The following is a 57,251-nucleotide window of genomic DNA, read 5'->3' on the forward strand; positions in this document are numbered from 1 at the left end:
CAAAGCCATGCGCGGTTCGGCAGTGCGCCGCCCGCGCTCGAACACGGCAGTGAACTCGGCCTTGGCCCGCACCCGCGCCGCCCGCGGAAAGCGGGGCGCGGACACGACAACGCCGGCATCCTGTGTGGACACCGGCGTGGGGGGCATCGCGGGAACTGTCATGGCGATCCGGCCGCTGGCCGGATACGCGACCCAGCGGGTCAGACAGTCAGGCGACGACGGCCCTTGGCGCGGCGACGCGCCAGGATCTTGCGGCCGTCGGCAGTCGCCATGCGGGCGCGGAAGCCGTGGTCGCGCTTGCGCTTGAGGTTGCTGGGTTGGTAGGTGCGCTTGGTCGCCATGGCGGGCCTGCTTGCTGTTATTCGGCGGAAAAGATTCGGGACTCTAGCTGGAATACCGAGGCAAGTCAACGAGTTCCTGCATCAAGCGCGACGGCCCGTGCCGGTTTGGTGCCCCGCGACACGGATGCTACGCTGCCGGCCTCCCGATTTATCCACAGGCGCCGAGACCGCGGCGTCGTCGTCGTCGTCGCCGTTCCCCGAGATCGTTCCTGCCATGGATGTCTGGCCTGCCTGCCTGCGTTACCTCGAAGCCGAATTGCCGCCCGAGGATGTCCTGACCTGGCTGAAGCCGCTGCAGGCCGACCGCCGCGACGACGCGCTGGTGCTGTACGCCCCCAATGCGTTCGTCCGCGACGAAGTGCACCGCCGCTACCTGCCGCGGATCCGCGAACTCGCCGCGCATTTCGGCGGTGCCGACGTCGCCCTGGACATCGGTGCGATGCGGCGCCCGGAGGCTGCCATCGGTGCCCCCGCAACGACGCGGTCGAGCATCGTCGCCGCCACGCCCGCCGAACCCTTCCGCGGCAACCTCGACAGTCACTACACCTTCGACAACTTCGTCGAGGGCCGCAGTAACCAGCTGGCCCGCGCCGCCGCCTGGCATGCCGCGCAGAAGCCGGGCGAACGCGCGCACAACCCACTGCTGCTGTACGGCGGCACTGGCCTCGGCAAGACCCATCTGATGTTCGCCGCCGGCAACGAGATGCGCCGGATCAATCCGGCCGCGCGGATCCTCTACCTGCGCTCCAACGAGTTCTACAACGCCTTCTTCCGCGCCCTGCAGGAGAAGACCGCCGACCAGTTCAAGCGCCAGTTCCAGCAGATCGATGCGCTGCTGATCGACGACATCCAGTTCTTCGCCGGCAAGGACCGCACCCAGGAGGAGTTCTTCCACACCTTCAACGCGCTGTTCGACGGCCGCCAGCAGATCATCCTGACCTGCGACCGCTACCCGCGCGAGGTCGACGGGCTGGAACCGCGGCTGAAGTCACGGCTGGGCTGGGGCCTGTCGGTCGCGATCGACCCGCCGGACTTCGAGACCCGCGCGCAGATCGTGCTGAGCAAGGCCCGCGAGCGCGGCGCGCTGGTGCCGGACGACGTCGCCCAGCTGATCGCCAAGAAGATGCGCAGCAATGTGCGCGAGCTGGAAGGCGCGATCAACAAGCTGACCGCCCAGGCCGGCCTGCTCGGCCGCCCGGTGACCATGGAATTCGCCCAGGAAACCCTGCGCGACCTGTGGCGCGCGCAGCAGCAGGCAATCAGCATCGCCAACATCCAGAAGGCCGTGGCAGACTACTACGGCTTGCAATTGAGGGAGATGCTCGGGAAAAAGCGGACCCGTTCGCTGGCACGTCCCAGGCAGGTCGCGATGGCGCTGGCCAAGGAACTGACCGAACACAGCCTGCCGGAAATCGGCGTGGCCTTCGACGGTCGCGACCACACCACCGTGCTGCACGCTTGCCGGCAAATCCGCCACCTGATGGAAAGCGACGGCAAGCTGCACGAGGACTGGGACAAATTGATCCGCAAATTGAGTGAGTAAGCCGTTGTCGGCAAACCCGGTGGGTGATCACGGGACAAGGTGTGGATAACCTCATCGCGTCCTCGATCCGGCAAGCTTATCCACAGCTTTTCCCGGACTTCCGGATTGTTTTTCCCGCCAGTTAATTTTGAATAATTCCGATATTATTCAATAGCTTGAAACTGTTACCCACCGATTTTCGCTCTACCAGCACCACCTGCTTTTAAGTTTTATCCATAGATCTTCAAGAGCGGTTCCGACCCATCGGGCCGTCCCCGAACGAACAAAGGGCAAGGGGTTCACATGCGGTTTTCCCTGCAACGCGAAGTCCTGCTCAAGCCGTTGGCGCAGGTGGTGAATGTGGTCGAACGCCGGCAAACGCTGCCGGTGCTCGCGAATCTGCTGGTCAAGGTGCGCGAAGGCCAGCTGGCGCTGACCGGTACCGACCTCGAGGTCGAAATGGTTTCGCGCACGGCCGTCGACGACGCCCAGGATGGCGAGATCACCATTCCTGCACGCAAGCTGTTCGAGATCGTGCGTGCGCTTCCGGATGGCAGCAAGGTGACTGTCAGCCAGAACGGCGACAAGGTGACCGTGCAAGCCGGCCGCAGCCGCTTTAGCCTGGCCAGCCTGCCGGCCAACGATTTCCCCTCGATCGACGAGTTCGAAGCCACCGAGCGGGTCAGCGTGCCCGAGGCCGGCCTGAAGGAACTGATCGAACGCACCGCCTTTGCGATGGCCCAGCAAGACGTCCGCTACTACCTCAACGGCCTGCTGTTCGACCTCCGCGATGCCACCCTCCGCTGCGTCGCCACCGATGGCCACCGCCTGGCCCTGTGCGAAACCGCATTGGATGGCGGCAGTGGCAGCAAGCGCCAGATCATCGTTCCCCGCAAAGGCGTGCAGGAACTGCAGCGCTTGCTGGAAGGCGGCGATCGCATGCTCGATCTGGAACTCGGCAAGGGTCACATCCGGGTCAAGCGCGACGATGTGACCTTCACCAGCAAGCTGATCGACGGCAAATTCCCGGATTACGAAGCGGTGATTCCGATCGGTGCCGACCGTGAGGTCAAGGTCGATCGCGAAGCCCTGCGTGCCGCCCTGCAACGTGCCTCGATCCTGTCCAACGAGAAATACCGTGGCGTGCGGGTCGAAGTCTCGCCAGGTCTGCTCAAGATCAGCGCGCATAATCCCGAGCAGGAAGAAGCGCAGGAAGAACTCGAAGCGGATACCCGCGTCGATGGCCTGGCGATCGGCTTCAACGTCAACTACCTGCTGGACGCGTTGGGTGCCTTGCGCGACGAACACATCTTGCTGCTGCTGCGCGATGCCAACTCTTCAGCGCTTGTCCGTGGCGCGGAACACCAGCACGCTCGCCACGTGGTGATGCCGCTACGGCTCTGACCGGATGCCGGATAGCCCGACGCAACCGCTCGTGTTCCACGTGGAACACCGCAGACGACGCCCGGCTCAGTCCGGGCGTCGTCGTTTGTGCGCGTGCCGGGTCTTTACGTGCTGATCCGGCAGCTGCAGGTGCAAGGCTTGCGGCGTCTGGTCGATGTCGATCTGTGCCCGGGGCCCGGGTTCAATCTGATCACGGGCGACAACGGCAGCGGCAAGACCAGCCTGCTCGAGGCCATGCACCTGATGGCACATGGGCGCAGTTTTCGTGCACGGATCCGCGACGGGCTGGTCCGCACCGGCGAATCCGCGCTGCAGGTATTTCTGGAATGGGAACAGCCCGGGCAACCCGGTCGGCGTGCAGGTTTGCGGCATTCCGGCAGTGCCTGGGAAGCGCGGCTGGATGGAAGTCCGGTCGGCCAACTCGGTGAGCTGTTCGAGGCGCTGGCGGTGATTACCTTCGAGCCCGGCAGCCATGCCTTGATAGATGGCAGCAGCGAGATACGTCGGCGCTACCTCGATTGGGGATTGTTCCACGTGGAACGCAGCGATGCCGGCGGTGATTTTCTGTCGTTGTGGCGTCGCCATGCCCGTGCCCACAAACAGCGCAACGCCCTGCTTCGGAAAGGACGCGCGGAAGGCCAGCTGGACGCCTGGGAGCACGAATTGGCCTTGGCGGGCGAGGCGATCACCTTGCAGCGCGAGGCTTACGTGACCCGGTTGCAGCCGCATGTCGACGCCTTGCTTGCAGACATCCTGCCGGCTGCCGGTGCCGCCAACCTGTCCCTGCAGCCAGGGTGGCGCCGGCAGGACTTTGGCCTCGCCGATGCCTTGTTGCTGGCCCGCGAGCGCGACCTCGCGCAGGGACACACCACCGTCGGGCCGCATCGTGCCGACCTCAAGCTGGAATTCCGGGACTTGCCGGGTCGCGATGGGCTTTCGCGAGGGCAAACCAAGCTGGCGGCACTGGTTCTGTTGCTCGCACAGGCATCGCATCTGGCGACGCATGCGGGGCATTGGCCGGTACTGCAGCTGGATGACCTGGCCTCGGAGTTGGATCGACACCATCAGCGGCGCGTGTTGCAGGTGTTGGCGGCCAGTAATGCCCAGGTATTCGTGACGGGGACGGATCCCATTCCCGCGATGGATTCGCTGGCTGGGTTGCACGCGATGTTTCACGTGGAACATGGTGTGATCCGACCCTTGGCGGGATAGTCCCGGCAAGGCGGCCAAAGGTCGCGATTGCTATACTCCACGCTCCTATAGCTAATGTGTCTCGGCGTGCCGCCAGGCATGCCGCTGGAGCAGAACGCGTCGATGTCGCAGAACGAAGAAACCCCGGGCCAGACGCCCGAAACCGTCGCCCCGAAGGCACCCGTCAATCCGGGGAGCTACGACGCCAACAGCATCACCGCGCTGGAAGGGCTCGAAGCCGTCCGCAAACGTCCGGGGATGTACATCGGCAACGTCAACGACGGCTCCGGCCTGCACCACATGGTGTTCGAAGTCGTCGACAACGGGGTGGACGAGGCGCTGGCCGGCCATGCCGATGCGGTGCTGGTGACCATCCATGACGACGGCTCGGTCTCGGTCTGGGACAACGGCCGCGGCATCCCGGTCGGCAGGCACGCCAAGGAAAGCGAAAAGCAGGGTCGCGACGTCTCCGCCGCCGAAGTGGTGATGACCGTCCTGCACGCCGGCGGCAAGTTCGACGACAACAGCTACAAGGTCTCAGGCGGCCTGCACGGCGTGGGCGTAAGCGTGGTCAATGCGTTGTCGGAGAAGCTTCTGCTCGACATCTGGCGCGATGGGCACCATTTCCAGCAGGAATACCGCCACGGTGCCGCGATGTATCCGCTGAAGCAGCTGGAACCGTCCGACAAACGCGGCACCGAAGTACGCTTCTGGCCCTCGGTGACGGCGTTCAACGATAACGTCGAATTCCATTACGACATCCTGGCGCGTCGCCTGCGCGAGCTGAGCTTCCTCAATTCCGGCGTCAAGATCGAACTGGTCGACGAGCGCCTGGACGGCAAGCACGATGTCTTCCAGTACGAAGGCGGGATCCGCAGCTTCGTCGAGCACCTGGCCCAGCTGAAAAACCCGTTGCACCCAAAAGTGATCTCGATCAGCGGCGAACAGGACGACATCGTCGTCGATTGTGCTGTCCAATGGAGCGATTCGTACCAGGAAACGATGTACTGCTTCACCAACAACATTCCGCAGAAGGATGGCGGCACCCATCTCACCGGCTTCCGCTCGGCGTTGACCCGCACCCTGACCCGCTACATCGAGCAGAGCGGCATCGCCAAGCAGGCCAAGGTGGCCCTGTCCGGCGACGACATGCGCGAGGGCATGATCGCGGTGCTGTCGGTGAAGGTGCCGGATCCCGGGTTTTCCTCGCAGACCAAGGAAAAGCTGGTGACCGAGCCGGTGCGCGCGGTGGTCGATGCCGTGTTCGCCGCGAAGCTCGAGGAATTCCTGCAGGAAAACCCGAACGAGGCGAAGGCCATCGCCGGCAAGATCGTGGATGCTGCGCGTGCCCGCGAGGCCGCCCGCAAGGCCCGCGACCTGACCCGCCGTAAAGGTGCGCTGGATATCGCCGGCCTGCCCGGCAAGCTGGCCGACTGCCAGGAGAAGGATCCGGCGCTGTCCGAGCTGTTCATCGTCGAGGGCGACTCCGCAGGCGGCTCGGCCAAGCAGGGCCGCAACCGCAAGACCCAGGCGATCCTGCCGCTGAAGGGCAAGATCCTCAATGTCGAACGCGCGCGCTTCGACCGCATGCTGGCGTCCGCGGAAGTCGGCACCCTGATCACCGCGCTCGGCACCGGCATCGGCAAGGACGAGTACAACCCGGACAAGCTGCGCTACCACCGCATCATCCTGATGACCGACGCCGACGTCGACGGCAGCCACATCCGCACGTTGCTGCTGACGTTTTTCTACCGGCAGATGCCGGAGTTGATCGAGCGCGGCCACATCTACATCGGCCTGCCGCCGCTGTACAAGATCAAGCAGGGCAAGAACGAGCTGTACCTGAAGGACGACTCGGCACTGGACGCCTACCTGGCCGGCAATGCGGTGGAGGGCGCGCACCTGGTGCCTGCTGCCGGCGAACCGGCGATTGAAGGTGCCGCGCTGGAATCGTTGTTGCTGGTGTTCGCCAACGCGCGCGCGGCGATCGCCCGCAACGCGCACCGTTTCGATCCGATCGTGCTGGAGTCGCTGATCGACTTCACTCCGTTGGATGCGGCCTCGCTGGCCGCGCATACCGACGACGCGCGCGAGCTCGAAGCGCTGGCGGCGAAGTTGAACCGCACCGGCCTGGGCAAGCCGCGTTACACGCTGAAGCTGCAGCCCGCCAATGAAGCGCGCGCCGCGGCGTTGCTGATTACCCGCTTGCACATGGGCGAAGAACTGACCCAGGTGCTGCCGCTGTCGATCTTCGAGCACGGCGAATTGAAACCGCTGCGCGAGGCTGCGGCGTTGCTGCACGGCCTGGTCCGCGACGGCGCACAGATCGTCCGCGGCAGCCGCGCGCAGGCCATCGTCAGTTTTGCCGAGGCGCAGGCCTGGCTGCTCGACGAAGCCAAGAAAGGCCGTCAGATCCAGCGCTTCAAGGGTCTCGGCGAAATGAACCCCGAGCAGCTCTGGGACACCACGGTGAACCCGGACACCCGCCGCCTGCTGCAGGTCAGGATCGAGGACGCGGTCGCTGCGGACGCGATCTTCAGTACCCTCATGGGCGACGTGGTCGAACCCCGGCGCGAGTTCATCGAGGACAACGCGCTCAAGGTCTCCAACCTCGACGTCTGACCCGGATCGAGCGGTGTCTTGACGCGATTTTCAGGTGCGCCTGCCTACAACAGGCATATCTCACGGGGATCGATGGCAATGAAAACGAAGACCTTCCTGGCCGGATTGCTGGCGACTGCCTTGGTGGCCGCGTGCGCGACCGCCACCTCGCCGACCGGCCGCACCCAGTATGTCGGCGGTGTGTCTCAGCAGCAGTTGAACCAGCTGGGCGAGCAGGCCTTCGCCGAAGCGAAGCAGAAAACACCGCAATCGCGGGATGCCCGCCAAGTCGCTTACGTCGGCTGCGTGGTCAATGCCGTCACCCGCCAACTTCCTGCTCCTTGGAACCAGCAGCGCTGGGAACACGCCCTGTTCGAGAACGCGGATGCCAACGCCTGGGCATTGCCGGGTGGCAAGGTTGGCTTGTACACCGGCATCTTCAAGGTGGCGGAGAATCAGGATCAGTTGGCGGCGGTGGTCGCCCACGAGATCGGCCACGTGATTGCGCGCCACCACGACGAGCGGATCACCCGTCAGCTGGGCGCGGCCGGGGCGGTGCAGTTGCTTGGTGCGTTGGCGGGCGACTATGGTCAGTTGGCCGCGCAAAGCGGCAGCGTGCTTGCCCAGGCAGGCTTCCTGCTCCCCAATTCGCGCGCACAGGAAACCGAGGCCGACGTGGTCGGCCAGGACATCATGGCCCGGGCCGGTTTCGACCCGCGCGGCGCAGTGGAACTGTGGCGCAACATGGCCGCGGTGGGTGGCGCTCGCTCGCCGGAATGGCTATCCACCCACCCGGATCCGGCCTCGCGCCTGCGCGAGCTGGAATCGCGCGCCGACGCGCTGTTGCCGACCATGCAGGCGGCACGCCGGGCCGGCCAGACCCCGCGTTGCCAATGATTCAACGCATGGCGGGGCGCATCGTTCCGGCACGGTTCAAGCGCCGGGCTTTCTGCTACGGTGCGATCCCTGCCGCCATCCCGCACCCTTTTTCCAGTTCGAGGTTTGCCATGAAGCCGACGTTCCGCCGCCCCCTTGTCACCTCCATTGCCGCCGTTCTTGGACTCGCTCTGCTGGCACCCGTTGCTGCGCAGGATCCCGCTAGCGGCAGCCGGACCAAGAGCATGCGCGAACAGCGGGCCGAACGCATGGCCGAACTCGGAAAAGGGAAGGAAGATGCGAAGCAGGCTGAGCAGAAGCCGGCGCTCTACCCGAACGCGACCAGAACCGCACCCGATGCAAAGTCGAGCGGCAAGATGATCAAGAATCTGCAAGCGCTGCAAAAGCAGTTCGAGGAACAGGACATGCCCGGAGTCATCGCCAAGGCCGAAGAAATCGCGGCGATGCCAGCAGCAAATGCTTACGACAAGTCGTTCGCATATTCGATGGCGGCCAATGCTGCGGCCGATCAGGACGACCAGGCGAAGGCAGCCGAATACTTCCGCAAGGCGGTGGAAGCGAATGGCCTGGACAACGACAACCACTACACCACCATGTACAACCAGGCAGTGATCCAGTTCGGCCTGGAGAAATATCCCGAAGCGTTGGCGACCATGGACCGCTTCCTGGCCGAAACCAAATCGGAGAAGCCCGAGCATCAAGCATTTCGTGCCGGCATCCTCGCCAACATGGGGCGCCACGATGAGGCGGCAGGCATCTACAAGGATCTCATCGGGAAGAATCCTACCGACAAGCGGATCCTGATGAATGCCGTCGCTGCCCTGCAAAATGCCGACAAACTGGATGAGGCGAATGTACTGCTTGAAGATGCGTACAAGCGCGGCATGCTGACGGAGAGCCGCGAATTGCGCGCCTTGTACATCGGTTACATGAATGCCTCGCGCTGGGAGGACACCCAGAAGGTGATCGATGCCGGCGTGAGCAGCGGTGTGCTGCAACCGGGGCCGGATCTCGCTCGCGACTATCAGATTCTTGCCCAGAACGCCTATGCCGACGACAAGATTCCGCTTGCGATCGGTCTGTACGAGAAAGCTGCACCCATGGCGGCGGATGGCGAGGCGTATCTCAACCTGGCCAAGGTGCTCGAGTACAGTGGAAAGAAGGCCGAAGCCAAGGCAGCGGCGCAGAAAGCACTGGACAAGGGTGTCAAGAAGCCCGAGGAAGCAAAGGGCATCCTCTCGCGCTGAGACGCGCTGCGCAAAAATCAGGCCTGCACATCGCCGGGGCTTGGAACAAGTGCAGCCGATTGGTATAGACTAGATGGTTCATGCGGCCCGGGTGCCGCACGTTGTCGCCCCGGCCCACCAGGCCGGGGTTTCCCACATCCAGAGCCGTGCGCATGACGCAAGATCTCGCCAACACCGAGAAGAAAGAAGACCGCCAAGGCGGTTTGAGCTGGCCGCGCATCGCCGGTATCAGCTTCGCGATCGCCCTGCACGCGGCAGCCTTGTTGCTGTTGCTGGCACCGATTTCTCCGCCGGCGCAGGATGTCGAGGAGGAAGACGTGGTGGCCGTGACATTCATCGAACCGCCGCCGCCGCCGGAGGATCCGCCGGTCGTGTTCAACGATCCGAGTCCGATGGACGTGCAGGCACCGCCGCCTTCACCGCCGGCACCGCCCAGTTCGGTTCCTGACATCGGCTCAAGCGTGGATGCTTCCTCGCGCGCAATGAATCCGCCAGTTTATCCTCGCGAAGAGCAGCGCCGCGGTATTCAGGGTACGACGGTCCTGATCGTCAGCATCGATGCCAACGGTGGCGTGCTCGACGTGGAAGTGGAGCGTTCGAGCGGCAATCGCAACCTCGACCGCGAAGCGGTGAAAGCCGCGCGTCGATGGCGCTTCAATCCGGAAGTGCGCGATGGCAGGAAGATCTCCAGCCGCGTGCGTGTACCGGTTGAATTCAAGTTCAACTGATTTCCAGGCTTCACCCGTTCCAGCGTTGACGTTGTTCCTTTCGCAAAACCCCATCCACGACATCCAAAGGTAAGCGTATGTTGCAAGAATCGACTGCTGCCGCACCTGCCGCCGCCGGAGGCAACAACGCCGCCGCGCTGCAGCAGATGGGCTTCGACCATCTCATCCAGCAACTCGACTTCGTCGGTTGGGCCGTCCTCATCACCTTGACGGTGATGTCGTTGATGTCCTGGTACTGGATCATCATCAACTTCCTCAAGAACATGCGCCTGCGCGGCCGTGGCGATAACGTGGTCGGCACGTTCTGGGAAACCCCGAACGCGCAGGACGCGATCCGCTTCATGGAAGAGCAGCCGAAGTCCGAGCCGTTCTCCAAGATCGCTCTCGATGCCGCCCAGGCCGCCGCGCACCATCAGCGCCACGATGGTTCGCGTCTCGCCGAGTCGCTCAATCGCTCCGAGTTCGTGGATCGCGCCCTGCGCCAGGCCGTGACCCGCGAGTCTTCGGGTCTCGAGAATGGCTTGACCGTGCTCGCCACCGTCGGTTCGACCTCGCCCTTCGTCGGCCTGCTCGGTACCGTGTGGGGCATCTACCGCGCGCTCATCAAGATCGGTGCCTCGGGCGACGCCTCGATCTCCGCAGTGGCTGGTCCGGTGGGTGAAGCCCTGATCATGACTGCGCTTGGTCTTGGTGTGGCCATCCCGGCGGTGCTTGCGTACAACTTCTTCGTGCGCCTGAACCGTGTGACCAACAGCCAGTTCGATACCTTCGCGCACGACCTGCACGACTTCTTCGCCACCGGCTCGCGCGTCGGCGAAATTGCCGGCAAGCGTTGATCGCCTGCGCGTCCTGACGGAGCACCACGATGGCCTTCAGTTCCGGTAACGACAGCGGCGGCCCGATGGCCGAAATCAACGTCACGCCCCTCGTGGACGTGATGTTGGTGCTGCTGATCATCTTCATGGTCACCACTCCGCTGATGAACCACAAGGTCAAGGTGAAGCTGCCGGAGGCCACGCTCGATAAGAAGGTCGAGCCCGGCAAGGACAAGGTGCCGCCGGTCACGATCGCGGTCACCGAGCGTGGTGAGCTGTTCTGGAATGACGAACCGTCCACCCGCCAGTTGATCGAGAGCAAGCTCTCGGTCGAGGCGCAGAAGGATCCGCAGCCAGTGATCAACATCCGCGCCGACAAGACCACCAAGTACCGGCTGGTCAACGATGTGGTGAAGGTCGCCCAGGCCCAGGGCATGCGCAAGGTCGGTTTCGTCACCACCCCGCCGAAGAAAAGCCAGTAAGGAGAACCCGCCATGGCATTTGCGAATAGTTCCGGCGGCGGCGGCGCGATGGCCGACATCAACGTCACGCCCCTGGTGGACGTGTTGTTGGTGCTGCTGATCATCTTCATGGTGACCATGCCGATCCAGTCGGTACCGGTCGATGTGGATCTTCCACAGAAAACGCTCAACCCGCCGCCGCAGCCGAAGGAGCCACCGGATCCGATCCGGCTGCGCATCGATGCCGCGGGCCAGGTGTTCTGGAACGACACTCCGACGCCGGTCAATGCCCTGCAGACGATGATGAGGACCGAGGTTGAGCGCGACCCCGCGAACCAGCCTACCCTTGAGATCGACACCAGCGACGACGCCGACTATGGCGTGCTGGCCAAGGTTCTGGCGTCGGCCAAGAACGCGGAAATGATCAAGATCGGCTTCGTCCAGAACTGAGTTCCGAACAATTCCCTGCTCCGGTTTCCGGAGCACGTCGTGGATGACGACGCCGCCTCGCAAGGGCGGCGTTTTTTTATGCCTGTGATCTGGCCGACCCAGATCCGGCGTTCGACGCAGCCAATGATTGCCACGAGGGACTTGACGGCACCCGAATCTGGGCGCAGCGTGGAGTCGGGCATCAGGCCCGCTGGAGGTGTCGCATGACCGCTTCCGTGTTTGTTCGACCGCAGCCGCAAGCCGCTGCGATGGCCGGTATCAACATCACTCCGCTGGTCGATGTGCTGCTGGTCTTGCTGGTGATCTTCATGGTGACCATGCCGATCCGAAGCGAATCGATCGACTTGACCTTGCCCGGATTCACCCCACCGAAGCCGATGCCACCACCCGAACCGGTGCAACTTCAGGTACAGGCCGATGGCAGCGCGTTGCTCGATGGTGTGCGTGTCGAACTGTCGGCATTGACCGCGGAACTGCGCGCCCAGCATGCGCAGGCGCCGAAAGCCGCGTTGTCGCTGGATGGCAGCGGCGAAGCGGAGTACCGGGCGTTCGCGTTTGCTCTGGCCGCGGCCCGCAATGCGGGTTACCGCGACATCGCAATCAGGCGTTGATCCGGCCGGCTGCCGCCGCATCGAGGATGCGGCGGTAGGCGCGGACGGTTGCCTCCAGTCCGGCATACAAGGCTTCGCCGATCAGGGCGTGGCCGATCGAGACTTCCAGCACGTGAGGGACTTGGCCCAGGAACTCGGCCAAGTTGACTTGGTTGAGGTCGTGTCCGGCATTCACGCCCAATCCGGCGGCTTGCGCGCGTCGCGCCGCCGCCGCCGCCATGCGCAAGGCGGCACCGGCATCGCCATTGGCGAAGGCCTCGGCGAACGGTCCGGTATAGAGCTCGATGCGGTCGGCCCCGGCCGCCGCCGCACGGGCGACCAGCGGATCGCCGACATCGACGAACACGCTGACCCTGCATCCCAGCGCTTTGTACGCAGGGATCAACTGGCGCAGCCGGCCGCCATCGCGGCTGAAATCGAAGCCATGGTCGGAGGTCAGCTGGCCGTCGCCATCCGGCACCAGAGTGACCTGGGCCGGGCGGACCGCGTCGCACAGCGCCAGCAGACCGGGATAGCCGGGTCGCGGCGGGGCGAACGGATTGCCCTCCACATTGAACTCGACGCCGCGCGAATGGCAGAGCGCGCCCAGTGCATGCACGTCGTCCTCGCGGATATGGCGGGCGTCGGGGCGTGGATGCACGGTCAGGCCGTGTGCGCCGGCATCCAGGCAGGCAATCCCCGCGCGCAGCACGTCGGGTTCAACGCCGCCGCGCGAATTGCGCAGCACCGCAATCTTGTTGAGGTTGACGCTGAGCGCGGTCATGCGGACGGGATGGCGGCGACGCGCACGCCTGCGATCAATCCGGCGTGTCCTGGCTGGCGGCCGCGGCCTTGCGGGCTTCGGCCTGTTCGCGGAATCGGCGCAGTTCGGCGGGGTCGATCATCATCGAGACATCGCGTTCCTGGCTGCTCACCCGTGCGGAATACATCGCGGCCAGCCACAGTCCGAACAGCACCAGCGCCACCAGCCAGCACAGCACCATCACCACGGTGTTGGCGGTCAGGAACGACATCACCAGGATGGCGAAACCGATCAGCAGGAACAGCCAGTGCATGGGTGCGCTCCGGGCGGGAAGGGCGCAGTGTAACGCCAGCCACTGCCGCGACGAACAGCAGTGTCGCTAGAGCAGAGGCGCCATCAGCCGCGCCAGCGCTTCGGGCAGGCGTGCGCCCAGCAGGGGCCGAGCGCGGTCGTTGCGCACACGCGGCGCGGAGGCGAAGTCGCGTTCGATGACCTGGGCCAGTTCGGCGGCCACGTCGGCATCGTCGAACAGCAGCGAGGCCTCGAAGTTCAGGCGGAAGCTGCGGTGGTCGAAGTTGGCGCTGCCGATGATCGCCAAGTGGTCGTCGACCAGCATCGCCTTGGTATGCAGCATCCGCGGACCGTATTCGTAGACCTTCACGCCTGCGGCGAGCAGGTCGTCGAAGAACGAGCGCACGCAGTAGGTCACCAGCTTGCTGTCGCTCATCTTCGGCACCAGCAGGCGTACATCCAGGCCGCCCAGTGCTGCCGAGGTCAGCGCCATCATCGCCGCCTCGCCGGGCACGAAATACGGTGTGGCCAGCCATACCCGCTTGCTCGCCGAGTGGATCGCGCCGACATGCAGGCGGTGGATCGCCTCCCATGGCGAATCCGGTCCGGAGCTCAGCAGCTGCGTGCGGATCGGCCCGGGCTCGAGCGGCGGCATCGCGCGCACCACGTCGCCGACGAAGTCGCGGGACTCGGTGGCATACGCCCAGTCCTCGACGAAGACTTCCTGCAAGGCACGCACCACGTCGCCCTCGACGCGCAGGTGGAGGTCGCGATATGCGTCATCGCGCAGGCGTTCGTCTTCCTCGTCGGTGATGTTGATGCCGCCCAGGAACCCGACGGCACCATCGATCACCACGATCTTGCGATGCGTGCGCAGGTTGACCCATGGCCGTTTCCACAAGGTCCAAGGCTGCGCGGGATGGAACCAGGCGAGCTCGCCGCCGGCTTCGATGAGTGGCGCGAAGAAGCGCGACTTGGCCTGCTTGGAGCCCATCGCGTCCAGCAGCAGGCGCACCTTGACCCCGGCGCGGGCGCGCTCGACCAGCGCATCGCGCAACGCAGTGCCAGTGCGGTCCGGGCAATAGATGTAGTACTCGAGGTGGACGTGGTCGCGGGCCTTGGTGATCGCTTCCAGCAAGGCGGGAAACTTGCTGCCGCCGTCGACCAGCAGGCGCACGTCGAGCGCGCTGGTCGGCGCCAGTCCGGTGGTGGCGTGCGCCAGCGTGCGCAGTTCCACCGAATCGTCGCCGGAGCCCTCGGATTCATGCGACAGCGAGGCGCGATGTCGGCGCCGCCGCGCGCGATGGCGGGTGATCTTCTGCGGGCCGAGCAGGTAGTAAATCCCGAAGCCGATGTACGGCAGCGCCGCCAGGCTGATCAGCCAGCTCAGGGTTGCCGCGGGTTCGCGCTTCTGCAGCACGATCCACAGGCCGAGCCACGCGAGGTAGAGCAGCCAGCCGGCGGTCAGCCAGGCGCGGATGTGCGGGATCGCCCAGAACGTGTCCCAGACATGCAGCAGGTCGGCCATCGATGCTCCATCGTCGCGGGCGTTGCGACAACGACAGGGTAGGGTGGATCGATGGCGATTTCACCCGACGAAGGCGTTCCCGAAGACGATGCCCGCCGCGTGCGGTCGCCGACCAAGGGTCGCGGTGCGGCATCCTGCGTGGCGGGTCGCTTCGAGAAGCGTGAACTGCGCGGCGAGGACGACGGCTGGGGCTCGGTGTACGACGGCATGGACGATGCGCCATCGCCGCGGACCCAGGTCACCGAGGAACGCGCACGCAGCATCATCAGCCGCAACCAGTCGCCGGACATCGCATTCTCGCAGTCGGTCAATCCCTATCGCGGCTGCGAACACGGCTGCGTGTACTGCTTCGCGCGGCCCTCGCATGCGTACCTCGACTTGTCGCCCGGGCTCGATTTCGAGACGAAGTTGTTCGCCAAGACCAATGCGGCGGAACTGCTGCGTGCGGAATTGGCCAAGCCCGGCTACGTGCCCGCGCCGATCGCGCTGGGCATCAACACCGACGGCTGGCAACCGATCGAGCGCCACCACCGCATCACTCGCGGTTGCCTGGAGGTACTGCTGGAGACGCGGCATCCGCTGAGCATTGTGACGAAGGGCAGTGCGTTGTTGCGCGACCTCGATCTGCTCGCCGAACTGGCGAAGCACCGACTGGTCAGTGTGTTCGTTTCGATCACGTCACTGGACAACACGCTGTCGTCGAAACTGGAGCCGCGCGCGGCCGCGCCGCATACGCGCTTGAAGATGATCGCGGCCCTGCACGATGCGGGCGTGCCGGCCGGCGTGCTGGTCGCGCCGGTCATCCCGATGATCACCGACATGCACCTGGAGCACATCCTCGAAGCCGCACGCGACGCCGGTGCGCAGTCCGCCGGCTACGTGCTGCTGCGCTTGCCGCATGAGTTGAAGGAAGTCTGGCGCGAATGGCTGCGCCTGCATTACCCGCAGCGCGCCGAACACGTGATGAGCCTCATCCAGCAGATGCGCGGCGGCAAGGACTACGACAGCACCTTCGGCAGCCGCATGCGCGGGCAAGGACCCTTTGCCGACCTGGTGGCGATGCGCTTCGCCAAGACCCGCAAGCGGTTGGGGTTCGAAGGCGTGCCACCGTTGCGCACGGATCTGTTCGTGGCACCAAGGAAGCCGACGCCGCAAGGCTCCTTGTTCTGACTGGATACCGCCGAAATGTCGGCAGGCCCGATGCCGGGATTGCGGAAAGCGTGCCATGGGTGAGCGCGCTTTGCCTGCATCGCATGCGATGCAGGTGCGCGAACGCTCGGCACGCTGTGCCGAGCTGGGCCGCGAAGCGGGCGCGCTGCGGCGCCTCGAACAGGACGTTCGCAGAAGCCGAGGAGCAATCCCCGGCATCGGGCCATCCAGGCACCTTCAACCGCGCCGCATTGCTCTAACGCTCCGGCAGCGGAATCCGCTCCACATCGTCGCCCGGAATCAACCCGAAGCGGCCTTCGTCCCAATCGTGCTTCGCCTGCTCGATGCGCTCCTTCGACGAGGACACGAAGTTCCACCACATGTGGCGCGGGCCATCCAGCGGCTCGCCGCCAAGCAGCATCGCCTTCAGCGGCGTCTTCGCGCGCAACACGTGGCGCACGCCGCGATCCAGCACCAGCAAGTGCTTGTCGGGGATATCGCTGCCGTCGAGTTGCGCCTCGCCTTCGAGCACGTAGAGCGCGCGTTCCACCGCATCCGCGGGGATGACGAGTTCGGCATCGAACGCGAGATCCACGGCGACGTTCCACGTGTCGGCGAACACCTTCACCGGCGACTCCATGCCGAAGGCGCGGCCGGCGATCACCCGCAAACTGGCGCCCGCGTGATCGCGCTGCGGCAGCGAGGCCGCGGCATGGTGGTGGAACGAAGGTTCGACTTCCTGGTCGGCTTGCGGCAGCGCGACCCACGTCTGCATGCCGTGCAGCGGGCTGCCGGCGTCGCGCAGGTTCGGTGGTGTGCGTTCGGAATGGGCGATACCGCGACCCGCGGTCATCCAGTTGACGTCGCCGGGCAGGATGTCCTGCTCGCTGCCCAACGTATCGCGATGGCGCATCCCGCCCGACCACAGGAACGTGACCGTGGCCAGGCCGATATGCGGATGCGGGCGCACGTCCACGCCGTGGCCGGATTCGAAATGCGCCGGCCCCATGTGGTCGACGAACACGAACGGGCCGACGCTGCGCGCCTGCAGGCTCGGCACCGCGCGACGGACCTGGAAGCCGCCGAGATCATGTACGCGAGGTGGGATCAGGATCGTCATCGCGATGCTCCATTGGTCACTGCAAGGTGGGCCACAGTGGCCCGCCCAGCCACAGCCAGCGCGCCATCCACGCGCTGACCAGGGCGATCGCCACGGTCAGCGGCAGGCCGATGCGCAAGAAATCGCCGAACCGGTACTGCCCGGGACCAAGGATCAGCAGGTTGCCGTGATGGCCGATCGGGGTCAGGAACGCGACCACCGCGCCCAGCGCCGTGCACACCACGAACGGTGTGGGTGGCAGATCCAGCGTGCGCGCCAGCGAAATCGCGACTGGCCCGAGCAAGGCCGTGGTGGCGGCATCGCTCATCACCTGGGTCAGCAACGCGGCCATGCTGAACATCACCAGCAGGATCACCAGCGGTGGCCAATGTGCGACCAGATGCGACAGGCCTTTCGCCAGCAAGTCGGCGGTGCCGGTCTGCTCCATCGCAATGCCGAGCGGGATCACGCCGGCGATCATCACGAAGATGCGCACGTCGATGCCGCGATAGGCCTGCTCGATGTTCAGGCAGCCGGTCACCACCATCGCCACCGCACCGAGCAGGAAGGCGAGCGGTGCCGGCAGCCATTCGGTGGCGGCGGCCAGGATCGTGAGCCCGAGGATCATCAGTGCCAGCGGCGCACGCAGCCGGCGCTTGGCTTCGCCGGCGAACGGCACCAGCATCAGGAAGCCGTGGTGCGCGGCCAGGTCGGCGAAACGCGAAGGCTTGCCCCACAGCACCAGCAGGTCGCCCTCGCGCAAGCGGGCGTCGGAGAGGCGGTCGGCCATGTCCGCGCCGCGCCGCCACAGCCCGGCGATGACCGCGTGGAATTGCCGGGAGAAATCCAGTTCGCGGATGCTGCGGCCGATGAACTCGGAGCCCGGCGCGACCACCGCTTGCACCAGTTGCGGCTCGCCTTCGCCCTCCAGTTGATCGCCGAAGCGGGCGATCGCGTTGAGGTCCAGGCCGGCATCCTCGTGCAGGGACAGCAGCTCGTCGGCGGCGGCCTCGACTAGCAGGATGTCGTCGGCCAGCAAGGGACTCGAGGCGGTGAGGTCGTCGCGGCGCTGGCCATCGCGCAGCCAGCCCAGCATGCGGAAACGGCCGCCCAGCGCCTTCTGCAGTTCCGACATCGGCCGCGTGCACCAGCGCCCGTCCTTCACGATCAGCAACTCGGTGCGATAGCGGTCCAGCCGCAGGTAGTCCTCGTCGTTGCGCTCGCCGCTGCGGCGCGGCAGCAGCCAGCGCGCGACCAGCATGTACATGGTGCCGACCACGACCAGGGCGATGCCGATCGGGGTAATCGAGAAGATGCCCAGGCTCTCCGTGCCCGCGCGCTGCAGCAGGTCGTTGGCGAGCAGGAACGCCGGCGCACTGACCAAGGTGAGGGTGGTGCCCAGCGAGGCCGCCAGCGACATCGGCATCAGCAGGCGCGAGGCCGGCAGCTGGCGGTCGCGCGCATGCCGCAACAGCAGCGGCAGCATCATCGCGGTGACCATCACGTGGTGGGTGAAGGCCGCCAGCAGCGCCACCAGCGGCATGACCACCCCGATCGTGCGGGCCTCGCCGCGCCCGCCCGCGCGCCCGACCCACGCGCCCAGGCGCTCGCTGATGCCGGTCGCGGCCAGCGCGCCGGAGATCACGAACACCGCGGCGACGATGATCGCCGGCTCGCTGGCGAAGCCGGACAACGCCTGCTTGCTGTCCAGCACCCCGGTCAGCACCAGCGCCAGCAGGATCAGCATGGCAGTGACATCGACCCGCAGTTTCTCGGTGATGAACAGGTACAACCCACCGGCCAGGATCAACCCGAACGACAGTTGCTGAAACAGATGCGGTGGCAATTCCATGCCCGCATTCTGCCTGTTCGGACGGTGATGACGGCCAGAATGACTTGCACATCGCGTTTACAGGGGCAGACGCTACCCTGCGAACACAAGAACCACGCACATGCCTTCCCTGCCCACCAACCCCAGCACTCGCGCCCGGTGCCGACCGGCAATGCCGTCCGGCAGGTGTCCGCGCGGGCGTGGCGAATGCCCGGGACGCCACGCCGCATGAACACCGACCGGGAAGTACAGCTGCAGGCTCGCCTGGACGCCGCCGACAAGCGCATGCAGGCCCTGCTCCACGGAATCTCGCATGACCTGCGCGCGCCGTTGCGGGCGATCGACGGATTCGCGACGCGGCTGTCGCGGCAACTGCAACCGGGTGCCGATGTCGCCGCGATCGAGACCCTGGCGCGGATCACGGCGACCAACACGCGCATGTGCGTGCTGGTGGACGGGCTGCTGGAACTGGCTCGCGTCGGCAGCGTCGAATTGCGCCCGATGCAGGCCGACGTGAGCATGCTCGCCGACTGGTGCGCTGCAGAGTTGCAGGATGCAGACCCCGGGCGCGAGGCAAGCATCGAGGTGCAGCAAGGGCTCGAAGTCATCGGCGACGAACGCTTGCTGAAGACGCTGCTGACCCAGTTGCTGCGCAATGCCTGGCGGTTCTCGGCGAGCCGGCCACGGGTGGAGATCGATGTCACTGGCGCGCGCACCGAGGACGGCCTGGACCTGGTCGTGCGTGATCGTGGCATCGGCTTCGACATGGCGTATGCCGCGCGGATGCTGGAGCCGTTCCAGCGCCTGCATGGCAGCGACGACGGTGCCGGCGACGGCATCGGCCTGGCGATCGCCGATGCGATCGTCGCGCGGCATGGCGGCACGATCCGCGCGGAATCCACCCCGGGCGAGGGCGCGAGCTTCCATATCCGCCTGCAGGATCTGCCGAACTCCGGAGCCATGCGATGAGTGGGCACCAGATCCTGCTGGTCGAGGACAATCCGGACGATGTCGAACTGACCCGCCTCGCCTTCGCCGAAGCCGGCAGCGCGCATCGCCTGCAAGCCGTCAGCGACGGTGCCGAGGCGCTGGACTACCTGCTGGCGCGCGGCCGCCATGGCGGCCGCGATGCCGCGGACCTGCCGGCGCTGGTCTTGCTGGATCTCAACCTGCCGCGTCTGGATGGCCGCGACGTGCTCAAGGCGATCCGGGCCACACCTGCGACGCAGTGCCTGCCGGTGGTGGTGCTGACTACCAGCGCGGAACCACGCGACGTCGACCAAGCCTACGCGCTGGGCGCGAACAGCTACATCCAGAAGCCGGTCGAGTTCGAGCGCTTCGTTGAAGTCGTCCGCCAAGTCGGCCGCTACTGGCTGGCGATCAACCTGCCGCCTGGTCGCTGCTGAACCGGCTCAGCCCGCCTTGGCGTGGTAGCCGACCGCGGCTTCGACCTCGGTCTTCGATCCCAGGAATACCGGCACGCGCATGTGCAGGCCGGTCGGCTGCACCTCGAGCAGGCGCTGATGGCCGGTGCTGGCCGCGCCGCCGGCCTGTTCGACCAGCAGCGACATCGGGTTGGCCTCGTACATCAGGCGCAGGCGGCCGCCCTTGTCTGCGCTCTTGCGGTCCAGCGGATAGCTGAAGATGCCGCCACGGGTGAGGATACGGTGCACGTCGGCGACCATGCTCGCCACCCAGCGCATGTTGAAATCCTTGCCGCGCGGGCCTTCCGAGCCCAGCAGCAGATCGCCCACGTAGGCCTGCATCGGCGGCTCCCAGTGGCGCTGGTTGGACATGTTGACCGCGAACTCCCGCGTCTCTTCCGGGATGCGCATGCCGCGTGCGGTGAGCACGAAGCTGCCGACTTCGCGATCCAGGGTGAAGCAATGGGTGCCGTGACCGACGGTGAGCACCAGCGTGGTGCTGGGGCCGTAGATGCAGTAACCGGCGGCGACCTGGGCGGTGCCCGGCTGCAGGAAGTCCGCATCGACCGGATTGGTGACGCCGTCGGGGCAACGCAGCACCGAGAAGATCGTGCCCACCGATACGTTGACGTCGATGTTGGAGCTGCCATCCAGCGGATCGAACAGCAGCAGGTAGTTGCCGCGCGGGTATTTGTCCGGGATCGGGTGCGAGGTGTCCATCTCCTCGGAGGCCAGCCCGGCCAGGTGACCGCCCCAGGCATTGGCTTCCATCAGGATCTCGTTGCTCAGGACGTCGAGTTTCTTCTGCGCCTCGCCCTGCACGTTGATGCTGGCGTCGCTACCGCTGCCGACATCGCCCAGCACGCCGCCCAGCGCGCCCTTGCCAACCGCGATCGAGATGGTCTTGCACGCCCGCGCCACCACTTCGACCAGCAGGCGCAGGTCGGGATTGATCCGGTCGGCGCGCTGTTCCTCGATCAGGAAGCGGGTCAGCGAAATGCTCGTGTTCGACATGTGCAGGCCGGCGGCAACGGGAGGCGCTATTGTCGCCCAAGTCCCGCCATGGAGCGCCCGATGTCACGTCCGTTGCTGCTGCCCGCGGTGATCGCACTTTCGCTGGCCGCGTGTTCGTCGCCGGCCGCGCTACCGGCGGCGGCCGCTCCCGCCGCGCCACCTGTAGCGCCCGCGGCCATCGCCCCGGCCGAGGTGGTGCCGTCCGCCACCCCAGCACCGCCCGCGGCATCCTCCGAGTCCGCATCGGCGACGGCAGCGGGATCCGCGATCGAAGGAAACATCCGCGAGGGCAACCGCCCGCCACCCGCGCTGCGGGTCTGCGCGCATCCGCTGGATGGCGGCACGCCGACCTGCATCGACACCGCCGTCGGAGCGACGTCCTATCGCATCGAGGTCGCCGCGGGCCGCTATGTCGTCGCCGGGCAGGCGCTCGACGACCCGGGCATGAAATTCGCGCACGCCGAGCGCATCCGCTGCATCCGCGCGCCGTGTCCGCCGGATACCGCGATCGTGGTCGAGGTCGCCGCGGGAGAGGGCAAGGCCGGCATCGACCTGTCCGCAGGCGAGGCTTTGCCGCCCGGTTGAGCGCCGGTCAGTCCGATGCCAACGCCAGTTGCAGGCGCGCCTCGCCGTCGCGGACACGGGTGAGCGTGGCGACCGGTACCTGGCGTGCCGCCAACGCCGCGCGCAATGCCTGCTCCCATGCCTCGGCCTGCGCATCGTCGGCGGTCGCCAACACCGCATCGACCCGGCCGCTGCGCCAGCGTTGCAGTGCCCAGGCCTGCGCATCGAGGATGACCCGCTGCGCGGGATCCGGACCTGCGTCGTCTTTGCGTGGCGTGCCGAGCGCGATCACCGGCAGTGCCTGCAGGGCCGGGACCACCAGCAGTGCGTCGTCGTCTTGCGGGCGTCGTGCGTTGATGTCGGCTTCGATCTGCCGTGCCCGCGCGATCGAGACGCGCGCGTCCGGGGCCAGCCACAACTCCCAGCGGCTGTCGTCGCTGCTGCGTTGCAGGCGACCCAGGTAGGGCAACAGGGCGGCACTGATGCGCGCCTGCTGGGCCTGTGCTGCCTGCAGGCGCTGGTTGCGTGCGCTCTCGGCGTCTTCCAGTGCAAGCACGCTGCGCTTGAGTTGGGCCAGGGTGCCCTGCTGGCGGGCGATGCTGGCGTCGTCGGCGGTCAGCACCTCGCGCAGGCGCAGCGACACCGGCTGCGCGGTGCGTTCTGCCAACTGGGCCTGCAGGCGCGATTCCAGCCCGCCGACATGGCTCGGCAGCATCATCACCACGTCCACCGCAACGCCGTCCACTGCATTGTCGACGCGCAGCGCCGACACCCGCCCGCCGGCCTGGTTGGCCGCGGTGTCGAGAGTGGCCCGCACCGTCAGCTCGGTTTGCGACTGCAGGGCGATGCGCTTGAGCGCCAGCCCCAGCGGAATGGACAGCAGCACGAAACTGGCGACGATCATGATCGCCTGCCAGGCGGTCTGCTTGGGCGTGTCGGCACCGCCGAAGCCGTACCAGCGGGCGACGATGGTCACCGACAGGGCGATCGCCAGCAGGTTGGTCATGAACAGGAACGCGGCACCACCGGCGATCTCCCAGTTGCCGACCGCGATGCCGTAGCCGACGACCGCCAGTGGCGGCATCAGCGCGGTGGCGATGGCCACGCCGACGATGGTCTCGCCCTTGCGGCTGATCGTGGCGTAGGCACCGGCCAGGCCGGACAGTACCGCCACCAGCAGGTCGAAGAAGGTCGGGCGCGTGCGTCCCAGGATCTCGCTGGTGGCCTCCTTCAGCGGCGACAGCCACACGATCAGCACCGCGATCGCCAGCGCCAGCAGCATCCCCGCAAAGAGCGTGCGCAGCGCTTCGCGGATGCTGCGCAATTCGAAGGTCGCCAGGCCCATCCCGAGCTGGATGATCGGCCCCATCAATGGCGAGATCAGCATCGCGCCGATGATCACCGCGACCGAGTTCTGCAGCAGTCCGAGCATCGCGATGCCGCAGGCCATCACGATCATGAAGCCGTAGCGCGGCCCCAGCTCGCAGCCCTCGTGGACATGCTCGAGCACCGCGATGCGGTCCACCTGGTCGATCAGGTTGTTCTTGCGCCACAAGCGTGCCCAGCGCCACCAGGCAGCGGGCGATGCGATATCGAGCATGGAAGCCTTCATGCGCGCAAGCATAAACGCCGGCGTATCCGTGCCGTCAGACGTCGCCGTCGACGCTCCAGCCTTCGCCGCTGCCGCGCTGGAACACGTTGTCCGATTCGAGCACGCTGCCGGCCGGGATCGCCTCCTGTTCGAGCAGGCGTTCGTAGATCGGAGTGAAGTCGGGCAGGGTCGCTTCGATCAGTTCTTCGTAGCTGTCGATGACGAAATACGTTTGCTGGTAGCTGTCGATCCGGTAGCGGGTGCGCATCACCCGTTCCAGGTCGAAGCCGATCCGGTTGGGCGCCGCGCTTTCCAGCGAATGGATCGATTCGCCCTTGGAACTGACGATACCGGCACCGTAGATGCGCAGTCCGTCCGGTTGGCGGATCAGGCCGAACTCCACCGTGTACCAGTACAGCCGCGCCAGCTGCATGAGCGCCTCAGGACCGATGCCATGTGCCTTGACCCCGCCCTTGCCGTAGGCCACCAGGTAATCGGCGAACATCGGGTCCATCAGCAGCGGCACGTGGCCGAACAGATCGTGGAAGAGGTCGGGTTCCTCGATGTAATCGATCTGGTCCGGGCGACGGATCCACCAGCTCACCGGAAAGCGGCGATTGGCGAGGTGGTCGAAGAACACCAACTCGGGCAACAGGCCTTCCACGCCGACGATCTGCCAGCCGGTCGCATCGGCAAGCACGCGGTTGAGGTCGCTGAATCTCGGGATGCGGTCCGGGGTCATCCCCATCGTGTCCTGCGCGCGCAGGAAAGCATCGCTGGCGCGGCCGGGCAGGATCTCGCGCTGGCGCTGGTAGAGCTGGCGCCAGACGTCGTGGTCGCTCTCGCTGTAGCTATCCCACGGCTGCTCGACGGTGCCGGTCGCATACACCGGCAGCGAACCCCGATCGGTCTGCACGTTCTCGACGCGGCGCGGTGCCTGGTTGCTGTTCATGGCCCCATCTTACCCCCGCCGGTTTGCGCGGTTTTTGATGTGGCGCAAACGCCCCGGTTCAGCCCTGCTTGCAGTCTTCGTCTCGGCGCAACGTGTCCATCCAGCCCTGCTGCTGCGCGCAACGCGCCTTGCGTTCGGCCTCGCGCTGGCGAGCCGCGTCGGCGTCGGCGGCCTGTCGCGCCTTCGCGGTGCGCGCGGCCTGCAGCGCGGCGATCTTCGCGCGGATCTGCAGCAATGCGGCCTGGGCGGCGCGCTCGCCTTCCAGGATCGCGCGGTTCTTCGCCGCGAAGTCGGCCGGGCCGATGTCGTCCACCCTCGGGCGGATGACGATGTCGGCGCGCGCCAGCTCCTGCGCCCCCAGCTTCTGTCCCATGATCCGGATGCTCTGGTTCATGTTGCCGAGCATGCTGGTGGTGCTGGCGATGCCGTCGGCCTTGCTGCCGATGTCGACCGCGATGACGAAGTCGGCGCCGAGTTCGCGCGCGGCATCGACCGGCACCGGGCTGACCACGCCGCCATCGACGTAATGCGCCTTGCCGATCGCGACCGCTTCGAACACGCCGGGAATCGAACTGGACGCGCGCACCGCCTGGCCGGTATTGCCGCGCACGAACACGGTGCGTTCGCCATTGGCCAGGTTGGTCGCGACCACCGCGAACGGCTTGCGCATCTTGTCGAGGGTGCGGCCGCCGACCAGGTCGTTGACATAGTCCTGCAGCTTCTGGCCCTTGACCACGCCGCCGGAGAACAGGCTGACGTCGCGGATCTTCGATTCATCCAGCGCGAAGGCCTTTTCCTGCATCGCGTAGGCATCCATGCCGCTGGCGTAGAGCGCGCCGACCACGCTGCCGGCGCTGGTGCCGGAGACGAACACGGGCGTGATGCCATTGGCTTCGAGCATCTTGATCACGCCGATGTGGGCGAAACCCTTGGCAGCGCCGCCACCCAAGGCGATGCCGACCTTCACCGGCGGCGGTGCGGTGACCGCCACGCTGACCGGCGCGCGGACATCGGGCGTACTGGCGCAGGCGGCGAGCAGGCTGGCGAGCAGGGCGGTGGCGCAGGCGCGAAGGAACATCGAATTTTCGGTCTCGAAGGAGCGAGCCACGGATGGTGGCCGGCGGGGCGAAGGCGAAGCTTAATGCGCACTTCCGCAACGGCGCCCGAACCGCGCGCTAGCATCGCCGCATGAGCACCCATCGCATCGACATCGCCATCCCGCCCACACGCAGCGAACGCTGGCTGCTGACCGGCGTCACCGTGCTGGCGCTGGTCGCTTCGTTCTTCATCGCCAAGGATCGACTCACCTGGTTCCTGGAAGTGATCTGGGCGATGGTCGGCCTGGCGCTGATCGCATGGCGCTGGTCGCGCTTCCCGCTGACCCGGCTGCTGTGCTGGTTGATGGTCTTGCATGCACTCGTGCTGATCCACGGTGGTGCGTACACCTACTCGCTTACGCCCGGCGGCTTCTGGCTGCAGGAGGTATTGGGCACCGAGCGCAATCCTTGGGATCGGTTGGGTCACTGGATGCAAGGCTTCGTGCCCGCAATCCTGGCGCGCGAACTGCTGCTGCGGCTCACCCCGCTGCGCCGGGGCGGCTGGCTGGTCTACCTGGTGCTGGCGGCCTGCCTGAGTTTCTCGGCGTTCTTCGAGCTGATCGAATGGTGGGCGGCGCTCATCTACGGCGCGGATGCCGATGCCTTCTTGGCCACGCAAGGCGACCAGTGGGACACGCAGTGGGACATGTTCCTGTGCCTGTGCGGCGCGATCACGTCCTTGCTGTTGCTGTCGCGTTGGCACGATCGCCAGCTCGGCGCGGGCGTGCTGACCGGCAAGTAGCTCACTCGCCGAGACGACGGAACGGCAGCACCTTGCCGCGTTCTGCATCGCTGCCCTCGCGGTTCCACAGCACCGGCACGTCGCGCGCGGCCTCGGTCTCGTACATCGCGCGGTCGGCATCGCCCTGTTGCCGGGCGAGTTCTTCCTCGATCTCCCAGCTGTATTTCGGCTTCGCAGCTTGCGGGTCCGCGCGCCGGAACAGGAACGCCGCGATGACACCACCGATCGCGCCACCCAGGTGCGATTCCCAGGACACGCCGGCTTCGCGCGGCAGGATGGTCATCAGCATGCCGCCGTAGAACAGGAAGGCGAGCATGCCGGCGGCGATCGCCGCGCGGTCGCGGCGCAGCAGGCCCAGCACGAATACCAAGAAGCCCAAGCCGTGGGTCACGCCGCTCGCGCCCAGGTGATGTGAGCCGGCGTTGCCAAGCAACCATGCGCCCAAACCGGAGCCGATCCACAGCAGCGGCAGTGCGCGCACGGTCGCCTTCGGATACACGGTGCCGGCCAGCGTGCCGAGCATGAGCATGGCGATGCCGTTGGCGACGATGTGCTCCACCGAGCCGTGCAGCAGCGGTGCGGTGAGCACGCCGAGCAGGCCTTCGACGCTGCGCGGCGTGACGGTGAGGAACCTGAAGTCGAAGCCGTGCTGGGCGGCGAAGCAGACCGCCAGCAGCAGGACGAAGCCGAGGCTGGCGTTCAACGCGCGGCGCAACCGCGAACGGTCGGCCAGGCGTTGTTGCTCGGAGGTCAGTGGCGTGGACATTCCATCGAACTGGGGCGCGACCTGTCGAAAGCAAGCACCGCCCGGGTGGGCGGTGCTTGCATGGATGGAACCGAGCGTGCCGTCAGCGTGCCGGCGGCGGCGGACGCAGCAAGCTCAGGGCGATGGTGGCGGCGATGGTCGTGGCGACCACGCCCAGCGAGATCCCGATCGGGATCTTGTAGATATCGACCAGCAGCATCTTCGCGCCGATGAACATCAGCACCATCGCCAGCCCGTAGGGCAGCAGGTGGAAGCGGTCGGCCATGCCCTGCAGCAGGAAGAACATCGCACGCAGGCCCAGCACCGCGAACACGTTCGAGGTCAGCACGATGAACGGATCGTCGGTGATCGCGAAGATCGCCGGGATCGAATCCACCGCGAAGATCACGTCGGTGATGCCGATCATCACGATCACGATGAACAGCGGCGTGTACAGCTTCTTTCCGCCTTCCAGCACCGACAGAGCGCTGCCGTGATAGCTGCGGGTCATGGGCACGTGCGCGGTCAGCCAGCGCAGCAGCGGGTTCTGTTCCAGGTCGGGGGCCTTGCCGGCGGCCATGATCATCTTGATGCCGGTCAGCAGCAGGAACGCGCCGAACACGTAGAGGATCCAGTGGAACTTGGCCAGCAGGAACGCGCCGGCGAAGATCAGGATCGCGCGCAACACGATGGCCGCAATGATGCCGATCACCAGCACCCGCTGCTTCTGCTCCTCTGGCACCGAGAAGTAGGTGAAGATCATCAGGAACACGAAGATGTTGTCGACCGCCAGCGACTTCTCCACCAGGTAGCCGGTGAGGAATTCCATGCCGATGCGTTCGCCTTCGGCCGCGCCGAACTGCTGGCCGGAGTACCACCAGAGCCAGGCGTTGAACGCCAGCGCCAGCACCACCCAGCCGATGCTCCACCAGGTCGCTTCCTTGAACGTCACCTTGTGCGGACCGCCATGGCGCATCAGCACCAGGTCCACCAGCAGCGCGACTACCACAACGCCGGCGAACATCAGCCAGAGGAAAGGGGTACCGATCGACTCCATTGCACACTCCACCGTGGGAACCGGCGGACGCGTCCACGCAGGGAGCATGGAAAGGGAGCGCGCTTCGCCGTTCGGCGAAGGTCTCACTCACAGGCGTGTTGCCTGCCACGGTGCCGGGGTCCTGGGACCCGTAATGACGACGGCCGTGCGCGGAGTTACTCCCCTTCTTCGGCGACAATACCCGATCTCCGTTAGCCGCATGTCAAAAGGCAGTCCCATGGCCGAACCGCTCCCCGTCGTCCACCTCAAGAACGCCTGGAACTCCACCCACCCGTGGATCTTCCAGCGCCTGGTCGAGAAACCCGCGCAACGGCCCAAGCCGGGCAGCATCGTCGACGTGGTCGGGGTGGATGGAGTGTGGATCGGCCGTGGCTTCTACAACGGCCATTCGCGGATCGCCCTGCGCATGCTGGAGAACGACCCGGACATCGAGATCGATGCCGGCTGGTTCAGCCGCAAGATCGGCGAGGCCATCCAGCTGCGCCGGGAGATCCTCAAGCTCGATGACGTGTCGAATGCGTGGCGGGTGGTGCATAGCGAGGGCGACGGCATCAGCGGGTTGGTGGTCGACCGCTACGACGATCTCATCGTGGTCGAATTCTTCAGCGCAGGTGCCTACCGCCATCGCGAATGGATCTTCAACGCATTGCGCGAGCACTTCCCCGGCTGCCGCTTCCACAGCTTCGCCGACGAACACGTGCAGAAGCAGGAAAGCTTCGACTACAAGCCCACCCTGGGCACCCAGCCGGCGACCGTCACCGAGCACGGCATCCACTTCCGCGCCGATCCCGCGGGCGCGCACAAGACCGGCTTCTTCGCCGACCAGCGCGAGAACCGCGAATGGCTGTCGCGGCTTTGCGAAGGCAAGCGCGTGCTCGACCTGTGCTGCAACACCGGCGGCTTCGGCGTGTATGCGGCGGCGCGCGGTGCCAGCGAGGTGGTCGGCATCGACATCGACGCGGCGGTGATCGAACTGGCGAAAGAGAACTCGCACCTCAACAAGGTCAAACCGCGCTTCATCCAGGCCGACATCTTCCCGTGGCTGCGCGATGCGGCGGCCAACGGCGAACGTTTCGATGTCGTCATCCTCGACCCCGCCAAGATGACCCGCGACCGCGAGCAGGTGATCCCGGCGCTAAAGAAATACCTGGACATGAACAAGGCGGCGCTGGGCGTGGTCAAGCCGGGTGGCCTGTTCGCGACCTTCAGCTGCACCGGCCTGGTCAGCGAGGAACAGTTCACCGACATGATCCGCCGCGCCGCCTATTACGCCGGCCGCACCGTGCAGGTGCTGAAGGTCTCCGGTGCAGGTCCCGACCATCCGTGGCTGGCGCAGGTGCAGGAATCGCGTTACCTCAAGGCGGTGTTCTGCCGCGTGCTGGACTGACATGGCCAGGCTCGCCGCCCCGCACCACGAACGCCACCGCAGCGAACACATCGGCTGGCTGCGTGCGTCGGTGCTCGGCGCGAACGATGGCCTGATCTCCACCAGCGCGCTGCTGGTCGGCATCGCGTCGGCCAATGCCACGCCGCAGGTGATCCTGCTGACCGGCGTTGCCGCCCTGACCGCCGGCGCGCTGTCGATGGCGGCGGGCGAGTACGTGTCGGTCAGTTCCCAGGCCGATACCGAAGCCGCCGATACCGCCAAGGAAAAGCAGGAACTCGAGACCGCACCCGAAGCCGAACTCGCCGAGCTGACCCACATCTACGTCCAGCGCGGGCTGGACAAGGCGCTCGCGCAACAGGTGGCGCAACAGCTGACCGCGCACGATGCCCTTGGCACCCATTTGCGCGACGAACTCGGGATCAGCCAGGTGTTCGCGGCGCGTCCGGTGCAGGCGGCGCTGGCGTCGGCCGCGGCGTTCGCCACTGGTGCGTTGCCGCCGCTGCTGCTGGCCTGGCTCTGGCGCGGCGAGGGGCTGGCGATGGCGATCACCCTGGTTACCCTCGTCCTGCTTGCGGTGCTGGGCGCGCTGGCGGGGCACTTGGGTGGCGCGTCGCTGCGCAAGGGGGCCTTGCGCGTGCTGTTCTGGGGCGCGGTCGCGCTGGGTGTGACCGCCGGGATCGGCCATCTGTTCGGCGTGTCCATGGGCTGAGGTCGCAGGCGCTGCGACGCTCGCCGCTACACTGGCGGGATGGAATCTCAAACCCAATTTTTCGTCGTGCTGCTTGTCGGCTTGTTGGCGGTGGTCCTGCTGTGTGTGCTGTTGTTTCGCAAGCCGGAAGACCGCATCGAGCATGCCTTGCGTGAAGAGCGTGACCGGCTGGCTTCAGACCTCGAATCCGAACGAGGCGTTGCGCAGGCTCGGGCTGCCGAAGCGGCCAGGTTGGGCGAGCGTGTCGCTCGCCTCGAACGCACCGAAGCGGAACTTGCGAGTCGCGATGAAGAGCTACGACAGACAAGGCAGGTCGCCAGCGAACTGCGCGCCGAGTTTTCGGCGAAGACTAGTGTGTCGCAGCAGTTCGAAATGCGTGCGGACAAGGCGGAAGCGCTTGCTGAATCCTTGCGAGGCAAGCTGCGGGCACTGGAACAGGCGCATGCGGAAGCGCTGGCGAACCTGAGCCACAGCGATCGCACCAACGCGGAAATGAAAGCCTTTCTGGAAACCGCTCAAGAGCGCTTGTCGGGGGTTTTCGCGGAGCTCGCAGGCAAGACGTTCGAGGAGCGCACGCAGCAGGCGGCGAAGCAGTCTAAGGGCGACATCGAAATGTTGCTCAAGCCATTCTCGGAGCAGCTGTCCGGATTCCGCAGCCGGGTGGACATGTTGTATGGCGAAGAAGCCAAGGAACGCGCTGCGCTGGTAGGCAAGATTGATGAATTGAAAACACTCAACCAGGACATGGCGCAGCGCGCGAACGAACTAACCCGTGCTCTCAAGGGTAGCTCCAAGATCCGCGGTGACTGGGGCGAGTTGATGCTCGAGAACGTCCTGCAAGGATCAGGCTTGGTGGAGGGCGCGCACTACCATCGGCAGAAGTCCAGCACCACCGAGGATGGGCAGCGCGTGCAGCCCGACATCGTGGTCAACCTGCCCGACGAGCGTCGCATCGTTGTCGACAGCAAGGTGAACCTCGTTGCCTGGCAGGAAGCGATGAACGCGGCGACACCCGAGGAACAGCAGGAAGGTTTGCGCCGGCACTCAGTAGCCCTGCGCCAGCACATCAAGGAGCTGGGGGAGAAGAACTATCCAAAAGTCATCGGCGACGGCGCTCTGGAAGTCACCGTTGCATTCGTGCCGATCGAAGGCGCGTTGTCCGCCGCCTTGGGATTCGATGCATCGTTGCAAACCTACGCCTTTGACCAGAAGATCGTATTCGCGTCTCCCAATACGCTGATGATGTTGCTTCGCGTAGTTGATCGGTTGTGGACGCGCGACAAGATCCAGCGCGAAGCGCAGGAAATCGCCAGAACCGGCGGACTCGTGCTCGATTCGTTGATCAATTTCCTGGCTGATTTCGACAATGTCGGCCGGCAACTGGACGATGCGCGCGCGGCATTCAATGACGCGCGGCACAAGCTGAGTGATTCGAAGCAGGCATTGATTCCACGTGCGCAGCGTCTTGTGGAACTCGGTGCCAAGGGGAAGAAGGTGCTACCACTGGCATTGCAGGTCGAGGCGGAATCACTTGTCCAAGTGATTGGCAGCCTCCCGCACGCCGGGCCCGTGCTGTCGCGCGATGAGCCATGACATCGGTTGTTGGCTGACAGCTTCATGAAGGTGTACGACCTGCTCACGCGCGCTTGACCCTGCGCACACGCCCTCATCGCCATCCTTGGCCCCAGTCCGACGCATGGAGCGCCGGCGAACCCCACACCAAGGAGCAACACATGAACGTCAAGAAGGATCACAGCATCGGTGAAGGCACGGGCGCGGTTGCGGGTGCGATCGCAGGCGCTGCCGTGGGTTCGGCTGCCGGCCCGGTCGGTACCGTGGTCGGCGCGATCGCCGGCGGTGCGCTGGGTGCGAAGGGCGGCGGCGCGGTCGCCGAAGCGGTCAACCCGACCGAGTACGCCACCCACTTCGAGCAGTCCTACAAGACCACGCCGTACTACATCAGCGGCAGCGAGTGGCGCGACTACGAGCCGGCCTACAAGTACGGGTACGACACCTACGGCCAGTACCAGGGCAAGAAGTTCGAGGACATCGAGAACGAACTCGAGCGCAACTGGGACAGCACCCGTTCGCAGTCCCGCCTGGCCTGGAACGAAGCCCGCAGCGCGGTGCGCGACGGCTGGCATCACATCGAACGCCGCATGCCGGGCGATTTCGACAAGGATGGTCGCTGAGCCTGCACAGTCACGCGTGCATCGACGCTTGACCAGGATGACGAAGGCCGCCTCAGGGCGGCCTTCGTTTTTGCGCATTGCAGATCGCTATCGGGCGATGCGTGGATCAGCCGCCCGGGGTTGCCGGCGGCACCGTCTCGCCATCTTCCATCAGGTAGGGCGGGACCGCTTCATCCGCTGCGGGTGCGTCCTGGGTGCGTCCGTTCTGGTTGATCTGGTAGTTGCGTCGCTGCAGCCACATGTCGCGGAACAACGCGTATTCGTCCACCGCGCCCTGGTTCATCAGCCCTTCGATGGGCAGCAACTTGGCACGCAGATCGACCAGTTGCAGGCCCTGCAGGAACACGCGGGTCTTGTCGTCCTCGACATATTGCACGGGACGCAGGCGCGCATCGCCGACCAGGCCGATCATGTCGCGCACGGTGCGCGGGCCCAGCATCGGCAGTTCCAGATAGCGCGACCGTTGCCAGCCCCAGACCGCCAGCGTCTGCCCGAAATCCTCGCCGCGCTTCGGCATCTTCGCCTTGGTGGCAACGTCGAACAGTCCGCCGATGCCGACCGTGCTGTTGAGCAGGAAGCGCCCGAGCGCGTTGCCCGCGCCGCGTGGATTGCCTTGCAGCAGGCTGTTGACCACGGTGACCGGCTGACCGAGGTTGTCGAAGAAATTGTTCACGCCGATGCGCAGCGGGCGCGGAACCGCGGCAACGTAGGCGCGGGCCAGCGGCTTGGCCAGGCCGCGGTCGACGGCCATGTTGAACGCATGAACCCGGCGGTTGTATTTCTCCCACGGGTCGAAGGCCGCCGGTGCCGGGTCGCCACCCATCGCCAAACCGTTGCGGTCGCCGGGCTGGCCGTAGATCGCGGCGAAGTCGGCTTCGGCATCGCCTGGCGTGGCATCGGCGACGTGGCCGGTGGTGTCTTGCGGCTGGGTGGTGTCCGCGAGGACGGGCGTTGCCGGCACCGGCGGTTCGACATCGGTCGCAACCGATGGCGTGGACGTGTCCGCTGCGGCGACATCGCCCGCGATCGCCGGCGCATCTTGCGGCGCAGCGGTTTCCGCGGCGCGATCGCCGGTGGTCGCGCAAGCGCTCGCAAGCGCGCATGACAGCAGCAGGACGAGGGAACGCAACCGCATCATCGGACCATCCTTATGCAGGGACATCAGCGGCCGTCGTCGAAGGCCAAGGTGGGACGCAGGCGATACGCCGCCAGCAGGTCGGCCATGCCGGGGGGCATGCCCGCGATGTGGACATCCTGCATGCGTTCGGCCAGCGCGACCAGCATCGCCAGCCCGGCGCTGTCGATCGTCTGCATCGCGCTCACATCCAGCACGCGAGCGCCGGGTATCGCTGCGCTCGCCTGTGGCCACAACGCGGTGGCGGCATCGCGGTCCAGCCTGCCGGACAGCAACAGCCGTTCGCCGTCGCGATGCACGCTGGCTGCGGCTTCGATCACCTGGCCTTCTTGCCCGGTGCGGGGGCGGCCTGCATGCGGCCGGCGCGCAGGTCGGCGGCGACCTGGCGAATCGACTTCTGGGTCAGCGGCGCGGCGAACTGGTTCTTGAACGCCTGCACATAGGAAATGCCTTCGACCATCACGTCGAACAATTTCCATTGGCCGTTGACGTTGCGCAGCAGGTAATCGACCGGGATCGGCGCGCCACCCTGGCGCAGCATCTGCGTGCTCACGCGCACGCCGCGATTGCCGGGAAGCGGGGTCTCGGACTTCACCTTGACCTGCAACTTCGTGTTGAAGTCGAGCAGCGACGCGCCGTAACGCGCGGTCAGGTTGTCGGCCATCGCCGCGGCGAAATCGGCCACGTCGGCGGGCGCGGCGTTGCGGCCATGCACGCCCAAGACGAGGCGGGCCGCGTAGTCCGAATCGAAGCTGCGGGTGAACTCGGTCTTGATGAACTGGTTGAGCGCGGCAGGGTTCGCCTTGAACTCGGCGCGGCGGCTGTCCAGCGTGGCCAGCACGCGACCGGCGCTGTCCACCACCACGCGGCTGGCGGCACCCTGTTGGGCAGTGCTGGCGGGCGGCGTGGCGGAAACCGCGACGGACGATGGCGCGACGGTGAGCAAGGTGCACAGCACGGCGCTGGCAAGCACGGTCTTCATGGCAATCATGTTCTTCATGGGGTCTGTCCCTCGGGGCGGGCAGTGCGGCCGGATCGGCGGGCGCTTCGGTGGCGGCATCGTCGCCCGCGGGCGTGCCACCGCCGCTGAACATGTACTTGCCGACCAGTTGCAGCAGGTCGACCGCCGGCTGGGTGAAGGCGATCTCGTCGCCCGGCTTGAGCGATTCCGGATCGCCGCCCGGCGACAGCCCGATGTAGCTTTCGCCGAGCAGGCCGCTGGTGAAGATGCCGGCCGATGTATCGGCGGATAGTTCCTGGTAGCGGCCATCGATCGACAGCGTGACCACCGACTGGAACGTCTTCGGGTCCAGGTCGATCTTGCTGACCTGGCCGACCACCACGCCGCCGATCTTCACCGGCGCGTTGGCGCGCAACTGGCCGAGCTGGGTGAACTTCGCCACCAGCGGGTAGGTGCTGCCGCCGAAGCCGAACTGGCGGTTGGTCGAGGCCAGCGCCAGCACCAGCAGCGAGGCGAGCGCCAGCAATAGGAAAGCACCGACGGCAAATTCGAGTCGTGGTCCGCGGATGGCCATGGTCAGGGTCTCACTCGTTCAACGGAACAGCAGGGCGGAAAGGATGAAGTTGAAGACGAGTACCAGCAGCGAGGCATTGACCACCGCGCGGGTGGTCGCCACCGACGTGCCTTCGATGGTCGGCTCGGCGTGGAAGCCGACGTAGGCGGCGACCAGTGCGGCGATGCCGCCGAACACCGCCGACTTCAGCATCGAAACACCGAAGTCGTCCCAGAAATCGACGCTGCCGCGCAGGCCGGACCAGAAGCTGCCGTTGTCGATGCCGAGCACCTGCACCGCCTGGAACCAGCCGGCGCTGATCGCCAGCGACACGAAGATGCCGGTCAACAAGGGTACGGTCAGCACCGCGGCCCAGAAGCGCGGCGCGACGACCTTGGCGACCGGATCGATCGCCATCAGTTCCAGCGCCTTGATCTGGTCGGTGGCGCGCATCAGCCCGAGTTCGGCGGCGATCGAACTGCCGGCGCGACCAATGAACAGCAGCGCGGTCAGCACCGGTGCCAGCTCGCGATACAGCGACAGGCCGAGCAGGGTCGACAGCGCATCGACTGCGCCATACGTGCTCAGCGTGCGGTAGCCCTGCAGGGTCAGCACCAGGCCGACGAAGGCGCCGCCGACCGCGATGATCGGCAGCGAACGCGCGCCGACCTTGTAGATCTCGCGCACCAGTTCGGCGAGGAAGTCGCGGGTCGGCACCGAGCCGCGCAGCATGGTCAGCCCGAACAGGCCGCCACGGCCGACCGAGCGGATCGCCTCGGCGAAGGCCATCAGGCGGCGTCCCGCGTGCGCACTTGCGCGTCGAAAGCAATGGGTCCATCCGGCTGGCCGTCGAGGAACTGCCGCAGCAGCGGATCGCTAGTGGATTCCAATGCGGCCGGAACACCGGCGAAGACGATCCGTCCGTTCGCGATCACCACCACCTGGTCGCAGATCGGCAGGGTTTCGCGGACGTGGTGGCTGACGATGATGCTGGTCAGGCCCAGGCTGCGGTTGAGCCGCTGGATCAGGGCGGTGATGACGCCCGATGCGATCGGGTCGAGGCCGGTCAGCGGTTCGTCGTACAGCATCAGCGGCGGATCCAGTGCCAGTGCGCGGGCCAGAGCGACGCGCCGGGCCATGCCGCCCGACAGTTCGCGCGGCCAGGCATCGGCGGCGGCCAGCAGGCCCACCGCGTGCAGCTTCATCCGCACCAGCGCCTGCAGCACCGGCTCCGGCAAACGTGTGTGCGTGCGCAGCGGCAGCGCCACGTTCTCGGCCACGGTCAGGTCGGTCAGCAGGCCATTGCCCTGCAGCAGCACGCCCAGGCTTTTGCGCATCGTGAGCAACGCACGCGCATTGCGCGGTACCGGCGTGCCGAAGAGTTCCACGCATCCGCTGGTCGGCACCAGTTCACCGGTCAATGCCGACAGCAGCGTGGACTTGCCGCTGCCGGACGGACCCAGCACCGCGGTGATGCTGCCTCCCGGTACCAACAAGTCCAGCCCCGACAGGATCGCGCGCCTGCCACGATCGAGACGGACGGCCTGCAGGCGCACGGCGGGAAGGGAGGCATCGGTCATCGGGTAAAGCGGGATCCGTTGGCGGGGTCGGCGCGGCATCGAAACGCACGGGTTCGGCATGCCGGCGTGCGACACGGCTGAACTGATTGGTACAGGAATGGTACCCGTCCGCGGCACGGCCAGCACCTTCAGCCTGAACGAAGCAGTTCGCCACGGATCCGCATCGCAGGCCTGCACCAGGTCGCAGCCCGCGAGACCCGCTCCGGCACAATGCGATGACCGATGAGCCCCGCACCCGACTTCCGCCTCTATCACGGCAACGCGCTGGACGTACTGGCCGGCCTGCTGGCGGAAGAATTGCGCAGTAACGTGCCCGATCAGTCGCTGCTGGCCCCGGACACCATCCTGATCCCGCAGGTGGCGATGCGGCGCTGGTTGCAGGCCACGCTGGCCGCGCGCCACGGCATCGCCGCCAATCTCGAATTCCTCACCCCCGGCGAATTCGTCGCGCGCGCGCTGGATTCAAACCTCGGCGCATCGAAAGACGACCTCGACCTCGACACCCTGCACTGGCGCCTGCACGCCGCGCTGTCCGATCCCGCGTTGCGCGGGAAGCTGGCGATGGCCCAGCTCGCTGCTTATCTTGCCGATGCGGACCCGCTGAAATCCTGGTCGCTCGCCGGCGAACTCGCCAACGTCTTCAACAAATACCAGGCTTGGCGTCGCGACTGGCTGCTGCGCTGGGACGGCGGTGCCGATCCCGAAGATCCGCAGGCGATCCTGTGGCGCGCGGTCGCCGCGGGCCGCCAGCATCGCGCGCGGCGGATCCAGGATTACCTCGCGCGTTTCAGCGATGGCGATGCGCTGCCCGTCGGATTGCCCAGGCGTTTGTTCGCATTCGGTACGCTCAACATCTCGCCAGACGTGCTGCGCGTGCTGGCCACGCAGTCGCGCGTCGGCACGCTGCACTTTTACCTGCCGACACCGACGAAGCATTACTGGGGCGACCTGCAATCGCTGGGCGCACGCCTGCGCGAGGGCGTCGAACCGTTCGGCGACGAGGCCCGCGAGAACCCGTTGCTGCGCGACTGGGGCGCGGCGGGCAAGGACTTCATGGCGCTGCTTGGCAGCTACGAGGTCGTGCATCCCTCCGGCGAGATCGCCGCGTATGCGGATCCCGCGGAAGGCGCGAACGACGGCCTGCTGCAACGCATGCAGGCCGACCTGTTCCATCGCCGCGTGGAACCGTCAGGCAGCAAACGCGATGGCGTCGATGCCGCTGACGCCAGCCTGCAGTTCCACGCCTGCCACACCCGCCTGCGCGAACTGCAGGTGCTGCACGACCGCCTGCGCGCACTACTCGAAGACAATCGCTTCGATCCGCCGCTGCAGCCGCGCGACATCGCGGTGCTGGCACCCGACATCGATCCGTACGTGCCGTATCTCGATGCGGTGTTCGGCAGCGATGGCCATGCCGGACAGGCGATCCCGTATGCGCTGGCCGATGCCAGCCCGCTGGCCGGCGAGCAACTGGCCGATGTGTTCCTGCGCCTGCTCGCGCTGCCGGTGTCGCGCTTCGGGCTGGAGGAAGTGCTCGATCTGCTGGCCAGTCCGCCATTGGCCGAAGCCGCCGGCCTGGACGCTGCCGATTTCGAGCGCCTGCACGGCTGGCTGCATGCGGCCGGCGCGCGTTGGGGCATCGATGCGCGGCATCGCGAACGGCAGGGTGGGCCGCAGGACGATGCCTACACCTGGCAGTTCGCGTTGGATCGCTTGCTGCTCGGCCATGCCAGTGGCAGTGAGGATCACATCGCAGGCGTTGCGCCCTGGCCCGAGCTCGAAGGCGGCGCGTTGGCCGCGCTGGATGCGCTGCTGAAAATGCTGCGCACGCTCGCGCGCAACGAACGCGTCCTCGGCGAAGCGATGCCGCCCGCCCAGTGGCGCGAACGCCTGCTCGGATTGCTCGATGCATTGCTGCCTCGGCCGCCGTCGACGACCAGCGGGCAACGCGCGCTGGATCGCCTGCGCACGCTGGTCGACGACTTCGCGAAACAGGCGCACAAGGCCGGCTTCGATGCGCCGCTGGCGGCGGAGATCGTGCGCGCGCATTTCACCGCGCGACTGACCGAAGCGGACATCCGCGCGCCGCTGCTGACCGGCGGCGTCAGCTTCGCGCGGATGGTGCCGATGCGGTTGTTGCCGTTCCGCGCGATCTGCCTGCTCGGCATGAACGATGGCGACTTCCCGCGGCGCGACAGTACGGCCGGGCTCAATCGCCTGACGGCAGATCTCGGCACGGATCGACGTCGCCACGGTGATCGCTCCACCCGTGACGACGACCGCTATCTGTTCCTGCAACTGTTCTCTGCCGCGCAGGACGTGTTCTACCTGAGCTGGCTCGGTGCCGATCCGCGCGACGGCAGCGCGCGCGAACCTTCCGCGCTGGTGTCCGAGCTGCTCGCCGCTGCCGGCGACTACCACGCGCAACCGGAAAAAGCCGTCAGCGCATTGGTGCTGCGGCACCCGTTGCAGCCGTTCTCGCCGGCCGCGTTCGGTGCCGATGACGCGCGGCTCTTCAGCTATCGCGGCCATTGGCATCCGGCAGCCGGGCGACTGTCCGGCTCGCGCGAATCGCTTGCTCCGTGGCTCGAAACGGCGACTTTGCTCGCATCGCCGCTTGAAGCAGAGACCGACCTCTCGCTCGATGCGCTGCGCCGCTTCCTGCAAGCGCCGGCCGAGCAGTTCCTGCGCCAGCGCCTGGGCCTGCGCCTGCCGGAACTGGAGGCGGCGGCCGAAGACATCGAACCGTTGCAGGCGGCTGCACGCGGACTCGACCGCATGGCCTTGCAACGCGCGGTGTTCGACCGGCTGCTGGAAGGCGACGCTGCCACGGCGATGCAGCCCGCATTGCGCGCTCGCGGCTTGCTGCCATCCGGTCCGCTCGGCGCGCGCGCATTGGCCGAGGTGATCAAGGAAGTCGCGCCGTATGCGCAGGCCTTTGCGCAGTGGCGTAGCGGCGACGAGCCGACATCGCACGCGTTGCACGTCGACATCGACGGTCTGCGCCTGCATGGTCGCCTCGGTGATGTGTGGCCGAACGGCATCGCGCGATTGCGTTTCGGCAAGCCGAACGGCAATTCGTCGATCCGCAATGGACTGGACTGGTTGCTGGCATCGGCTGCAGGTTTCGATGTGCCGTTCGTCGAAGTCCGGGACGATGTCGATGCCGGTATCGATGCGCATGTGCGTGCACCACTTTCGCAAGGCGAAGCGATCGACGCATTGCGTAGCCTGATGACCTTGCGCCGCGACGGCTTGCAGCAACCGCTGCCGTTCGCGCCGTGCAGCGGCTGGGAGTTGTTCTCCGCGGAGGATTCCGAGCGCGGCATCCGCAACGCCGCCGCACGCTGGCGCGGTGGCGACCGGCAATGGGGTGAGGGCGACAGCGACGCGATCCGGCTCGCCTTGCGCGGCCGCGATCCATTTGCCGATCCCGCTGCGCTGCGCGACTTCGCGCGCATCACCGGCATCGTGTTCGGCTCGGTCACGCGTGGCATTCCGATGGCGATCGAACTCGGTGATGCCATGTTGCCGGATGACGATGCGGAGGACGCCGCATGAGCGACATCGCGCGCGATCCGTATCTCGATCTCCCGCTGGATGGCCTGCAGCTGATCGAAGCCAGCGCCGGTACCGGCAAGACCTTCACCCTGGCCACGCTGGTGACGCGCCTTGTCGTCGAGCGCGGCCTGCGTATTGGCCAGATCCTTGCGGTGACCTTCACCGAGGCGGCCACGCAGGAGCTGCGCAAGCGCATCCGCGAACGCCTGCAACTCACGCTCGATTTGCTCGACGCGCCTGCAGCCGACGACGACAGCGCGGAAGCTTCGCTGACCCGGCAACTTCTGGATGCGCATCGCACGCGCAGTGAAGAGAGTGACGAATCACTGCGTCGCCGCTTGCGCCAGGCCACGCTGGAAACCGACCTCGCCGCGATCTTCACCATCCACGGTTTCTGTGCGCGCGTGCTGCGCGAACACGCAGTGGAAAGCGGGCAGGGCTTCGATGCCGCCACGCTCCTGACCAATGACCGCGACCTGCGCGCGGAACTCGCCGCCGACCTGTGGCGCGTGCATGCACAGGACAGCGCAGGCGCGGACGATTTGGCGATGTTGTGGTCGGGTGGCTTCGAGGATCTGGCCAAAGACCTGCCCGCATTACTGCGCGAACCGGTGCTGTTTCCGCCGCTGGCCGATGCCGGGCTCGCCGCAAGCATCGATGCTCTGCAACGCGACGTGCTCCACGCACAAGTCGCGCTGCAGCAGGCGTGGAACGAGTACGGCGAAGACTTCCTGGATGCCCTCGCCGCTGCGATCGATGCCGACGTGATGCACCGCGGGCAATACAAGCAGACATGGCTGGCCAACCTGCGCCAGTGGCTGCAGGGCTTCGCCTGCGATCCGTGGCTGGCGGGCGCGCCGCATCCCAAGCTGGAAAAACTGACTGCGACCGCATTGGCGGCGGGCACCAAGAAAGGCAACGCGGACAGGACGCCCGTATCGGCGCATGTCAGCAACGCGGTGGCGTATTACCTGGATGCCTTGCTGGCACTGGATGGATTGCTCGCGCGCCGTCGCGGCAACCTGCTGCATCGCATTCGCGACGATGCGCGCGCACGCCTGGCGCTACTCAAGCAACAGCGCCGCGTGCAGACCTACGACGACCTCATCGACGGCGTCGCCGATGCGCTGGCGCAGGACGATGCTGGCACGCTGGTGCGGCAACTGCGCACGCAATACGCGGTCGCTTTGGTCGACGAATTCCAGGACACCGACGCACGCCAGTGGGCGATCTTCAATCGCGTGTTCGGGAGCGATAATGATGCGCCCGCACTGTTTTTGATCGGTGATCCCAAGCAGGCGATCTACGGATTCCGCGGCGGCGACGTCCACACCTATCTTGCTGCGGCGAACATCGCCGAGCCTGCGCCGCCGCTGTCGCATAACTTCCGTTCGCGTCCTGCGCTGCTCCGCGCCGTTGCCGCGATGTACGACAACGCTGGCGATGCGGCCTTCATCGATCCGCGCATCGGTTTCTTCGCGGTTGAAGCCGGCGGCAAGCGTCGCGACGACGGGTTCCTACGCAATGGCGAACCCGCACCCGCGCTGACGGTCTGGTGCGCACCCAAACCACCGGTCGACGACAAGGGCAAGCAGAAGCCGTGGAGCGCGAGCGAATCGCGCGAACTGGCGACCCATGCCTGCGTCGCGGCGATCCACGCCGTACTGTCGGAGGCGCGCGCCGGCAAGGCACTGATCGACGGCGAACCCGTGCAGCCCGGCGACATCGCCGTGCTGGTGCGCAGCCATCGCGAGGCCACGATGATCCAGCAGGCGCTGGCCTTGGTCGGCATCGCCGCGGTGGCGGCCGGCAAGCAGAGCCTGTTCGCCACCGCCGAAGCGCGCGACCTGCACGCGCTGCTGCTGGCCTTGTTGCACGGCGGCGATGACGGCCGCCTGCGCACCGCGCTGTCGACGGTGCTGGTCGGCGTGGATGCGCTCGGCATCGACAACCTCGAGGCAGATGCTGACGCGCACCGCGTCTGGCAGCAACGCGCGATGGGTTGGCGCGAACGCCTGTTGCGCGGCGGCCCGCTCGCGTTGATCGGCGACCTCTGCGCGACGCATGCGGAACGCCTGCTCGGCCTGCTCGATGGCGAGCGACGCATGAGCAATTACCTGCAGCTCGCCGAACTACTGCAGGAAGCGCAGGCCGGCGCGCTCGGGCTGCATGGCCTGGTCGACTGGCTGGGCCAGCGCATCGCCACCGCGGATTCCAACGACGAAACGCAACTGCTGCGGCTGGAGTCCGACGCGCGCCGCGTACAGATCGTCACCCTGCACAAAAGCAAGGGGCTGGAGTATCCGCTGGTGTTCCTGCCCTTCGTCGGCATCGGCGGCAAGCCGCCATCGCCCGGTCGCTGTTGCGTGGCGCATGACGCCGCCAGCGGCCAGCGTCGCCTGCACTGGGGTCTGGAGCTGCCGGAAGCGGAATGGAACACCGCCAGCGAGGCATGGAAGCACGAGCAACTGGCCGAGGATGCGCGCCTGCTCTACGTGGGCCTGACGCGCGCCGAGCACGCGCTGTGGATCGCCAGCGGAAATTTCTTCAACGCAGTGAAGACGCCGCTGGCGAAGATGCTGGGCGATGTCGATGCGTTGACCAACGCCGGCATCGTGTTCGATGCATCGCGCTCGCCCGATCAGCTGGCACGGTTGCCCGCCGAATCCGATGCCACGATCCCGCCCGCGCGCAGCGTCACGCGCCGGCTCTCGCACGACTGGTGGGTCTACAGCTTCAGCCAGTTGGCCAAGGCCGATGCCGGCATCGAGACCGCCAGTGCGTCCACCTTGCCCGCGAGCGGAGGCAACGACGAACCGGACGCCAGCGAAGACGCGCCGGTCGACACCGACTTCGACGCACGCTTCGCCGGCAACCGCTACGGCGTGGCCCTGCACGCGGCGCTGGAACATGCGGACTTCGCGGCATGGCGCGACTGGCGCGCGGGCGATGTTGCGCCGAACGACGAGGCCGACGTCATCGTCGACGCGCTCGGCAAGGAAGGCTATGGCGCCGACGTGCTGGAGGACGGCGTCGCGCTGACCACGCAGTTCGTCGGGCAGACGCTGACCGTCGCGCTGCCGGAAGGCGTTCGCCTGTGCGATGTGCCTGCCTTTGATCGCCGCGCGGAAATCGAATTCCAGTTCTCGCTGCGCACGACCCAGGTCGATGCGCTGCTGCAACTGCTGCACGCGCATGGCGTGGTGCGCGAGCGCAACGGCTTCGGCCTGCGCCAGCGGCTGGAAGGCCTGATGACCGGCCTGATCGACCTGACCTATCGCCATGCCGGCAAGTGGTACGTGCTCGACTACAAATCCAACCGCCTGCCCGCGTATGACGCCCCCAACCTGCAGCGCGCCATGGCGCACAGCGAATACGACCTGCAGGCGCTGATCTACACGCTCGCCCTTCACCGCTGGCTGCGCTTCCGCCTGCGCGACGGCTACGACTACGCCCGCGATTTCGGCGGCATCCGCTACGTGTTCTGTCGCGGGCTGGATGCGGATCGAGACGACTCGCCCGGCATCCATGCGCAACGCTTCACCCCGGAACTCGTCGATGCGCTGGACGCGTTGTTCGGCGGCGGCGATGCCATCGGAGCCGCCGCATGAGCCTGCTGCGCGCCCTGCAACAGGCCGGCGTCTTGCGCACGCTGGACGATGCACTGGCCAACACCATGCGCCGCCTCGATCCGGACACGCCGGACGATGTGCTGGCCGCCGCCGCGTTGGCCTCGCTCGCTGTCGCGCAGGGACATGCCGGCTTCGATCCTGCATCGCCGCGGCAACTGGTCGATGCCGATATCGCCTGGCCCGATGCCGAGGCATGGCGGCAGCAACTCGCCGCATCGCGCTTCGTCGCCACGCCGGCATCGCCGATCGATGAAGCGCAGACCGCGCCGCTCGTCCTCGACAACGGCTTGTTGTATTTGCGCCGCTATCGCGAATACGAACGTCGGTTGGCGATGCAACTCCGGCGCATCGCATCGGCGCCGAATCCGGAGATCGGAATCGAACCGATCGCGCTGTTGTTCGCGACACTGTTCCCGGACGCACATAGCGGCGACCACCAGGCCCGCGCCGCCGCCCTCGCCCTGCGCCGCGCGTTGCTGCTGGTCACCGGCGGTCCCGGCACCGGCAAGACCACCACGATTGCTCGATTGCTCACCCTGCGCGTTGCGCAGGCGAGCCGAGCCGGCACCACGCCGCCGCGGATCGCGCTGGCCGCGCCCACCGGCCGCGCCGCCGAACGCATGGCGGAAAGCCTGCGTCGCGCCGTCGCGCAGATGGCCGAACAGGGCATCGGCGCCGCCTTGCTCGAAGCGCTGCCCGCGCAGGCCAGCACCCTGCATCGCCTGCTCGGCACCGTTCCGGACTCGCCGCGCTTTCGCCACAACAAAGACAACCCGCTGCCGTTCGACATCGTGGTGGTCGACGAAGCCTCGATGGTCGACTTGCCGCTGATGTGCAAGCTCACCGAAGCGGTGGCCGACGGCGCGCAACTGGTCTTGCTGGGCGACCCCGACCAGTTGCCCTCGGTCGAAGCCGGCGATGTGCTGGCCGCGATCCTCGGTGCCGCCGGTGCCGGCGATGCGTTGTCGATGGGCGATGCGGCCGCGTTGCATCCATTGCTCGGCGACGTGCCGGTCGATGCGGGTACGAACCACCTGGTGGGCCATCGCGTCCACCTCCAACACGGCTGGCGCCAAAGCGAAGCCTTGCACCTCGCGCCACTCGCCGAGGCCGTGCGCAACGGCGATGCCTTGGAAGCGCTCTCGTTGCTGCGCGGCGGCACGCTCTCCAATGTGCATTTCCACGAAGGCGTGGACGATCCGCTGCAGGCGCGGCCGGATCTGCTCGCGCACTTCCGCACGCTGGCCACGCACACCGATCCCGCGCAGGCGCTGCGGCAGGGCAATCGGCTGCGCCTGCTCACCGCGCTGCGCGAAGGCCCGTCAGGCGCGCGCGGCCTCAACGCCCGCATCGAAGTCGCACTCTCCGGCCGCCGCATCGGCACCCCGCCCGCGTGGTTCCCCGGCCGCCTGCTGCTGATCACCGAGAACAGCTATCGCCACGGCCTGTTCAACGGCGACGTCGGCATCTGCCTGGCCGATGCCGACGGCACGCCGCTGGCCTGGTTCTCGGGCGAAGGCAGCGACCACGTGCGCGCCTTCCATCCCGCCGCGTTGCCCGCGCACGAATCCGCCTTCGCCATGACCGTGCACAAGGCGCAGGGCAGCGAGTTCGACGAAGTGTGGTTGCAGCTGCCGCGCGCCGACAGCCGCGTGCTCAGCCGCGAGCTGCTCTACACCGGCCTGACCCGCGCGCGTTCCGCATTGCATGTCGCAGGAACTGCGGATGTGATCGCCGCCGCGCTGGCGCGCCATGCGGGGCGGGTGTCGGGGTTGGGCTGGCGGTTGGGCGCTACGGAATGACGATGATCCCGTGATGGTTCACGCCTCGGGTTGCATCGCCGCCAGCCGGTCCGCAGCCTGCCTGAGGCCATCGAAGATCGACGTCGCCACGTGGTCGGGATAGCCGGGAGGCAACCGCGCTTGCACCTCCGCGATTGCCGGCTCGACGCGGTCCAACAGTTCGATGATCCAGGGCTCGGCACCGTCGGTGATCCCGCAGGCACGCGCGGTGGCGTTCCAGTGCCGTCGGCGGATCTCGGTGATACGGCGGTGGCGATTCTTGCCCGCCACCGACATCGCCAGCGCTGCGTCGTGAGGGTCCAGCTGGCCGGGACCGCGGCCGAGGATCGGATACACCGACAGGACATCGTAGATGGGCGTCATGCGGAACCGGCCGCCCTGTTCGATGTGCACGCTGAAGTTCTTCGCGTGCCCGTCGGTGGCGGCCAGCATCCAGAACAGGAGTTGGGTCCTGAAGAAGGTGGCGCGGTCCTGCGGTTCCAGGGATTGGCGCAACAGATCCATGATCTGCACGATGCCGGGACCGCCATCGGCTTCGTACTTGCGCGAAGGCGGCAGGCCGAAGACCTGGCACATGTCCTCCTGCGGCAAGCGCATCCACCACGTGCCATCGCGCGCCAGCCTGCGGTCGAAACGCTCCACGATCAGCACGCGTTGCCCGTCGAACGACTCCATCGCCGTGCTCGCAACGGGAATCCCGAATGCGTCCAGCAGCTGCATGCACAGCCATTCGTTCTCGGCCGAGAGTTCCATGTCGGCGCGCATGTTGCCCACCAGCCCCAACGGAAGCTTGAAGATGTGGGTGCTCGGTGTGCTGCCGATCGGCAGGCACCACTGTCCGTCATGGCGAAGCAGCCCGGTCTTTTCCTGCGCACCCGCAATCGAGATGCGGAATTCCCCGTCGTCGCCCGCCGCCTGGCCGGGCAGTGGACGTGCGGTGACGCGCCGAAGCACATCGGCGACCTGGCCCTCGCTCAAGGGTGTGGATCGAATCTCGTGGAGGTCATCCGGTGCCCGCTCGTCCGGCAACAACTGCACCGCCCCCACGCAATCGCGACCGATTTCCCGCAGCAGTTCGAAGGTGCCGGCCGAGCGCAGGCGGAAACGGTCGCGGATGCGGTTGCGGATCTCCGCGTTGTCCGGCAGCAGGTTGTCGAAGTAGTCGGAGACCACATGGCCGCGGTGGTCTTCGCCGGAAGGCAGCAGCGGCAGCGAAAGGGACAGTGGCCGGGCGCGCGGCGAAGCCAGCCACGCGGGCAGGTAGCTCAACCGTGAACCCGACGCGGCCTGTTGCCAGGAAGCGACGGCTTCACCGTTCATCCAGACGTGCAGCTCGGCCATGGCCTCACCACTCCGTCGGGTCTGTGGGGACGGCGCGCGCGCGCAGGGACACTTCCAATCCGAGCACGGCCCAGACCTTCATCAGTCGCTCGAACGTGGCCGTCTCCGGGCGGCTTTCCAGCGTGGTGACGGCCTGGCGGGTGATGCCCAGCTGCCGGGCAAGGTCGGCCTGCGTCAGCCCGCGCTGTTTGCGCAGGGCGCGCAGCAAGGGGCCAGCTGCCCTGGCGTATGGATCGTGTAGGCGTTCGTATCCATGGCACCCGCGAGATGTGTCGGAGTGCTGGCAATTTATACATTGCCTTTTGCAAATGCAATCTTTAGCTTTCCTTTCGGAAATGCAATTGATCGGTTGCTTCTGGTCGGCTTTCCGACGGCTGGGCCCGCGCGCCATGCCGGTGGTGTCGGGGTTGGGGTGGTGATCGGGACTGTCGGGCGTAGCGCATGCCGTTATGGGAGGGGCTTCATGAAAGGCCAGGCGCTCGATCCCGTGGGACAGGCTTCAGCACGAGTCCGCGAAAGGCGTGGTGCTCGCTCCTGTGGGAGGGGCTTCAGCCCCGACTGTGCGAAATCGGATCGCGATGGAAACGCACCCGCGATGCCAGTCCAGCAACGCCGCTCATCCCGTGTGAACTATTACCACCCCGCCACGTGAAGCCACTGGGGCAGAATCGGGCGAAGCATCGGAGTGAGGACTCCATGAAATTCACGAGCTTCATTGCACTGGTCGCCATCGGCGCGATCGGGCTGGTCGGCATCGACCGCTACCAGGCGCACGTTGCGAAGGTCGAGGCGATTCCTGTCGCGGCACCGAAACGGCGCGTGCCACCACCCGAACCGGTGGCGATGCCGGTGGAGGATCGGTCCTGGATCAAGCCACGGGATAACGCACCGATTGCCGCGAGCGCGGCTCCCGCGCCATCCGCGCCATCTCGATGCGATGGGCGTACGCACTGCTCGCAGATGCGCTCATGCGAGGAAGCGACGTACTTCATCCAGCACTGCCCGAATACGCAGATGGATGGGGATAACGATGGGGTGCCTTGTGAGAGGCAGTGGTGTTAGATGCTCAAGGGCCAGCGCTGGATAAGCCGACTCCACCCAATTTCTATGTCTTCGATCACGTAGATCCGCGCTGCGCTTCGTTAATCGGGCGACGCGGGCTGAATGAAGGCAACTGACTTCGTGAGAGGTAAGCAATGAAACTGCGCCGCTTTGAGATTCGCAACTTCAAATGCATCGAGTATGTGAACCTCAACTGGGAAGACCTGCTAGTCATAATTGGCGAGAACAATGCAGGAAAGTCATCCGTTTTGTCAGCCCTCGCGCTGTTTCTCAGTGGAAGCGCTGCCAAAGACGCTTCACTATTTCGAAGGCACCAGATAAATGCCGATAACGCGATCGAACTGATCGGACATTTCTCCGGCATCGGTACCGAAGAGGCAGACCAGATCGCCATCCGAGGTCGCATGGATGGCGACAAATGGATACTGAAGAAGCGTTTCTGGTACGAACCGGGTGAAGATGGTGAGTCCGGTGGATGGAAAGAGCAGCTCTATTCGTTTTCAAGCACTGAAACCTTCGTTGGTTGGCCCGATTCGGATTCAGCCTGGACGTCATTTCCGGATGAGTACCAGGGGCTAATCGCGGCCCTTCCCAATCGTAGCGTCCGGCCCAACGCAGTATCCAAGGAAGCGCTGAGGACTGCCTTGCGAGATCAGCGTCCACATCTGGTCGACGTGGGGGCCGCAAATTGGGTTGCGAACCCTGGAGGCGGGGGCAACTGGAAGAGCAACGCAAACTCGATTCTTCCTCGAGCAATCTTCGTGAGAGCTGTTCATGAGGCCAGTGATGAGACGAATGCAAAAGATGCATCGACCTACGGGAAGCTCGTCAACCTGATCGTTGAGCGCAGTCTGGCGCAACGGCCTGAAATGGCGAGGTTGCGAGAAGCCTTGGACGAAGTCCTAGCGTTGTTCCGGCCTGATGAAGCTAACCCCCTACGTCAAGCGCAAGAAGTCAGAGATCTTCAAGAAAAGATCAACCAGAGCCTCAATGAGGTTATTGGCGGACACGCGTTGATCCGAACAGAGCCGCCGGAGTTGCGAGCGATGGTGCTCCCATCGACGTCTCTGGTGATCCGCGATGTTGTGGCTGGCATTGAAACTGATGTTGGGGATCAAGGTCATGGTCTGCAGCGTACGCTGGTCATGACATTGCTACAGCTATTGGCTGATGCCCAAGGCCAAGCGAATTTTGGAATGACCCCAGGATTCCAAAGATCCACAATTCTGCTTTTGGAAGAGCCGGAACTTTACCTTCACCCGCAAATGGAACGCCTTATGCGGGATGTTCTGCATAAGCTGGCATCCCAGCCGGGCACTCAGGTGGTTTGCTGTACCCACTCACCGTTGTTTCTAGATACTGCGAATAGCTATCGGGCGATAGTCCGGATATTCAAGACTGCGACTGGTGATGCCACATCTCATCAAGTGACGCAGGACTTGTTTCCAGGGTCGACTCATCAGGCTGACAAGCAACGACTCAATGCTGTAGCGAAGTTTGATCCAGCAGTGAACGAACTCTTCTTCGCGAAAAGCGTGGTGCTGATGGAGGAGTTCAGTGCGATCGCTGCGTTCGATCGTGCTGCCGAGGTTCTAGGCTTTTTTGAGCGACATCGGAGACTACGGCGGGAGTTGACACTAATAGACTGCAATGGAAAGTCAAATATCCCAGCCTTCCTTCGCGTCCTAAATGCTTTCAATATTCCCTACAGAGTCCTCCACGACGCTGACCCCGGAAATGTTTCTGAGCAGGCCACTAACCAGAAAATACTTGCGGCGCTCCCCAACGGCGCTGCTCAGCTTCATCTGGTGGATCCGAACTTGGAAGGCCTGCTCGGCTATGTACCACCGAGTAAGGCCAAGCCATACGCAGCAGTGTCTGCAGTGGATAGCCTCCACTCTCAAGGACAACTACCTCAAGCTTTCTGTGAGGCAGTGTGCATGGTCTATTTCGGACAGCCGACAGAGCCGGCTGTTAGTACTCCATAGAAATGGAAACGGTACTAATAAAAAGTCGGAGATGCCTCATCACTTTGTCGACCAATTTTTCGCCACGCCGCTTATAGCTGGAAGCAACGAAGGCATTGCGCAGTGTAAATTTGTCGATGAGGCCGGCGGCACGTCACGAAAAATGCAGTTCGCAAGTATGTGGTTAGTTTAGTCATTAGGAAGATAGACAAAATGGCGACCGAGCTACCAGTAATTGGATCAGACCAACCTCTCCAGCCATCGGACGCTATCGACCACGACAAACTGCAGAGGAAGGGATTCGCAAAATCTGCAGTTGCCGCACTGAAGCGAGTGTCATCGGCGGCTGGATTTGTCCTGTCGATAGAGGGGCCGTGGGGGAGCGGCAAGACATCGATTCTCTCCATGATGGAGCAACTAATCCGCATGGATGACAGCGAAGGAACTGTCATAGTTCATTTCAATCCATGGCTAGTTGGTGAGCGTGATCCTCTCCTTCGTCAGTTTCTGAATTCCATTGCGACAGCCATCAAGATCAAAGACAACGCTGAAGTTGCGAAGAAGGCTTCTAAGGAGCTCATCAACTACGCAGATGTTCTCGACTTTGTGAAATGGGTGCCAGGCGCGGAACCTTGGGCATCAATCGTCAAAGGTGTTTTGAAATCGGCAGGCAAAGCGACTGGTGGAGTCGCCGATCAAAAATCGAGGGATATAGAGGGTCAAAAGGAGAGGCTTGAGAAGGCGCTGGAAGAACTTGATAAAAAAATCTACGTGTTCATCGACGATGTAGATCGCTTGTTTCCCGCCGAAGTTTTCGAAATGGTGAGAATAATAAAAGCTGTTGGGCACTTACCGAATGTAGGATATGTAGTAGCGTGGGATCCAGAATATGTTCGACGCGCGCTGAAGGCGGCCGCCGTTCCGCAGGCGGTCAACTACATCGACAAGATTGTTCAAGTGCGCCTTCCCGTGCCAGCCATCTCTGCGCATGCGCGCCTGCAACTATTGAATGAAGGGATCGCTTCCCTTTCTGTTGAAGCTACTGCAAACCGTTTCGCGAAGCAGGACGAGCGCCTTCAATCTCTTTACTTCCAGGGATTGCGCGATCTCCTCGAGCAGCCAAGAGATGTAACGCGCGTCATGAACACTGTGAGCGTAATTGAGCCGGGACTTCGGGGCGAGGTGGTATTCGCAGATATTTTAGGATTGTCGTGCTTAATGGTTCGTGCTCCACGTGTTTACGACGCACTGCGGAGAAATCCGGAGTTGTTTACTTCTGGCATGTCTTCTTACGACGAGAATAAAAAGAAGCATCAAGAAGAGCATCGAGATAAAATGGATCGACTTTTCGCAAAGACACCAAACCCAGTCGCGGTTCAGAAGCTGGTTCATCACCTCTTTCCTGCTGCAGCTAAAGCGAGCGGTCATTTCGCGTTTGGAAACGCAGTCGACGTGGAAGGTCACTTAGCAGCACCGAGTCGTCTCAACATCGCAATGAGCATGGCGATTGGCGTCACAGACGTGAGTCTGGTCGACGCAAGGCATTACATCCTTGAGCCTCTCAAGCGCGCGCAAATTGAAACGACTCTAACTTCTGACAATTGTCTTGGATTCTTAGACATGCTGGGCGATGTCGCGAAGACGATATCAAAAGGAGAGATCGCCGATTTGGAGCGTCTTTGCATAGCAATCGGGCGCTTGATAGATAGAGAGCCGATTTCAAGTTCCAAGAATCGGCGAGGCTTCTTTACGATCTCCGCAGAAAACTTGGCCAGAACGGCAATTGAAAATCTAACAGCGTCGAATCAGACCCACAGTGCACCTCATATTGCCCATACGATCGCTATTGATCCAGATGCTTTGACGCTAGCCGCCGACATTATTAGTGACGGCGCAGCTCCAAAACGGAACAATGGTTCTATGATGTGTGTTTCATCCAAGCAAGATGCGGCGTCAAGAAAGCTGGCTTCTAACACTATAAGTGCGGTCGAAGGAGGCACATTCTGGTCTGTGTGCAACCCGTCTCGTGTTCTTTGGACGATCATGCGAACGGCACCCAATGCCGCAAAGAGAGTTTTCGCTGCAATCAAGCGCGAAGACCAAAATTTAGACAGGTTTGCATTGAGTTTTCTAAAACACTCATTCAGTTCAGATGGCGGGCAAAGTTACGGCCTCCCTGACGATCCCGCGGTCAAGAACATGGTTGATCCGCGCGTGCTCTTAACCCACGCAAAGCGCCGTCTAAAAGACGAAAAGTTGGACTATCCAGCTCGTGCGGCATGGAGATCGGTTGTTGAGAAGAAGCCGCTATATGGATTCGACGGATCTGATGCAGGATCTTAAGCGCAAGCGCCAAAGAATTCGGGTCGGAGTGGACTTCTTTAAGCCCTGACGCCGCGCCGACGCTTTCGCCAAGATGGCGTCTCTGAAACCAAGGCGTCCGCATCAGTACGCGCCACTGCATCGCCACTGGCCCACGTCATCGTCAGGAAATGTCCTCTCACCCCTTTTCAGCGATGATGGCTCCGTCTACCACTGGGCCTGTACGTGACCGAAGACTCGATGGCCGCAAGCGCTGCCGGTTGGCCGCGCTGGACTAAGGGACTTGCCCTGGCCATCGCCTGGGTGGGCCTCTGGGGGCTCGGCCACATCGGCGAGTTCGCCACCCATGCGAGTCTCTGGTACCCGCCCGCGGCACTGACCTTCGCGAGCCTCGCGGTGCTCGGTCCGCGCGTGATTCCCTACCTGGTGCTGGCCAGCTTCGGCGGCACGCTGTGGTCGCTGTCGATCTACCAGGTCGACATGCACTGGACCCGCGTGGTGGCGTTCGGCCTGGCCAATGCGATCGCCCACATCGGCTGCTACGCGCTCGGCGCCTTCGTGCTCCGGCGTTTCGCGCGGCAACCGGGCCATCGCCTGCCGAACCAGATCATCGCGTTCCTGCTCATCGCCACGCTGTCTTCGGCACTGGCCACCATCGGCGTGGTCACCACCCTGGCCGCCTTCGACCAGCTCGGTCCTGAAGGACCATGGACGACGGCATTGGTGTTCTGGATCGGCGATTTCGCCGCGCTCGTTGTGCTGGGGCCTTTGTTCGCCGCAGTGCTCCTGCGCCTGCTTCGCCATAACGAGCTGTGGGCGCAAGCGCATGCCGTGCTGCGCGGCGGGCGCCTGCGCGACGCGTTCGGCTACAAGCTGCTCTTCAACGTCGTGCTGGTGATCGCGGTCATGCTGATCGCCGATCGCGTCCCGAGTTACGAAAGCGCGTTCCTGATCTTCTTCGTGCTGATCCCGCAGCTGTGGCTGACGTACACGGAATCGCCGATGGCGACCACGGTCAGCCTGGCGGTGGTCAGCTTCCTGGTGGTCGTGCTGCTCTGGCTGCTGGAACTCACGCAGTTCGTCTACGTTTACCAGCTGGCGATCGCGATCATCGCGACGACCGCCTATTTCGGGCTGGCGATCCCCTTGCTCGAGGCCGCCAATCGCCAGCTGCGCCAGCGCCTGATGTTCGATCCGCTGACCGGCGCCGCATCGCGCGAGTACCTGCTCGAGAAGATCGAACGCGCGGAGCGGGTGGAGAGTGAATCGGCGAGCGCCCTCGCCATCGTCGATATCGACCGGTTCAAGGCGATCAACGACACCCATGGCCATCGACTGGGCGACCAGGCCTTGATCGCGGTGGCGGAAACGCTGCGCGCGCATGTGCGCGGGGGCGATGTCGTTGCGCGCTTCGGCGGCGACGAATTCATGATCATGTTGCCGGGCTGCGATCACGACCGCGCAAGCCGACGCATGCAGGCGGCCTTGCGCGCGCTGCGCGATGTGCGCGTCGGCGACGACGTGCGCCTGACCGCCAGCGTCGGCATCGCCATCCGCGGCCCGGACGAAAGCTTCGATCGCTGGTTCGCGCGCGCCGACGAGGCGCTGTATCGGGCGAAGCAGGCGGGGCGGGATCGGGTGGTGTGAGCTCTTTTCAGACGCGCGCCACGATCCACTCCACCATCGCATCGAACCGCTCCTGATCCAGCGCATGCCCGCGCTCGACGCGCAGCGTGGTGATGAAGTCGCCTGCAACCCTGGCCACGACCGCATCCGCATCCCGCGAATACTTGTCCTGCGTGCCCGACACCACCATCGCCGGCCGCGGGCCGATGGCCGCCAGCAGGTCATGGTGGCCGAGTTGGCGCGCAAGCCCGGGCACGGTCTCGAACAGCAGGATCCCGGTGCCTTCGCGCAGGCGCGCCTCGAAGCTGCAGACCGCGCCACTGATGCAGGCGAACGTGCATCGCGCATCGATGGCGGCGTGGTAAAGCGCGGTGGTGCCGCCGTACGAATGACCCGCCACGCCCACGCGGCGCGCATCGATCCCGGTGGTCTGCAGCAGCACGCTCAGCGCGCGCTGCGCGTCGTCCAGGCACTTGCGCATCAGCAGGTCGCCCTGCAGCAACCGGTAGCTCATGGCGTTGTAGTGCTGCAGCCAGTCGTACATGTCCGGCTCGGTGCCCTGCACCGCGGCGCGGCGGTCCTCGAAGCTGATCGCATCCGGTGCCAGCACCGCCAGACCCCTGCGCGCGAGCGCCGGGCCGAAGGCCTGGAACGCATCGCCCGTGATCCCCGCAACCTCGCTCTTGCCGAAGTGGAATTCGCCGTTGTGCTGGTGGAAGACGACCACGCCGCCGCGCGCCGCGTGCCCGCTCGGCGTGAACAGGAAGGCAGGAATGACGTCGTCTTCGAGTCCGCGGTACTCGATGCGTTCGCGATCGAAGCCCTCGAACGATTCGACCTCGCCTCGCTGGACATCGACCTGCACCGGTTCGGCAAGCCCGAGGCGTTCCCGAAGGCGCGTGGCGATGTCATCCATGGGTGGCGATGATAGGCCGTCGGAAACATCAGCGAACTGAGCAGAAAACGTTCCCGTCTGAATTGCGCCAGGACATGGCACCCCGGCCGCCTGCAACCATCTGCTACGTTGCTTCAACAAACCCAACGAGCGCCGCCCATGCCCTCCGCCGATCGCATCAGCCTCGCCCTTGCCCTGCTGCTCGCCACCGCCCCAACCCTGGCCGCAGACGCACCCGCCGACCCCGCGCTCGAAGCCCGCATCGCCGCGATGGGCAAGGTCGGCGGCGCGAGTGCGGCGCAGTATTCGCCGGACGGCAAGCACATCGCCTACATCACCACCCTCAGCGGCTCGCCGCAGGCGTGGATCATCCCGGCGCAGGGCGGTTACCCGCGGCAGGTGACCAACGGCAGCGATGCGGTCTCCGGGTTGCGCTGGTCGCCCGACGGCAAGCTGGCGTATGCGGTGTCGCCGGGCGGGGGCTACAACGCGCAGCTGTTCCTCACCACGGCCAATGGCGTGCAGATGACGCGCATCAACGAAGGCGACGCCAACACCTTCCCCGGCGACTTCGCGCCCGATGGCCGCTACTACTTCCGCAGCAATGCGCGCAGCCCCGACAGCACCGACACCTGGTTGTACGACCCCGCCACCGGCAAGGCGAAACTCGCGGTGGAGATGGAAACCGTCGGCAACATCGACGACATGCGCGGTCATCTCGCCGTGGTCAACCGGCTGGTGACGCGCGGCAACAACAACCTGTGGCTGGAAGACCTGCGCACGCATCGCGGCATGCTGCTCACGCCGCACCAGGGCAGCGCGCAGAGTTCGGGCCTGTTCGGCAGCGACAGCAACACCGTCTACATCGCCCACAACATCGACCGCGACCGCATGGCGCTGGCCCGCGTCGACATCTCCACCGACGGCCGAACGTTCAAGCGCAGCGAACTGGCCGCACGCGACGATGCCGAACTCGACGACTTCATCCTCGACGATGCCAAGACCCACGCCTTGCTGACGTGGAACGTGGCCGGTCGCAACGAGCTGGAACTGCTCGACCTGGCCAGCAACACGCGCCGTCGCCTGCCCGCCGCGCCTGCAGAATTGGTGGGCGGCACCGATTTCTCGCCCGATGGCAAACGCGTGGTGATGGCCTTGAGTGGCTCGGTCGCGCCTTCGGATTTGTGGCAACTGGACCTGGCCAGCGGCACGTACACCCGCCTCACCTACAGCCCGTCCGCGGGCGTGGACCTGACGCAACTGGTCACGCCGACCCTGCGCACGTTCAAGGCGCACGACGGGTTGGAATTGTCGGGCTGGCTGTACCTGCCGAAAGACGTCAAGGCACCCGGTCCGGTGGTGCTGAGTTTCCACGGTGGCCCCGAAGGCCAGGAGCGCCCTGCGTTCCGCGCCGAGTACCAGGCATTGCTGGCCAGCGGCATCGCCGTGTTCGCGCCGAACATCCGCGGCTCGTCGGGCTTCGGCAAGAAGTTCATGTCGATGGACAACCACGCCGGCCGCTTCGACGCGAACAAGGACATCAAGGCCGCCGCGGATTTCCTGATCGCCGAACGCATCGGCGCGAAGGGCCGGCTGGGCATCGTCGGTGGCAGCTACGGCGGCTACGTGGTGATGGTGGCGGTGACCGACTACCCGGACACCTTCGCCGCCGGTGCCAACTTGTTCGGCATGGTGAATTTCGAAACCTTCTTCGCCCAGAGCACGCCATGGATGGGCGCGATCAGCACCGGCGAATACGGTGATCCCGAGACCCAGCTGCAACTGCTGCGCGACCTCTCGCCGATCCACAAACTCGATCGCGTCAAAACCCCATTGCTGGTGATGCACGGTGCCAACGACACCAATGTGCCGGTGGTCGAAGCCGAGCAAGTCGTCGCCGCATTGAAGAAGCGCGGCGTGCCGGTGGAGTACCTGCTGTTCCCCGACGAGGGCCACGGCTGGCGCAAGCAGGCGAACCGGGTGACCTCCACGGCCACGCTGGCGGCATTCTTCGCGAAGCATCTGAAGTGAGGCGGTCGCGACGCGGCATCGGCTGACCGCAGAACGAGAAATGTGCCGGGGACAATGTGCCTGTCGATTCCGGATGCCCTGCACCGTCGTCAAGACAGATCCACCCGGAGAACAACCATGCAATACCTCGGCCTCGCCTATTTCGCGCCCGAAAAATTCGCCGCGCTCGCGCCCGAAGAGGTGAAGGTGATCGTCAGCCAATGCCCGGCGCTGGACGACGCGATGCGCGCGACCGGCAAGGTGCTGGTGTCGGCGTCGCTCGGCGATCTGGAGCACTGGAAGACATTGCTGCCGGGCGGCGGCAAGACCCGCGTGATCGATGGCCCGTACACCGAGTCGAAGGAAGTGGTCGGCGGCCTCTTCATCATCGAAGCCGACAGCCACGACGAGGCGCTGCGCAT

At 65.4% G+C, this 57,251-nt stretch carries 50 protein-coding genes and 1 pseudogene (2 of these 51 running past the window's edge); 29 read left to right on the top strand and 22 right to left on the bottom strand.

The window, feature by feature from the left end:
- Together rnpA and rpmH are read right to left on the bottom strand one after the other, a co-directional pair.
- Positions 1-147, bottom strand: partial view of a ribonuclease P protein component gene (gene rnpA / locus H9L16_RS05215; protein ID WP_187554060.1) — the 5' end (the start) only. The gene continues 309 nt to the left of window position 1, outside the view; only the first 147 of its 456 coding nucleotides appear in the window; it begins with the start codon at positions 145-147; the stop codon falls past the left edge of the window.
- Between the two features lie 53 nt (positions 148-200).
- Positions 201-341: a 50S ribosomal protein L34 gene (gene rpmH / locus H9L16_RS05220; RefSeq protein ID WP_187553495.1), complete on the bottom strand. Its 141-nt coding sequence runs from the start codon at positions 339-341 to the stop codon at positions 201-203.
- A 214-nt stretch (positions 342-555) separates the two neighbouring features.
- Here rpmH and dnaA point away from each other — a divergent pair, with 214 nt between their 5' ends.
- The 11 genes from dnaA (at position 556) to H9L16_RS05275 (ending at position 12,268) form a co-directional block, all read left to right on the top strand.
- On the top strand, positions 556-1,884 hold the full coding sequence (dnaA, locus tag H9L16_RS05225) for a chromosomal replication initiator protein DnaA (RefSeq protein WP_187553496.1): 1,329 nt from the start codon (positions 556-558) through the stop codon (positions 1,882-1,884).
- Positions 1,885-2,166: 282 nt separating this feature from the next.
- Positions 2,167-3,267: a DNA polymerase III subunit beta gene (gene dnaN, locus H9L16_RS05230; protein ID WP_187553497.1), complete on the top strand. Its 1,101-nt coding sequence runs from the start codon at positions 2,167-2,169 to the stop codon at positions 3,265-3,267.
- 108 nt (positions 3,268-3,375) lie between these two features.
- Positions 3,376-4,479, top strand: a complete 1,104-nt coding sequence (gene recF, locus H9L16_RS05235; RefSeq protein ID WP_187553498.1) for a DNA replication/repair protein RecF — start codon at positions 3,376-3,378, stop codon at positions 4,477-4,479.
- A 102-nt stretch (positions 4,480-4,581) separates the two neighbouring features.
- The gene (gyrB, locus tag H9L16_RS05240) at positions 4,582-7,080 is read left to right on the top strand and encodes a DNA topoisomerase (ATP-hydrolyzing) subunit B (RefSeq protein ID WP_187553499.1); all 2,499 of its coding nucleotides are present in this window, start codon (positions 4,582-4,584) and stop codon (positions 7,078-7,080) included.
- A gap of 78 nt (positions 7,081-7,158) precedes the next feature.
- Entirely contained in the window at positions 7,159-7,956 is a 798-nt protein-coding gene (locus H9L16_RS05245; RefSeq protein ID WP_187553500.1) for a M48 family metallopeptidase, read from the top strand.
- An 8-nt stretch (positions 7,957-7,964) separates the two neighbouring features.
- Positions 7,965-9,203, top strand: a complete 1,239-nt coding sequence (locus tag H9L16_RS05250; protein ID WP_187553501.1) for a tetratricopeptide repeat protein — start codon at positions 7,965-7,967, stop codon at positions 9,201-9,203.
- A gap of 152 nt (positions 9,204-9,355) precedes the next feature.
- Positions 9,356-9,931 carry an energy transducer TonB gene (locus tag H9L16_RS05255; protein WP_187553502.1) on the top strand — a complete coding sequence of 192 codons (576 nt, stop codon included), beginning with the start codon at positions 9,356-9,358 and terminating at the stop codon, positions 9,929-9,931.
- Positions 9,932-10,008: 77 nt separating this feature from the next.
- Positions 10,009-10,767: a MotA/TolQ/ExbB proton channel family protein gene (locus H9L16_RS05260; protein ID WP_187553503.1), complete on the top strand. Its 759-nt coding sequence runs from the start codon at positions 10,009-10,011 to the stop codon at positions 10,765-10,767.
- A gap of 29 nt (positions 10,768-10,796) precedes the next feature.
- Positions 10,797-11,228, top strand: coding sequence for an ExbD/TolR family protein (locus H9L16_RS05265; RefSeq protein WP_187553504.1), 432 nt, complete (start codon positions 10,797-10,799; stop codon positions 11,226-11,228).
- Positions 11,229-11,240: 12 nt separating this feature from the next.
- A complete protein-coding gene (locus H9L16_RS05270; RefSeq protein ID WP_187553505.1) occupies positions 11,241-11,657 on the top strand; it encodes an ExbD/TolR family protein in 417 nt (138 codons plus the stop codon).
- A 203-nt stretch (positions 11,658-11,860) separates the two neighbouring features.
- Positions 11,861-12,268 (top strand): ExbD/TolR family protein, encoded by a 408-nt coding sequence (locus H9L16_RS05275; protein ID WP_187553506.1) that lies wholly within the window; start codon positions 11,861-11,863, stop codon positions 12,266-12,268.
- Here the strand turns inward: H9L16_RS05275 and H9L16_RS05280 are convergent.
- The 3 genes from H9L16_RS05280 to cls form a co-directional block, all read right to left on the bottom strand.
- Positions 12,258-13,031, bottom strand: coding sequence for a pyridoxine 5'-phosphate synthase (locus H9L16_RS05280; protein WP_187553507.1), 774 nt, complete (start codon positions 13,029-13,031; stop codon positions 12,258-12,260). The genes H9L16_RS05275 and H9L16_RS05280 overlap by 11 nt on opposite strands.
- Before the next feature lie 34 nt (positions 13,032-13,065).
- Positions 13,066-13,323: a hypothetical protein gene (locus H9L16_RS05285; RefSeq protein WP_187553508.1), complete on the bottom strand. Its 258-nt coding sequence runs from the start codon at positions 13,321-13,323 to the stop codon at positions 13,066-13,068.
- A gap of 66 nt (positions 13,324-13,389) precedes the next feature.
- Positions 13,390-14,829, bottom strand: a complete 1,440-nt coding sequence (cls, locus tag H9L16_RS05290; protein ID WP_187553509.1) for a cardiolipin synthase — start codon at positions 14,827-14,829, stop codon at positions 13,390-13,392.
- A gap of 51 nt (positions 14,830-14,880) precedes the next feature.
- Between cls and H9L16_RS05295 the strand changes: the two genes are divergently transcribed.
- Positions 14,881-15,999, top strand: a complete 1,119-nt coding sequence (locus H9L16_RS05295; protein WP_187553510.1) for a PA0069 family radical SAM protein — start codon at positions 14,881-14,883, stop codon at positions 15,997-15,999.
- Between the two features lie 235 nt (positions 16,000-16,234).
- Here H9L16_RS05295 and H9L16_RS05300 read toward each other — a convergent pair whose 3' ends face one another.
- On the bottom strand, positions 16,235-17,098 hold the full coding sequence (locus H9L16_RS05300) for a pirin family protein (RefSeq protein ID WP_187553511.1): 864 nt from the start codon (positions 17,096-17,098) through the stop codon (positions 16,235-16,237).
- A gap of 16 nt (positions 17,099-17,114) precedes the next feature.
- The gene (locus H9L16_RS05305; protein ID WP_187553512.1) at positions 17,115-18,929 is read right to left on the bottom strand and encodes an SLC13 family permease; all 1,815 of its coding nucleotides are present in this window, start codon (positions 18,927-18,929) and stop codon (positions 17,115-17,117) included.
- Between the two features lie 207 nt (positions 18,930-19,136).
- On the opposite strand from H9L16_RS05305, the gene H9L16_RS05310 reads away from it, so the two are divergent.
- Both H9L16_RS05310 and H9L16_RS05315 read left to right on the top strand, forming a co-directional pair.
- Entirely contained in the window at positions 19,137-19,877 is a 741-nt protein-coding gene (locus H9L16_RS05310) for a sensor histidine kinase (RefSeq protein WP_187553513.1), read from the top strand.
- Positions 19,874-20,314: a response regulator gene (locus H9L16_RS05315; protein ID WP_187553514.1), complete on the top strand. Its 441-nt coding sequence runs from the start codon at positions 19,874-19,876 to the stop codon at positions 20,312-20,314. The genes H9L16_RS05310 and H9L16_RS05315 overlap by 4 nt, the downstream gene beginning before the upstream one ends.
- Before the next feature lie 6 nt (positions 20,315-20,320).
- On the opposite strand, the gene H9L16_RS05320 is transcribed toward H9L16_RS05315, so the two are convergent.
- A complete protein-coding gene (locus H9L16_RS05320) occupies positions 20,321-21,346 on the bottom strand; it encodes a class 1 fructose-bisphosphatase (RefSeq protein WP_187553515.1) in 1,026 nt (341 codons plus the stop codon).
- A 60-nt stretch (positions 21,347-21,406) separates the two neighbouring features.
- Between H9L16_RS05320 and H9L16_RS05325 the strand changes: the two genes are divergently transcribed.
- On the top strand, positions 21,407-21,931 hold the full coding sequence (locus tag H9L16_RS05325; RefSeq protein WP_187553516.1) for a hypothetical protein: 525 nt from the start codon (positions 21,407-21,409) through the stop codon (positions 21,929-21,931).
- A gap of 7 nt (positions 21,932-21,938) precedes the next feature.
- Here H9L16_RS05325 and H9L16_RS05330 read toward each other — a convergent pair whose 3' ends face one another.
- Genes H9L16_RS05330 through H9L16_RS05340 form a run of 3 tightly spaced genes read right to left on the bottom strand, consistent with a single transcriptional unit; the run spans position 21,939 to position 25,531 of the window.
- A complete protein-coding gene (locus tag H9L16_RS05330; protein WP_187553517.1) occupies positions 21,939-23,522 on the bottom strand; it encodes a DUF389 domain-containing protein in 1,584 nt (527 codons plus the stop codon).
- Positions 23,523-23,556: 34 nt separating this feature from the next.
- Positions 23,557-24,453 carry a phenylalanine 4-monooxygenase gene (phhA, locus tag H9L16_RS05335; protein WP_187553518.1) on the bottom strand — a complete coding sequence of 299 codons (897 nt, stop codon included), beginning with the start codon at positions 24,451-24,453 and terminating at the stop codon, positions 23,557-23,559.
- Between the two features lie 58 nt (positions 24,454-24,511).
- Positions 24,512-25,531 carry a patatin-like phospholipase family protein gene (locus H9L16_RS05340; protein ID WP_187553519.1) on the bottom strand — a complete coding sequence of 340 codons (1,020 nt, stop codon included), beginning with the start codon at positions 25,529-25,531 and terminating at the stop codon, positions 24,512-24,514.
- Between the two features lie 110 nt (positions 25,532-25,641).
- Between H9L16_RS05340 and H9L16_RS05345 the strand changes: the two genes are divergently transcribed.
- Positions 25,642-26,292, top strand: coding sequence for a DUF2238 domain-containing protein (locus tag H9L16_RS05345; RefSeq protein WP_187553520.1), 651 nt, complete (start codon positions 25,642-25,644; stop codon positions 26,290-26,292).
- Position 26,293: 1 nt separating this feature from the next.
- Here the strand turns inward: H9L16_RS05345 and H9L16_RS05350 are convergent, their stop codons facing one another.
- The gene (locus H9L16_RS05350) at positions 26,294-27,058 is read right to left on the bottom strand and encodes a rhomboid family intramembrane serine protease (RefSeq protein WP_187553521.1); all 765 of its coding nucleotides are present in this window, start codon (positions 27,056-27,058) and stop codon (positions 26,294-26,296) included.
- Positions 27,059-27,140: 82 nt separating this feature from the next.
- On the bottom strand, positions 27,141-28,094 hold the full coding sequence (locus tag H9L16_RS05355; protein ID WP_187553522.1) for a TerC family protein: 954 nt from the start codon (positions 28,092-28,094) through the stop codon (positions 27,141-27,143).
- Positions 28,095-28,311: 217 nt separating this feature from the next.
- On the opposite strand from H9L16_RS05355, the gene H9L16_RS05360 reads away from it, so the two are divergent.
- From H9L16_RS05360 to H9L16_RS05375, 4 genes are all read left to right on the top strand, one after another.
- Positions 28,312-29,481 carry a class I SAM-dependent rRNA methyltransferase gene (locus tag H9L16_RS05360; protein WP_187553523.1) on the top strand — a complete coding sequence of 390 codons (1,170 nt, stop codon included), beginning with the start codon at positions 28,312-28,314 and terminating at the stop codon, positions 29,479-29,481.
- 1 nt (position 29,482) lies between these two features.
- The gene (locus H9L16_RS05365; RefSeq protein ID WP_187553524.1) at positions 29,483-30,190 is read left to right on the top strand and encodes a VIT1/CCC1 transporter family protein; all 708 of its coding nucleotides are present in this window, start codon (positions 29,483-29,485) and stop codon (positions 30,188-30,190) included.
- 39 nt (positions 30,191-30,229) lie between these two features.
- The gene (locus H9L16_RS05370; RefSeq protein ID WP_187553525.1) at positions 30,230-31,783 is read left to right on the top strand and encodes a DNA recombination protein RmuC; all 1,554 of its coding nucleotides are present in this window, start codon (positions 30,230-30,232) and stop codon (positions 31,781-31,783) included.
- 140 nt (positions 31,784-31,923) lie between these two features.
- On the top strand, positions 31,924-32,382 hold the full coding sequence (locus tag H9L16_RS05375; RefSeq protein ID WP_187553526.1) for a glycine zipper domain-containing protein: 459 nt from the start codon (positions 31,924-31,926) through the stop codon (positions 32,380-32,382).
- A gap of 106 nt (positions 32,383-32,488) precedes the next feature.
- On the opposite strand, the gene H9L16_RS05380 is transcribed toward H9L16_RS05375, so the two are convergent.
- From H9L16_RS05380 to H9L16_RS05405, 6 genes and pseudogenes are all read right to left on the bottom strand, one after another.
- A complete protein-coding gene (locus H9L16_RS05380; protein ID WP_187554061.1) occupies positions 32,489-33,520 on the bottom strand; it encodes an MlaA family lipoprotein in 1,032 nt (343 codons plus the stop codon).
- A gap of 23 nt (positions 33,521-33,543) precedes the next feature.
- Positions 33,544-33,837 carry an STAS domain-containing protein gene (locus tag H9L16_RS05385; protein ID WP_187554062.1) on the bottom strand — a complete coding sequence of 98 codons (294 nt, stop codon included), beginning with the start codon at positions 33,835-33,837 and terminating at the stop codon, positions 33,544-33,546.
- Positions 33,834-34,499, bottom strand: a complete 666-nt coding sequence (locus tag H9L16_RS05390) for an MlaC/ttg2D family ABC transporter substrate-binding protein (protein WP_187553527.1) — start codon at positions 34,497-34,499, stop codon at positions 33,834-33,836. The genes H9L16_RS05385 and H9L16_RS05390 overlap by 4 nt, the downstream gene beginning before the upstream one ends.
- A 13-nt stretch (positions 34,500-34,512) precedes the next feature.
- Positions 34,513-35,052, bottom strand: a pseudogene (gene mlaD, locus H9L16_RS05395) (outer membrane lipid asymmetry maintenance protein MlaD); the annotation flags it as partial.
- 18 nt (positions 35,053-35,070) lie between these two features.
- Positions 35,071-35,820: an MlaE family lipid ABC transporter permease subunit gene (locus H9L16_RS05400; RefSeq protein ID WP_187553528.1), complete on the bottom strand. Its 750-nt coding sequence runs from the start codon at positions 35,818-35,820 to the stop codon at positions 35,071-35,073.
- On the bottom strand, positions 35,820-36,611 hold the full coding sequence (locus tag H9L16_RS05405) for an ABC transporter ATP-binding protein (protein ID WP_187553529.1): 792 nt from the start codon (positions 36,609-36,611) through the stop codon (positions 35,820-35,822). The genes H9L16_RS05400 and H9L16_RS05405 overlap by 1 nt, the downstream gene beginning before the upstream one ends.
- A 222-nt stretch (positions 36,612-36,833) precedes the next feature.
- Between H9L16_RS05405 and recC the strand changes: the two genes are divergently transcribed.
- Genes recC through recD form a run of 3 tightly spaced genes read left to right on the top strand, consistent with a single transcriptional unit; the run spans position 36,834 to position 45,606 of the window.
- Positions 36,834-40,172: an exodeoxyribonuclease V subunit gamma gene (gene recC / locus H9L16_RS05410; protein ID WP_187553530.1), complete on the top strand. Its 3,339-nt coding sequence runs from the start codon at positions 36,834-36,836 to the stop codon at positions 40,170-40,172.
- Entirely contained in the window at positions 40,169-43,783 is a 3,615-nt protein-coding gene (gene recB / locus H9L16_RS05415) for an exodeoxyribonuclease V subunit beta (protein WP_187553531.1), read from the top strand. The genes recC and recB overlap by 4 nt, the downstream gene beginning before the upstream one ends.
- A complete protein-coding gene (gene recD, locus H9L16_RS05420) occupies positions 43,780-45,606 on the top strand; it encodes an exodeoxyribonuclease V subunit alpha (protein ID WP_187553532.1) in 1,827 nt (608 codons plus the stop codon). Before recB ends, recD begins: the two co-directional genes overlap by 4 nt.
- Before the next feature lie 18 nt (positions 45,607-45,624).
- On the opposite strand, the gene H9L16_RS05425 is transcribed toward recD, so the two are convergent.
- Both H9L16_RS05425 and H9L16_RS05430 read right to left on the bottom strand, forming a co-directional pair.
- Positions 45,625-46,947 (bottom strand): type II toxin-antitoxin system HipA family toxin, encoded by a 1,323-nt coding sequence (locus tag H9L16_RS05425; RefSeq protein WP_187553533.1) that lies wholly within the window; start codon positions 46,945-46,947, stop codon positions 45,625-45,627.
- Positions 46,948-46,951: 4 nt separating this feature from the next.
- Positions 46,952-47,155 carry a helix-turn-helix domain-containing protein gene (locus H9L16_RS05430; protein ID WP_233449412.1) on the bottom strand — a complete coding sequence of 68 codons (204 nt, stop codon included), beginning with the start codon at positions 47,153-47,155 and terminating at the stop codon, positions 46,952-46,954.
- A gap of 488 nt (positions 47,156-47,643) precedes the next feature.
- Here H9L16_RS05430 and H9L16_RS16125 point away from each other — a divergent pair, with 488 nt between their 5' ends.
- The 4 genes from H9L16_RS16125 (at position 47,644) to H9L16_RS05450 (ending at position 53,945) form a co-directional block, all read left to right on the top strand.
- On the top strand, positions 47,644-48,009 hold the full coding sequence (locus H9L16_RS16125; protein ID WP_229796552.1) for an excalibur calcium-binding domain-containing protein: 366 nt from the start codon (positions 47,644-47,646) through the stop codon (positions 48,007-48,009).
- Between the two features lie 134 nt (positions 48,010-48,143).
- The gene (locus H9L16_RS05440; protein WP_187553534.1) at positions 48,144-49,997 is read left to right on the top strand and encodes an AAA family ATPase; all 1,854 of its coding nucleotides are present in this window, start codon (positions 48,144-48,146) and stop codon (positions 49,995-49,997) included.
- Between the two features lie 192 nt (positions 49,998-50,189).
- Complete coding sequence (locus H9L16_RS05445) at positions 50,190-52,319, top strand: KAP family P-loop NTPase fold protein (RefSeq protein ID WP_187553535.1); 2,130 nt, start codon at positions 50,190-50,192, stop codon at positions 52,317-52,319.
- A gap of 204 nt (positions 52,320-52,523) precedes the next feature.
- Positions 52,524-53,945, top strand: coding sequence for a GGDEF domain-containing protein (locus H9L16_RS05450; RefSeq protein WP_187553536.1), 1,422 nt, complete (start codon positions 52,524-52,526; stop codon positions 53,943-53,945).
- A 7-nt stretch (positions 53,946-53,952) separates the two neighbouring features.
- On the opposite strand, the gene H9L16_RS05455 is transcribed toward H9L16_RS05450, so the two are convergent.
- The gene (locus H9L16_RS05455; protein WP_187553537.1) at positions 53,953-54,840 is read right to left on the bottom strand and encodes a prolyl oligopeptidase family serine peptidase; all 888 of its coding nucleotides are present in this window, start codon (positions 54,838-54,840) and stop codon (positions 53,953-53,955) included.
- 138 nt (positions 54,841-54,978) lie between these two features.
- Between H9L16_RS05455 and H9L16_RS05460 the strand changes: the two genes are divergently transcribed.
- Both H9L16_RS05460 and H9L16_RS05465 read left to right on the top strand, forming a co-directional pair.
- Entirely contained in the window at positions 54,979-56,850 is a 1,872-nt protein-coding gene (locus H9L16_RS05460) for an alpha/beta hydrolase family protein (protein ID WP_187553538.1), read from the top strand.
- Between the two features lie 117 nt (positions 56,851-56,967).
- Positions 56,968-57,251, top strand: partial view of a YciI family protein gene (locus H9L16_RS05465; RefSeq protein ID WP_187553539.1) — the 5' portion only. 88 nt of this gene lie beyond the right edge of the window; the window shows 284 of its 372 coding nt (coding positions 1-284); its start codon is at positions 56,968-56,970; its stop codon lies beyond the right edge, outside the window.

This window comes from Thermomonas carbonis, assembly GCF_014396975.1.
Taxonomy (GTDB): domain Bacteria; phylum Pseudomonadota; class Gammaproteobacteria; order Xanthomonadales; family Xanthomonadaceae; genus Thermomonas; species Thermomonas carbonis.

Bases quoted from the DNA above. Each gene is read 5' to 3' on its own strand.
- rpmH (WP_187553495.1), bottom strand. From the start codon at position 341: ATGGCGACCAAGCGCACCTACCAACCCAGCAACCTCAAGCGCAAGCGC.
- dnaA (WP_187553496.1), top strand. From the start codon at position 556: ATGGATGTCTGGCCTGCCTGCCTGCGTTACCTCGAAGCCGAATTGCCG.
- dnaN (WP_187553497.1), top strand. From the start codon at position 2,167: ATGCGGTTTTCCCTGCAACGCGAAGTCCTGCTCAAGCCGTTGGCGCAG.
- gyrB (WP_187553499.1), top strand. From the start codon at position 4,582: ATGTCGCAGAACGAAGAAACCCCGGGCCAGACGCCCGAAACCGTCGCC.
- H9L16_RS05245 (WP_187553500.1), top strand. From the start codon at position 7,159: ATGAAAACGAAGACCTTCCTGGCCGGATTGCTGGCGACTGCCTTGGTG.
- H9L16_RS05250 (WP_187553501.1), top strand. From the start codon at position 7,965: ATGGCGGGGCGCATCGTTCCGGCACGGTTCAAGCGCCGGGCTTTCTGC.
- H9L16_RS05255 (WP_187553502.1), top strand. From the start codon at position 9,356: ATGACGCAAGATCTCGCCAACACCGAGAAGAAAGAAGACCGCCAAGGC.
- H9L16_RS05260 (WP_187553503.1), top strand. From the start codon at position 10,009: ATGTTGCAAGAATCGACTGCTGCCGCACCTGCCGCCGCCGGAGGCAAC.
- H9L16_RS05265 (WP_187553504.1), top strand. From the start codon at position 10,797: ATGGCCTTCAGTTCCGGTAACGACAGCGGCGGCCCGATGGCCGAAATC.
- H9L16_RS05270 (WP_187553505.1), top strand. From the start codon at position 11,241: ATGGCATTTGCGAATAGTTCCGGCGGCGGCGGCGCGATGGCCGACATC.
- H9L16_RS05275 (WP_187553506.1), top strand. From the start codon at position 11,861: ATGACCGCTTCCGTGTTTGTTCGACCGCAGCCGCAAGCCGCTGCGATG.
- H9L16_RS05280 (WP_187553507.1), bottom strand. From the start codon at position 13,031: ATGACCGCGCTCAGCGTCAACCTCAACAAGATTGCGGTGCTGCGCAAT.
- H9L16_RS05285 (WP_187553508.1), bottom strand. From the start codon at position 13,323: ATGCACTGGCTGTTCCTGCTGATCGGTTTCGCCATCCTGGTGATGTCG.
- cls (WP_187553509.1), bottom strand. From the start codon at position 14,829: ATGGCCGACCTGCTGCATGTCTGGGACACGTTCTGGGCGATCCCGCAC.
- H9L16_RS05295 (WP_187553510.1), top strand. From the start codon at position 14,881: ATGGCGATTTCACCCGACGAAGGCGTTCCCGAAGACGATGCCCGCCGC.
- H9L16_RS05300 (WP_187553511.1), bottom strand. From the start codon at position 17,098: ATGACGATCCTGATCCCACCTCGCGTACATGATCTCGGCGGCTTCCAG.
- H9L16_RS05305 (WP_187553512.1), bottom strand. From the start codon at position 18,929: ATGGAATTGCCACCGCATCTGTTTCAGCAACTGTCGTTCGGGTTGATC.
- H9L16_RS05310 (WP_187553513.1), top strand. From the start codon at position 19,137: ATGAACACCGACCGGGAAGTACAGCTGCAGGCTCGCCTGGACGCCGCC.
- H9L16_RS05315 (WP_187553514.1), top strand. From the start codon at position 19,874: ATGAGTGGGCACCAGATCCTGCTGGTCGAGGACAATCCGGACGATGTC.
- H9L16_RS05320 (WP_187553515.1), bottom strand. From the start codon at position 21,346: ATGTCGAACACGAGCATTTCGCTGACCCGCTTCCTGATCGAGGAACAG.
- H9L16_RS05325 (WP_187553516.1), top strand. From the start codon at position 21,407: ATGTCACGTCCGTTGCTGCTGCCCGCGGTGATCGCACTTTCGCTGGCC.
- H9L16_RS05330 (WP_187553517.1), bottom strand. From the start codon at position 23,522: ATGAAGGCTTCCATGCTCGATATCGCATCGCCCGCTGCCTGGTGGCGC.
- phhA (WP_187553518.1), bottom strand. From the start codon at position 24,453: ATGAACAGCAACCAGGCACCGCGCCGCGTCGAGAACGTGCAGACCGAT.
- H9L16_RS05340 (WP_187553519.1), bottom strand. From the start codon at position 25,531: ATGTTCCTTCGCGCCTGCGCCACCGCCCTGCTCGCCAGCCTGCTCGCC.
- H9L16_RS05345 (WP_187553520.1), top strand. From the start codon at position 25,642: ATGAGCACCCATCGCATCGACATCGCCATCCCGCCCACACGCAGCGAA.
- H9L16_RS05350 (WP_187553521.1), bottom strand. From the start codon at position 27,058: ATGTCCACGCCACTGACCTCCGAGCAACAACGCCTGGCCGACCGTTCG.
- H9L16_RS05355 (WP_187553522.1), bottom strand. From the start codon at position 28,094: ATGGAGTCGATCGGTACCCCTTTCCTCTGGCTGATGTTCGCCGGCGTT.
- H9L16_RS05360 (WP_187553523.1), top strand. From the start codon at position 28,312: ATGGCCGAACCGCTCCCCGTCGTCCACCTCAAGAACGCCTGGAACTCC.
- H9L16_RS05365 (WP_187553524.1), top strand. From the start codon at position 29,483: ATGGCCAGGCTCGCCGCCCCGCACCACGAACGCCACCGCAGCGAACAC.
- H9L16_RS05370 (WP_187553525.1), top strand. From the start codon at position 30,230: ATGGAATCTCAAACCCAATTTTTCGTCGTGCTGCTTGTCGGCTTGTTG.
- H9L16_RS05375 (WP_187553526.1), top strand. From the start codon at position 31,924: ATGAACGTCAAGAAGGATCACAGCATCGGTGAAGGCACGGGCGCGGTT.
- H9L16_RS05380 (WP_187554061.1), bottom strand. From the start codon at position 33,520: ATGATGCGGTTGCGTTCCCTCGTCCTGCTGCTGTCATGCGCGCTTGCG.
- H9L16_RS05390 (WP_187553527.1), bottom strand. From the start codon at position 34,499: ATGAAGACCGTGCTTGCCAGCGCCGTGCTGTGCACCTTGCTCACCGTC.
- H9L16_RS05400 (WP_187553528.1), bottom strand. From the start codon at position 35,820: ATGGCCTTCGCCGAGGCGATCCGCTCGGTCGGCCGTGGCGGCCTGTTC.
- H9L16_RS05405 (WP_187553529.1), bottom strand. From the start codon at position 36,611: ATGACCGATGCCTCCCTTCCCGCCGTGCGCCTGCAGGCCGTCCGTCTC.
- recC (WP_187553530.1), top strand. From the start codon at position 36,834: ATGAGCCCCGCACCCGACTTCCGCCTCTATCACGGCAACGCGCTGGAC.
- recB (WP_187553531.1), top strand. From the start codon at position 40,169: ATGAGCGACATCGCGCGCGATCCGTATCTCGATCTCCCGCTGGATGGC.
- recD (WP_187553532.1), top strand. From the start codon at position 43,780: ATGAGCCTGCTGCGCGCCCTGCAACAGGCCGGCGTCTTGCGCACGCTG.
- H9L16_RS05425 (WP_187553533.1), bottom strand. From the start codon at position 46,947: ATGGCCGAGCTGCACGTCTGGATGAACGGTGAAGCCGTCGCTTCCTGG.
- H9L16_RS16125 (WP_229796552.1), top strand. From the start codon at position 47,644: ATGAAATTCACGAGCTTCATTGCACTGGTCGCCATCGGCGCGATCGGG.
- H9L16_RS05440 (WP_187553534.1), top strand. From the start codon at position 48,144: ATGAAACTGCGCCGCTTTGAGATTCGCAACTTCAAATGCATCGAGTAT.
- H9L16_RS05445 (WP_187553535.1), top strand. From the start codon at position 50,190: ATGGCGACCGAGCTACCAGTAATTGGATCAGACCAACCTCTCCAGCCA.
- H9L16_RS05455 (WP_187553537.1), bottom strand. From the start codon at position 54,840: ATGGATGACATCGCCACGCGCCTTCGGGAACGCCTCGGGCTTGCCGAA.
- H9L16_RS05460 (WP_187553538.1), top strand. From the start codon at position 54,979: ATGCCCTCCGCCGATCGCATCAGCCTCGCCCTTGCCCTGCTGCTCGCC.